Annotated in this window: 55 protein-coding genes and 1 pseudogene (1 of these 56 running past the window's edge); 13 read left to right on the forward strand and 43 right to left on the reverse strand. The window is 40.9% G+C overall.

Going from position 1 to position 57671, the window contains the following annotated elements; genetic code table 11:
• Window positions 1-78: 78 nt before the first annotated feature.
• Window positions 79-609, reverse strand: a pseudogene (locus OCF96_RS06750) (sensor histidine kinase); the annotation flags it as partial.
• Window positions 587-1201, reverse strand: a complete 615-nt coding sequence (locus tag OCF96_RS06755) for a YesL family protein (RefSeq protein WP_084928753.1) — start codon at window positions 1199-1201, stop codon at window positions 587-589. The gene OCF96_RS06755 and the pseudogene OCF96_RS06750, both read right to left, overlap by 23 nt.
• Before the next feature lie 134 nt (window positions 1202-1335).
• Here OCF96_RS06755 and OCF96_RS06760 point away from each other — a divergent pair, with 134 nt between their 5' ends.
• On the forward strand, window positions 1336-1905 hold the full coding sequence (locus OCF96_RS06760; protein WP_261041727.1) for an MptD family putative ECF transporter S component: 570 nt from the start codon (window positions 1336-1338) through the stop codon (window positions 1903-1905).
• A gap of 87 nt (window positions 1906-1992) precedes the next feature.
• Here OCF96_RS06760 and OCF96_RS06765 read toward each other — a convergent pair whose 3' ends face one another.
• The 18 genes from OCF96_RS06765 to OCF96_RS06850 form a co-directional block, all read right to left on the reverse strand.
• Window positions 1993-3237, reverse strand: coding sequence for an MFS transporter (locus OCF96_RS06765; protein WP_261446771.1), 1245 nt, complete (start codon window positions 3235-3237; stop codon window positions 1993-1995).
• A 184-nt stretch (window positions 3238-3421) separates the two neighbouring features.
• On the reverse strand, window positions 3422-4159 hold the full coding sequence (locus OCF96_RS06770) for an Rgg family transcriptional regulator (RefSeq protein ID WP_245941797.1): 738 nt from the start codon (window positions 4157-4159) through the stop codon (window positions 3422-3424).
• Window positions 4160-4421: 262 nt separating this feature from the next.
• Entirely contained in the window at window positions 4422-5114 is a 693-nt protein-coding gene (locus OCF96_RS06775; RefSeq protein WP_000444647.1) for a methionine ABC transporter permease, read from the reverse strand.
• 1 nt (window position 5115) lies between these two features.
• Complete coding sequence (locus OCF96_RS06780; protein WP_054393083.1) at window positions 5116-6177, reverse strand: methionine ABC transporter ATP-binding protein; 1062 nt, start codon at window positions 6175-6177, stop codon at window positions 5116-5118.
• The gene (locus OCF96_RS06785; protein WP_261446772.1) at window positions 6170-7543 is read right to left on the reverse strand and encodes a M20 family metallopeptidase; all 1374 of its coding nucleotides are present in this window, start codon (window positions 7541-7543) and stop codon (window positions 6170-6172) included. Before OCF96_RS06785 ends, OCF96_RS06780 begins: the two co-directional genes overlap by 8 nt.
• A 96-nt stretch (window positions 7544-7639) precedes the next feature.
• Window positions 7640-8494: a MetQ/NlpA family ABC transporter substrate-binding protein gene (locus OCF96_RS06790; protein WP_023948487.1), complete on the reverse strand. Its 855-nt coding sequence runs from the start codon at window positions 8492-8494 to the stop codon at window positions 7640-7642.
• 153 nt (window positions 8495-8647) lie between these two features.
• A complete protein-coding gene (locus tag OCF96_RS06795; RefSeq protein ID WP_004254995.1) occupies window positions 8648-9478 on the reverse strand; it encodes an amino acid ABC transporter substrate-binding protein in 831 nt (276 codons plus the stop codon).
• A 209-nt stretch (window positions 9479-9687) separates the two neighbouring features.
• The gene (locus OCF96_RS06800; protein ID WP_000253922.1) at window positions 9688-10011 is read right to left on the reverse strand and encodes an AzlD domain-containing protein; all 324 of its coding nucleotides are present in this window, start codon (window positions 10009-10011) and stop codon (window positions 9688-9690) included.
• Window positions 10001-10696 carry an AzlC family ABC transporter permease gene (locus tag OCF96_RS06805; RefSeq protein WP_000659742.1) on the reverse strand — a complete coding sequence of 232 codons (696 nt, stop codon included), beginning with the start codon at window positions 10694-10696 and terminating at the stop codon, window positions 10001-10003. Before OCF96_RS06805 ends, OCF96_RS06800 begins: the two co-directional genes overlap by 11 nt.
• A gap of 125 nt (window positions 10697-10821) precedes the next feature.
• Entirely contained in the window at window positions 10822-11334 is a 513-nt protein-coding gene (locus OCF96_RS06810) for an HdeD family acid-resistance protein (RefSeq protein ID WP_120770811.1), read from the reverse strand.
• A gap of 49 nt (window positions 11335-11383) precedes the next feature.
• Complete coding sequence (locus tag OCF96_RS06815; protein ID WP_004250194.1) at window positions 11384-11605, reverse strand: TetR/AcrR family transcriptional regulator; 222 nt, start codon at window positions 11603-11605, stop codon at window positions 11384-11386.
• A gap of 143 nt (window positions 11606-11748) precedes the next feature.
• On the reverse strand, window positions 11749-12975 hold the full coding sequence (locus OCF96_RS06820; protein WP_000862437.1) for an MFS transporter: 1227 nt from the start codon (window positions 12973-12975) through the stop codon (window positions 11749-11751).
• Between the two features lie 71 nt (window positions 12976-13046).
• Entirely contained in the window at window positions 13047-13712 is a 666-nt protein-coding gene (locus OCF96_RS06825; protein WP_023948227.1) for a CPBP family intramembrane glutamic endopeptidase, read from the reverse strand.
• A 240-nt stretch (window positions 13713-13952) separates the two neighbouring features.
• A complete protein-coding gene (locus tag OCF96_RS06830) occupies window positions 13953-14816 on the reverse strand; it encodes an Rgg/GadR/MutR family transcriptional regulator (RefSeq protein ID WP_261446773.1) in 864 nt (287 codons plus the stop codon).
• A 103-nt stretch (window positions 14817-14919) separates the two neighbouring features.
• Window positions 14920-15930, reverse strand: coding sequence for a tRNA (adenosine(37)-N6)-threonylcarbamoyltransferase complex transferase subunit TsaD (gene tsaD, locus OCF96_RS06835; RefSeq protein ID WP_261446774.1), 1011 nt, complete (start codon window positions 15928-15930; stop codon window positions 14920-14922).
• Window positions 15920-16357 carry a ribosomal protein S18-alanine N-acetyltransferase gene (gene rimI, locus OCF96_RS06840; protein ID WP_261446775.1) on the reverse strand — a complete coding sequence of 146 codons (438 nt, stop codon included), beginning with the start codon at window positions 16355-16357 and terminating at the stop codon, window positions 15920-15922. The genes tsaD and rimI overlap by 11 nt, the downstream gene beginning before the upstream one ends.
• Window positions 16354-17037 carry a tRNA (adenosine(37)-N6)-threonylcarbamoyltransferase complex dimerization subunit type 1 TsaB gene (gene tsaB / locus OCF96_RS06845; RefSeq protein ID WP_261446776.1) on the reverse strand — a complete coding sequence of 228 codons (684 nt, stop codon included), beginning with the start codon at window positions 17035-17037 and terminating at the stop codon, window positions 16354-16356. The genes rimI and tsaB overlap by 4 nt, the downstream gene beginning before the upstream one ends.
• 104 nt (window positions 17038-17141) lie before the next feature.
• Window positions 17142-17357: a hypothetical protein gene (locus tag OCF96_RS06850; protein ID WP_000282478.1), complete on the reverse strand. Its 216-nt coding sequence runs from the start codon at window positions 17355-17357 to the stop codon at window positions 17142-17144.
• 278 nt (window positions 17358-17635) lie between these two features.
• Between OCF96_RS06850 and OCF96_RS06855 the strand changes: the two genes are divergently transcribed.
• Window positions 17636-17869, forward strand: coding sequence for a DNA-dependent RNA polymerase subunit epsilon (locus OCF96_RS06855; RefSeq protein WP_000639572.1), 234 nt, complete (start codon window positions 17636-17638; stop codon window positions 17867-17869).
• A 1-nt stretch (window position 17870) separates the two neighbouring features.
• Complete coding sequence (gene rnjA / locus OCF96_RS06860; protein WP_000331983.1) at window positions 17871-19550, forward strand: ribonuclease J1; 1680 nt, start codon at window positions 17871-17873, stop codon at window positions 19548-19550.
• A 189-nt stretch (window positions 19551-19739) separates the two neighbouring features.
• Here rnjA and mnmG read toward each other — a convergent pair whose 3' ends face one another.
• The 9 genes from mnmG to OCF96_RS06905 form a co-directional block, all read right to left on the reverse strand.
• Entirely contained in the window at window positions 19740-21653 is a 1914-nt protein-coding gene (gene mnmG / locus OCF96_RS06865) for a tRNA uridine-5-carboxymethylaminomethyl(34) synthesis enzyme MnmG (protein WP_261446777.1), read from the reverse strand.
• Between the two features lie 9 nt (window positions 21654-21662).
• Window positions 21663-22118: an NUDIX hydrolase gene (locus OCF96_RS06870; RefSeq protein WP_261446778.1), complete on the reverse strand. Its 456-nt coding sequence runs from the start codon at window positions 22116-22118 to the stop codon at window positions 21663-21665.
• Window positions 22119-22258: 140 nt separating this feature from the next.
• Window positions 22259-23380, reverse strand: coding sequence for a tRNA 2-thiouridine(34) synthase MnmA (gene mnmA / locus OCF96_RS06875; protein WP_001282954.1), 1122 nt, complete (start codon window positions 23378-23380; stop codon window positions 22259-22261).
• Window positions 23381-23594: 214 nt separating this feature from the next.
• Complete coding sequence (locus OCF96_RS06880) at window positions 23595-24224, reverse strand: ABC transporter ATP-binding protein (RefSeq protein ID WP_261446779.1); 630 nt, start codon at window positions 24222-24224, stop codon at window positions 23595-23597.
• Window positions 24221-26329: a bacteriocin-associated integral membrane family protein gene (locus tag OCF96_RS06885; RefSeq protein WP_261446780.1), complete on the reverse strand. Its 2109-nt coding sequence runs from the start codon at window positions 26327-26329 to the stop codon at window positions 24221-24223. Before OCF96_RS06885 ends, OCF96_RS06880 begins: the two co-directional genes overlap by 4 nt.
• A gap of 150 nt (window positions 26330-26479) precedes the next feature.
• The gene (locus tag OCF96_RS06890; RefSeq protein WP_315898994.1) at window positions 26480-27067 is read right to left on the reverse strand and encodes a hypothetical protein; all 588 of its coding nucleotides are present in this window, start codon (window positions 27065-27067) and stop codon (window positions 26480-26482) included.
• Between the two features lie 385 nt (window positions 27068-27452).
• Window positions 27453-28100, reverse strand: a complete 648-nt coding sequence (locus tag OCF96_RS06895; RefSeq protein WP_261446782.1) for an ATP-binding cassette domain-containing protein — start codon at window positions 28098-28100, stop codon at window positions 27453-27455.
• A gap of 13 nt (window positions 28101-28113) precedes the next feature.
• A complete protein-coding gene (locus OCF96_RS06900) occupies window positions 28114-28920 on the reverse strand; it encodes a hypothetical protein (RefSeq protein WP_261446783.1) in 807 nt (268 codons plus the stop codon).
• Window positions 28907-29698, reverse strand: a complete 792-nt coding sequence (locus OCF96_RS06905) for a hypothetical protein (protein ID WP_261446784.1) — start codon at window positions 29696-29698, stop codon at window positions 28907-28909. The genes OCF96_RS06900 and OCF96_RS06905 overlap by 14 nt, the downstream gene beginning before the upstream one ends.
• A gap of 253 nt (window positions 29699-29951) precedes the next feature.
• Here OCF96_RS06905 and OCF96_RS06910 point away from each other — a divergent pair, with 253 nt between their 5' ends.
• Window positions 29952-30815 carry a helix-turn-helix domain-containing protein gene (locus OCF96_RS06910; RefSeq protein WP_261446785.1) on the forward strand — a complete coding sequence of 288 codons (864 nt, stop codon included), beginning with the start codon at window positions 29952-29954 and terminating at the stop codon, window positions 30813-30815.
• A 51-nt stretch (window positions 30816-30866) separates the two neighbouring features.
• Here the strand turns inward: OCF96_RS06910 and apf are convergent, their stop codons facing one another.
• On the reverse strand, window positions 30867-31517 hold the full coding sequence (apf, locus tag OCF96_RS06915; RefSeq protein WP_261446786.1) for an aggregation-promoting factor: 651 nt from the start codon (window positions 31515-31517) through the stop codon (window positions 30867-30869).
• A 239-nt stretch (window positions 31518-31756) separates the two neighbouring features.
• Here apf and sdaAB point away from each other — a divergent pair, with 239 nt between their 5' ends.
• From sdaAB to OCF96_RS06930, 3 genes are read left to right on the forward strand one after another with little or no spacing between them, the layout of a single operon-like run.
• The gene (sdaAB, locus tag OCF96_RS06920) at window positions 31757-32428 is read left to right on the forward strand and encodes an L-serine ammonia-lyase, iron-sulfur-dependent subunit beta (RefSeq protein WP_000838912.1); all 672 of its coding nucleotides are present in this window, start codon (window positions 31757-31759) and stop codon (window positions 32426-32428) included.
• A gap of 8 nt (window positions 32429-32436) precedes the next feature.
• Window positions 32437-33309 carry an L-serine ammonia-lyase, iron-sulfur-dependent, subunit alpha gene (sdaAA, locus tag OCF96_RS06925; protein ID WP_000500041.1) on the forward strand — a complete coding sequence of 291 codons (873 nt, stop codon included), beginning with the start codon at window positions 32437-32439 and terminating at the stop codon, window positions 33307-33309.
• A gap of 21 nt (window positions 33310-33330) precedes the next feature.
• The gene (locus tag OCF96_RS06930; RefSeq protein ID WP_125392841.1) at window positions 33331-33963 is read left to right on the forward strand and encodes an HAD hydrolase-like protein; all 633 of its coding nucleotides are present in this window, start codon (window positions 33331-33333) and stop codon (window positions 33961-33963) included.
• A 271-nt stretch (window positions 33964-34234) separates the two neighbouring features.
• Here the strand turns inward: OCF96_RS06930 and OCF96_RS06935 are convergent, their stop codons facing one another.
• Window positions 34235-36085, reverse strand: a complete 1851-nt coding sequence (locus tag OCF96_RS06935) for a polysaccharide biosynthesis protein (RefSeq protein ID WP_261037663.1) — start codon at window positions 36083-36085, stop codon at window positions 34235-34237.
• 67 nt (window positions 36086-36152) lie between these two features.
• Window positions 36153-37196: a glycosyltransferase family 2 protein gene (locus tag OCF96_RS06940; protein ID WP_419991738.1), complete on the reverse strand. Its 1044-nt coding sequence runs from the start codon at window positions 37194-37196 to the stop codon at window positions 36153-36155.
• Between the two features lie 144 nt (window positions 37197-37340).
• Here OCF96_RS06940 and OCF96_RS06945 point away from each other — a divergent pair, with 144 nt between their 5' ends.
• The 5 genes from OCF96_RS06945 to OCF96_RS06965 all read left to right on the forward strand — a co-directional run bounded on the left by OCF96_RS06945 (window position 37341) and on the right by OCF96_RS06965 (window position 41619).
• On the forward strand, window positions 37341-38507 hold the full coding sequence (locus OCF96_RS06945; RefSeq protein WP_261032752.1) for a CynX/NimT family MFS transporter: 1167 nt from the start codon (window positions 37341-37343) through the stop codon (window positions 38505-38507).
• A 138-nt stretch (window positions 38508-38645) separates the two neighbouring features.
• The gene (locus OCF96_RS06950) at window positions 38646-38972 is read left to right on the forward strand and encodes a PadR family transcriptional regulator (protein WP_261032753.1); all 327 of its coding nucleotides are present in this window, start codon (window positions 38646-38648) and stop codon (window positions 38970-38972) included.
• Window positions 38959-39552: a DUF1700 domain-containing protein gene (locus OCF96_RS06955; protein ID WP_024057314.1), complete on the forward strand. Its 594-nt coding sequence runs from the start codon at window positions 38959-38961 to the stop codon at window positions 39550-39552. Before OCF96_RS06950 ends, OCF96_RS06955 begins: the two co-directional genes overlap by 14 nt.
• The gene (locus OCF96_RS06960; protein WP_261446787.1) at window positions 39545-40492 is read left to right on the forward strand and encodes a DUF4097 domain-containing protein; all 948 of its coding nucleotides are present in this window, start codon (window positions 39545-39547) and stop codon (window positions 40490-40492) included. The genes OCF96_RS06955 and OCF96_RS06960 overlap by 8 nt, the downstream gene beginning before the upstream one ends.
• A gap of 62 nt (window positions 40493-40554) precedes the next feature.
• Complete coding sequence (locus OCF96_RS06965) at window positions 40555-41619, forward strand: DUF6574 domain-containing protein (RefSeq protein ID WP_125851573.1); 1065 nt, start codon at window positions 40555-40557, stop codon at window positions 41617-41619.
• A gap of 70 nt (window positions 41620-41689) precedes the next feature.
• Here the strand turns inward: OCF96_RS06965 and OCF96_RS06970 are convergent, their stop codons facing one another.
• The 11 genes from OCF96_RS06970 to OCF96_RS07020 form a co-directional block, all read right to left on the reverse strand.
• Window positions 41690-42550, reverse strand: a complete 861-nt coding sequence (locus OCF96_RS06970) for a DUF4299 family protein (protein ID WP_261053887.1) — start codon at window positions 42548-42550, stop codon at window positions 41690-41692.
• A 121-nt stretch (window positions 42551-42671) separates the two neighbouring features.
• The gene (gene trhO, locus OCF96_RS06975) at window positions 42672-43658 is read right to left on the reverse strand and encodes an oxygen-dependent tRNA uridine(34) hydroxylase TrhO (RefSeq protein ID WP_001030022.1); all 987 of its coding nucleotides are present in this window, start codon (window positions 43656-43658) and stop codon (window positions 42672-42674) included.
• A 131-nt stretch (window positions 43659-43789) separates the two neighbouring features.
• Window positions 43790-44086: a bacteriocin immunity protein gene (locus tag OCF96_RS06980; protein ID WP_049515573.1), complete on the reverse strand. Its 297-nt coding sequence runs from the start codon at window positions 44084-44086 to the stop codon at window positions 43790-43792.
• A 55-nt stretch (window positions 44087-44141) separates the two neighbouring features.
• Window positions 44142-44831 (reverse strand): CPBP family intramembrane glutamic endopeptidase, encoded by a 690-nt coding sequence (locus OCF96_RS06985; RefSeq protein ID WP_261446788.1) that lies wholly within the window; start codon window positions 44829-44831, stop codon window positions 44142-44144.
• A gap of 235 nt (window positions 44832-45066) precedes the next feature.
• Window positions 45067-46551, reverse strand: a complete 1485-nt coding sequence (locus tag OCF96_RS06990) for an ABC transporter substrate-binding protein (RefSeq protein ID WP_000800391.1) — start codon at window positions 46549-46551, stop codon at window positions 45067-45069.
• Window positions 46552-46654: 103 nt separating this feature from the next.
• Complete coding sequence (locus tag OCF96_RS06995) at window positions 46655-47578, reverse strand: carbohydrate ABC transporter permease (protein WP_000818353.1); 924 nt, start codon at window positions 47576-47578, stop codon at window positions 46655-46657.
• Between the two features lie 13 nt (window positions 47579-47591).
• Complete coding sequence (locus OCF96_RS07000; RefSeq protein ID WP_001032152.1) at window positions 47592-48521, reverse strand: ABC transporter permease; 930 nt, start codon at window positions 48519-48521, stop codon at window positions 47592-47594.
• A 208-nt stretch (window positions 48522-48729) separates the two neighbouring features.
• Window positions 48730-50610: a beta-N-acetylhexosaminidase gene (locus OCF96_RS07005; RefSeq protein WP_261446789.1), complete on the reverse strand. Its 1881-nt coding sequence runs from the start codon at window positions 50608-50610 to the stop codon at window positions 48730-48732.
• Window positions 50604-51473, reverse strand: coding sequence for an ROK family protein (locus OCF96_RS07010; protein ID WP_261446790.1), 870 nt, complete (start codon window positions 51471-51473; stop codon window positions 50604-50606). The genes OCF96_RS07005 and OCF96_RS07010 overlap by 7 nt, the downstream gene beginning before the upstream one ends.
• A gap of 82 nt (window positions 51474-51555) precedes the next feature.
• Window positions 51556-54201 (reverse strand): alpha-mannosidase, encoded by a 2646-nt coding sequence (locus OCF96_RS07015; RefSeq protein WP_261446791.1) that lies wholly within the window; start codon window positions 54199-54201, stop codon window positions 51556-51558.
• Window positions 54202-54300: 99 nt separating this feature from the next.
• Window positions 54301-55581, reverse strand: a complete 1281-nt coding sequence (locus OCF96_RS07020; RefSeq protein ID WP_020902646.1) for a glycoside hydrolase family 125 protein — start codon at window positions 55579-55581, stop codon at window positions 54301-54303.
• A gap of 170 nt (window positions 55582-55751) precedes the next feature.
• Between OCF96_RS07020 and OCF96_RS07025 the strand changes: the two genes are divergently transcribed.
• Window positions 55752-57671, forward strand: the 5' portion of a protein-coding gene (locus OCF96_RS07025) for a GH92 family glycosyl hydrolase (protein WP_261446792.1). Its footprint extends 177 nt past the window's final position; only the first 1920 of its 2097 coding nucleotides appear in the window; the start codon lies at window positions 55752-55754; the stop codon falls past the right edge of the window.

Consider the following 57671-nt stretch of genomic DNA (forward strand, 5'->3'; position numbering starts at 1 on the left):
AAAAGGACTCAGTCCTGTGCAATACAGAACTAAATCCTTCGCATAAATTAATTGTCTAACTTTTTGGGGTCAGTACAGATCCGTCGCTGGATCTAAAATAGGAACTCCAAAACTATTGGCCTTCGGTTTAAAGCCTTCCGCAAGTACCGAATGACCACCTCTCTCATTTCTGCTCGAAACATAAACTTCTTTAAAGTCCTGCAAGACGATTGCAACACCCGTTATATAGTCATTTTGGACATAAAGATCATCGATATTTTCATACAGAGAAATAGAAGTTGACGAAGCCGCTTGATGCTCCAACAGCCAATAAAAATACTCAGAAGTTGACAGGCTAAAGTACTTATAAACCCCTTGTATCCGGTCTTGATTGGCTACTAAATCTTGCGCTAGCTGGGCTGACTCGCGATAATAATATTCCACCTCTTCAACTGTTCGAGTGGTTACACGCTGGGCTACTCTCTGGGCTTCCTTTTCCCGTGAATCCCAGTCAGCGTAAGAGAGTAAGATTGCAAAACTCGCAATAATAATCATCATAACTGAACTGTAGGTTCTCAGAAGCGTATGTAGCCAAAACTGCTTCATTCTATTTTGTCGCCAATTTTTCATGGATGCTTTCATAGACAGGTTCCAACATATCACTGATAAAGAAATGCCACATCCCAATTCCTACAAAGAAGAGCAGAGCAGGCATATAGTAACCAATTGCCACAAGTAGCACTGTCCCAAGGAGAACCTTGGCCACAGCCGCTAAGCTCATAAAGATGCCAATCAAGGATAGTTTGAGACTATTTCGATAAGACAAGTCAAAATAAACTTGTAATTTCAAAGATACTGTATAAGCCAAAAACAGCAGGGCAACTACTAGAACATTCAAAAATGTCGCAATCAAATGAATAATAGTCTGATGAGGCAATTGCACCAAGAGATACAGGCCATAGACCAAAACTAGATCTACCCCTAAAAAGCTATAGAAAATCAGGTTGCTTGAGACGAAATTTTGCTTATAAAGAGACCACGCCTCCTTCAAACTGTATTCCCGAAAGCTATAACCATGTTCTGCATATAGGCTCATCAAGGTGGCACTAGCCGGCGCTAGACCAAGGATAATCCCTCCCACCAAGGTTAATAGCCAAAAGAAGGCTGTTGCAATCATCCCTAAAAAGAAACGATTAAAGACAAAGTCTAAAAATCTCCCCATGATATCCCCCTAAAAATAACTATGAAACTATTATATCATATTTCAAGCGTTTTCAAAAACTTCTAGTATCCATTTACAATCCCACCAAACCATGGTAAAATGAGAATTGTGAAAAAATTATCAGGAGACAATTCATGAAAAAATCTATCTTAACTACACTGCTCTTTGCAGTTCTTTACTTCCTCTGCATGGGGATTGGTGTCCTTTTGGGCAATCTCCTTGACCAAACTGGAAATATGTTTTATGCGCCTGCCTTTACTGCTCTTGTCGGCGGTAGCGTCTATATGATTCTAGTCGCAAAAGTTCCGCGCTTTGGAGCCATTACCACTATCGGCCTTGTCATCGCCCTCTTTTTCTTGGGGAGCAAACACGGTGCCGGTGCCTTCCTTCCTGGAATTATCTGTGGTCTTCTAGCAGATGGAGTAGCTCATTTAGGAAAATACAAGGACCAAACAAAAAATTTGCTTTCTTTCATTATTTTCGCCTTTAGTTCAACTGGTCCAATCTTACTCATGTGGATTGCGCCCCAAACCTATATGGCTACTCTTCTAGCAAGAGGAAAATCCCAAGAATATATCGACCGTATCATGGTCGCACCAAATCCTGGAACCATCCTTCTATTTATCGCTAGTGTTGTCATCGGAGCCCTAGTTGGCGCCTTGATTGGACAAGCCTTGAGTAAAAAATTTGCACAGAAAATCTGATAAATAAAAAGAGCCGCACGGCTCTTTTTTATTTATGACTCAAGACTTAGTCAAGAAGATTTTTCTAGTAATCCTGAGCTTTCTAGGTTAAAATTTTTTACCTGAAAAACTTCTTTTTTCTAACGATAAAATGAACCCTATCACACTCCCTGCTAAAAAGACCCACCAACAAATCCTGATATCTTGTAAAGCTAAGAAGGAAAATACAGACATCCCCAAGGGTAATGTTAAGGAAAAAATCATACTCAAGAGATTATTACTTCGAGCTAATACATCCGCGCTCAAATTAGACAGTAACAGAGTATCTAATTTAGGCATTGATTTCGACATCAAATACATGACAAAAGCTAAGCAAGCAACACCTACTAGAGGAGAAAAATCTAAAATATTAGCAGTAGCAAGCAAGACAAACAGAATTGCATTGAGCGATAACAAACTTGAAAACGACAATTTTCCAAAATAATCATGGGGAGTTAGGCTACCAAGAATAGCTCCTCCCAAGCTGACACATTCAATTAAAAATAGGGCTTGAGCATAGCTGAGATGGTAGATAGTATGGTCTAATAAGTAAAAGTGATAAATACCTCCAACAGCTCCCCCCAAAGTATTCATTACCAAAATGACAAGGATCATTTTAAACAATGATTTACTTTCTCTCTGCCTAAAGATATCATCCATGTCCGCATAGATTGCCTTAACTTGTTGAAGTAAACTAATCGACTCATTCTCTACCGTTACAGACAAGTGCGTCAGTTCTCTTCTATTTTTGAACAAAATAAGAGAAGATAGCAAAAAGAAACCAGCATTCACAATTGCAACAAAAGAAAAATTTTGATGGCTGGTTGTGAGTAACCACACTCCTAAGGCTTGACCTCCTAGATTTGATAAATAGGAAACAAACTGAGTAAAGGAATAAGCTTCATAGAGCTTATTTTCCGAAATATTATGCTGGATAATCGGCATACGAAGGCCTGCTGTATAATCTGATAAAATATCCGAACAGATATTAACCATACAGATAAAAACAAACGTTACGAAGTTCTGGTCATGAATCACACTAGCAATCAAAAGAAATAGTAGACTTTGCACACAACCAACCCAGATAATTGTTCCTGCTTTATTTCGAGTATGATCAGCCTTAATCCCAACATAAAAAGTAAATAGGAAAGGTAAAATCGTAATTATATTCGCCATAAATACAGCTATATTTTTAAAGGGTAGACTCGCAGCGTAAACGATAAATACCAGATTATAAATATAAGCTCCACTTGAGCTCAAAAACCTTGATAAGGTCAGTATTCTAAATAAATGATGTCTTAAGAATAGTTTCATAACAGGCCTTTCTCACATTTCAAAGAGTATTCTATTGAATCCAGTCTAACAAAAAAAGCGGGGCTCCCCACTTTTTTGTAATATATTTTTTCTGAAAATAGAAACTCTAGCGCCTAGAAACTACTAATTATCAATCCATCTACAAGGCTATTTATTTTTCATCAGTCGATGTAACGAGAATATATTACAAATCTTTATTTGAAAGCTGATTTGCAAAATAGTTTTCATAGTATCTTGCACCACCTACATACTCTAAATCTTGTAAGATTGTAATGCCTCTCTGGATTTTTTCAAGACCCTTATTTTCTACATTAAAAATAGTATCATAATACCCTTTAGCAATCATATAAATGATTTTAAGATAAGCTTCAGATTCTGGTAAATCGCGGTTTTCAATCTGAAAGGTAAAATAGTCTGCTTTTAATTTATCCTTTTCCTCTATCGCTTTAAAGAGTCCATTAATTAAAATGGTATCAATAGCGACTTTGTTACTAGGTAAAGAGCCTAATAAATCCGTCTTTTGTAACATCTCCCTAGAATATTTAAAATAGAGGGGCAGAGGAAACAAAGTAGAAATCGTTGAAAATAGTTCTAATTCATAATTTCCCCAGATATCAATAGTAAAAAAATAGTCATAGAGAAAAGTCAGTTCTTCATCCGTTGCCCTTATTTCTGAAGCAAAAAACACAAGAAGGCTTTTGATACGAATCATTTGTAAAAGATAGCTCTTTTCACCACTTAATCTATACTTTTGAGTCGTCTCTTCATACAAGGAATGGAGAGAATCAATCCCTCCTCTGTCATATAAATCCCAGAGATTTTCTTGAAAAGCCAAAACCTTTTTCTGAGAAAAACCACGTACCAAGTACATAAATTCATTCAAATCAGAGTGGATGTTATCTAAGGCAGTAATCAATTTCATAGATGATAAGTCTGCTTCTCCACGCTCAAATTTGCTCAGCATGGAATAAGTAAACTCTCCTCCCGTCGCCTCCTGTAGAGATACATTCCGACTCTTTCTCAATTCTTTAAAAACTTCTCCCAGATTTTGCATATTGACTCCCCACAATTCTTAACTCTCTTACTCTTAAAAGTAACGGTTGATAGCAGCTAGTACAGAGAATTTTAAGTCTTGACTATAACGACAACTCCTATGAATGATGTACAGATTGCCTAGCTCTTTTTTATTTATGACTCAATTTCTTAGTCAAGAAATCTCCCAAGAATTGGATTGCAAAGATAATCAAAATGATAATGATGGTTGCCAAAATGGTCACATCGTGATTGTAACGGTTAAATCCATAAGCGATGGCTACGTTACCAATACCGCCAGCTCCAACCGCACCAGCCATAGCTGTTTCCCCAACAAGGGAAATCAAGGTCACAGTCGTCACACGGATCAAATCTGGAAGACCTTCTGATAGGTAAACACCTACGATATCCCAGAATGTCGCTCCGCTAGCTTGAGCCGCCTCAATGACACCACCATCCAATTCAGCCAAGACAACCTGCACCTGACGGGCAAAGAAGGCAAAGACCGCAAAAGATAGGGGTACAATAGCCGCATTTGGACCAATGCTTGTTCCTACGATTAGATGAGAGAAGGGGGACAAGACTGCCAAGAGGATGATAAATGGAACCGCACGGAAAATAGAGGTAATCTTATCCAAAATCCAGAAAACGACCTTATTCTCCAAAACCCCACCTGGCGCTGTCAAGACAAGGAAGAGACCTGCAACAAGCCCCAAGAATCCTCCGATGATAAAGGAAAGAACTGTCATATAAAGGGTTAGGTAGATGGCTGTTCCCCAGCCTGCTTGACCAGCCCAGCCCATTTTATAGACATTTGGTAAATAGGTTTGAATCAATGATTCCATCTTACTGACCTCCCTTCAATACTTTTAGCTGCACACCCGCTTGACGAATGGCTTCTTGAGCACCTGCTAACGCTGCTTTTTCACCTGACAAGACCACAACCAATTCTCCAACAGGAGTACCATCCAAAATTTCGATGTTTCCATAGAGGATATTAGCCGTTACTTGGTAACGCTTGTACAATTCATTCAAAAGTGGCTCGTCTGTTGAAGCACCTGCATACTTGAGCTGCACCAAAAGGCTGTTTTCAGACAGATGTTCCACGATTTCTTGCTTCTCGATTTTGACCATGGCTTCGTCAATACCTGTGGCTGTTGAGATAAAGTCTTGGGTCAAAGGTTGTTTAGGATCTGAGAAGATTTCAAGGACACTGCCCTCTTCAATCAAGTGCCCATCTTGCATAACTGCCACACGGTTGGCAATATCTTTGACAATCTGCATTTCATGCGTAATCAAGACAACAGTCAAGCCTAGTTTCTGGTTCAAATCTTGCAACAAGGCCAAAATTTGCTTGGTTGTCTTCGGATCAAGCGCAGAAGTTGACTCGTCTGAAATCAAGATTTTCGGATCATTGGCCAAGGCACGCGCAATGGCCACACGCTGTTTTTGCCCTCCAGATAGTTGTGAAGGGTAGTTTTCAGCACGGTCTGCCAAGCCAACCAAGTCCAACAACTTAGCTACTTTAGCCTTCTTTTCTTCCTTGCTGAGTCCAGAATGTTTAAGGGCAAAGGCTACATTCTCCTCTGCTGTCTTTTGGCTCATCAGATTGAAATGCTGGAAAATCATCCCGATATCCTGACGTTTACGACGCAACTGCTCTGCTGTCAAGGTCACCTTGTCATCAAAAATCACATCATCGTCAATAGTAATTTTCCCTGCAGATGGCTTTTGCAAAAGGTTAATTACCCGTACAAGGGTTGATTTCCCTGCTCCAGAATATCCAACGATTCCGTAGATATCTCCTTCTTGGATGTGAATGGTCACATCCTTGACCGCTGTGATGGTTCTTTTCTTTTGGTGAAAAGTCACATCGATCTGATCTAACTTGATAATATCTCTACTCATAGCTTCTAATCAGCTCCTCTACTAATTCAATATGGGTGTAGTAATCGGCGATTCGCACATTTTCATCTCCACCATGGTCCCGGCTATTAGCATTTCCTAGACCAAAGGCCACCATTGGTACTTCTAGGGCATCAAAGACCGTATGCATAGGCCCTGTACCTGCTGTAGTCGGCAAGACTGAGACGCCCTGTGGATAGAATTTCTTAGCCAACTCGATTACATTGAGAATGGCTGGCGCGCTCATATCGCTTCGATAGCTCATCTCTCCCAAGGTATAGTATAATTCTACCTTATCAAAGCCATTTTTGTCTAGCTGTTTCCGAATTTTTTCCAGAACATCATGCGGTTCTAAGCCAGGAACCAAACGAACTTCTAGCTTGGCACTAGCTTCTGCAGGCAAAATCGTTTTAACTCCTTGCCCTTGATAACCTGACTGAATCCCTTCGATATTAAGGGCTGGCTCGAAAAAGAAACGTTTTAGAAAGGCTGCGCGGTCCTCTTGTAAAAGAGGCAATTCCAAACCATAAATCTGGCTGATTTCCCCTGGATTTCGTTGGGCATAAGTATCTACCAAGCCTAATTCTCGTTCATTTGGCTCTTGTACTTTTTCGTACAAACCTTCAACCAAGATACGGCCATCTGCTGCACGAAGAGACTGTAAGGCTTGAAGGAGATACCACGGAGCTGATTCCACAACCCCACCATAACTAGAATGGATATCGACATCAGCGCTTTTTACCTTGGCATCAAAGGTCACAATCCCCTTATTTCCACCAGAAATTTCTAGCTGTTCCAAGGCATTTTTGGTCCCTTGTTCCCAGACCAACAAATCTGCCCCACGGAGTTTATCCGCATGTTTTTCCAGATACTTATCCAGGTCTGTCGAAGCTGATTCCTCCGCACCCTCCATGATAAAACTGATATTGACAGGCAAATCATCATGGTGCTGCATATATTTTCTCAAAGCACTCAAACGAGCTGTGATATGACCCTTGTCGTCATCAACCCCACGCCCATACATGAAGCCATTGCGGACCGAAAGAGTAAAGGGATCCTCTGTCCACACCTGATCCCCATCCGCTGGCACAGTGTCATAGTGGTTATAGAAAATCAAGGTTTTGGCATCTGGACGCGAACTCTTGAAATGTGCCATGACAAAGGGCGCCGTATAAGTATCATCAATCTCCACTTCAGCCCCAACGCGCTTGAAAATCTCACCCAGATAGGTTGCGACTTCCTTAAGTCCAACCTGCTGGGCAAAGACCGATTTCTTAGAAATCAAGGTACGCAAAACCTCAAAATAATGCTGGGCTACATGATCCTTTTCAAATTTTTCAATCTGTTCTTGTTCACTAGGAAAAACCATATTCTCTCTACCTTTCTATGAACTACTCTTCCTGACAATCCATGCTCTATACAAAAGCAAGAGGTGGAATTTTCTCTCCCACCTCCCTGTTTCTTATTACCAAACTGGTTGATCCAAACCGTCTGATGTTTCTTCGATAACTTTTTTCACGTCATCTGTGTGGTAAGCTGCGATCACTTTCTTGATAGCATCAGCTTTTGGTGATGTTTCCCAATCTTTTTTCGCAACGATGATGTTGTACCATTGTTTTGAATTTTCATCAGCTTGTTCTTTGAAAAGTGCTTTCTTGTAGTCCAATTTTGCTTCTGTAACGAAGGTATTGTTTACAACGGCAGCGTCAACTGATGACAATGAACGAGCTGTTTGGCTAGCATCCAATTCAGTGATTTTCAAGTTCTTTGGATTTTCTTTGATGTTAGCAACTGTTGCAAGAGCAGTTCCAGAAACATCCAATTTAATCAAGCCAGCTGATTGAAGCAAGTAAAGTGCACGACTTTCGTTTGTAGCGTCGTTTGGTACAGCGATTTCTCCGTTTGCTGGGATGTCTTCTACTTTAGTGTACTTGTTGTCACTTCCATTCAAACCTGAGTAAAGACGGATTGGAGAGATGTAAGTATCTGCAATCGCTACAAGGTCTTTTCCGTTTTCTTTGTTCCAGTTGTTCAAGAAGTTATAGTGTTGGAAAGCGTTCAAATCTACTTCGCCATCAGCAGTTGCCTTGTTTGGTTGTGAGTAGTCTGTGAACTCTGTAAATTCCAAAGTAATACCGTCTTTTTTAACTAATTCTTGAACTTTATCCCAACGAGCTTCTTCAGAACCGCTACGGTTAACAGTTGCGATTTTGATAGTTGTTGCATTGTCTGCTTTCTTTTCTGAGTTTCCGCAAGCTGCAAGAGCCAAACCTGCGACTGTAGCAAGGGCTGCTACACCAAGCCATTTTTTAATTTTCATGATTCTTTCTCCTTAAAAATAATACCGTACTAGTATCTCACAATTTGTTTGATTTCACAAATTGTTATTAGATAATCAGATATATAGTTTAAAACTATATACTTAAAAATTGAGAAATCACCCACCTGATTCAGAATGGATGATTTCAAAAAATTATTTAATATCAGCTTCTGCTGGTAGGTAAGTGTCTCCAAAGAATTGTTTAGACAACTTTTCAAGAGTTCCATCTTTGTAGAGTTCTTGGATACGTTTGTCTACAAATGTTTTCAACTCATCTTGACCTTTGGCAAGAAGTGGGTAAACGTAAGGTTGTTGGTCGCTTGGAAGTTCAATAACTTTCAAGTTGTCCAAACCTTGGTCCTTGATGACTGTTTCAACACCGATTTTATCAAAAATCTTGTAGTCAAACTGGCCATCGCTCAAGCGTCCCATGATTTGTTGGAAGTCCGCTTTAGTATACTTTAGGACAGTTGGATTATCTGAATGTTGTTTGTTGTAGTCTTCTAGCTGTTTAGCAGATGTTGTCCCTTGAACAACTTCTGTTGATTTTCCACCGATATCATCAAGCGATTTGATGCTAGGGTCATCTTTTTTCACTACAAGAACGTTAGGGTTTTTAGCAGTTGGAGCTGCATAAAGGTATTTTTCAGCACGTTCTTTAGTGTAGCTGATGTTGCTAACAGCCATATTGTAACGGTCAGCATCAAGTCCTGCAAAGACACCTGACCATTCTGTCTTCTCAAACTTGACATCATATTTGTCAGAATCTTTAAAGATAGCGCGAACCACTTCAATTTCGTAACCAGTCAATTCGCCATTTTCTTCATAGTTGAATGGTTTTGGTGTAGCATTGGTTGCAACGATAATTTCTTTCTTGCTAGCTGCTTCTCCTTCTTTCTTAGCACCACCTGAGCAAGCTGCTAGCACACCTGCAGCAACAAGTCCTAAGGCAGCAAGAGATGAGTATTTAACGATTTTTTTCATGTCATTTCCTCCAAAATAGAATACCTTATAATCTTAACAGAAAAAGAGCATTTACGCCATTATATGATATCTATCTCTGTGATAGGTTTTCTTTATGGCTGATTTATACTCAATGAAAATCAAAGAGCAAACTAGGAAGCTAGCCGCAAGCTGTACTTGAGTACGGTAAGGCGACGCTGACGTGGTTTGAATTTGATTTTCGAAGAGTATTAAAAGACCAAACGCAAGAGTGCAATTAAGACCACTCCAAAGAGAACTGTTCCGACTAGATTGCGATAACGAAAGGCTACCCAAGCTGTTGGAAAGACTGCTAAGAAATCCAGCCATTTGATTTGAGGAAGGCTCCCAACCTTACCTGTCACTACGCTTGACAGAATCAAGGCAAAGATAATGGAAACGGGCAAGAATTTCAAAAAACGCTCAACGATAGCAGGCAAGCCCTTATACTTGACCAAGATGAAGGGAATGATACGGGGAATCCAGGTCACCAAGCCAGAGAAAATAACTGCTAACAAAAGATACTTACTGACCATCTAACACCACCCCCATGCTACAACCAAGTAGCGTCGCAAACAGAACAGCTAGAGACTGAGACACCACTGTCAAGAGTAAAAAGAAGGATACCGCAACAACTGCTAGGATAATGAGCAGATTGCGGACTGGAATCCGTCTTTGCATAATCTGGAATTGCGAAGCAAAAATTCCGATAAACATCCCAACCAAAGCAAAGTCTAGCCCAAAGATTTCTGGATTTGGTAGCAGACCACCTAGAGCCGTTCCAACCACTGTTCCCACAAACCAAGCCACATAGCTGTTGAGATTGTTTCCGTGCATCCACATCGGATTGACCTTGTCTGTATGGGCCAATTCGCCCATCAAAACGCCGTAGGTCTCATCTGTCAAGAGACTAGACATACCAATATTTTGCCAGAGACTGGTATGACGGAAATAGGTCGATGCGTGTAAGCTCAGCAAAAAGAGACGCAAATTAATCAAAAAGACCGTCATAGCAATAGCTGCCACGGGCGCCTGAACCGCAATCAAGGCCAACATGGCAAACTGGGCGCTCCCAGCATAAACAAAGAGGCTCATCAAGCCCATCTCAACAGGTGTCACATAGGGCGCACCGATAATCCCACAGGCCAGGCCGATACTGACATAACCAAGGGCTGTTGGCATGGCTGCCTGCGCCCCCTCCCAAAATCCTTTTTCTTTCATCTTTCTCCTCATATCGTCTTAATAAATGGGCTGAATCAGTTCCAGCCACAGCATGGACTATTATAACACATTCAGGAAAGAGAAAAAAGTCTGCTGATTGTAATCAGACAGACTCCATTTTATTCTTATTTAATCTTGAAGAATTGAACAATTGCCACAATACCTTGATAAATAAAGACAAAGGCAATGGTGTAACTAATATAGAGACCGGTCATCAATGGGTGTCCCATCAGGATTAAACCTGCTACGATTCCTAAAATCCCCATCCAAACTAGAGGGGTACCTACCGATTTATCCGTCTTACGAACCTTGAAACCAACGATAGTTTTTGTAATACCATTTGTCAAGGCCCATAAAGAAATGATAAATGGTACAAATGTTACCATTTCAATAAAGCTACCTGAGAATAAGGTAAGAGCGAGGATGAGGGTAACAATTCCTCCAAATAAATTCCAGCCATGCTTTTCTTCTGATTTGAAGTATTGTACAATCTCAGAAATCCCTTGAACTGCAAATACAAGTGCAAACAAGAAAGTCATGGAAGCCAAGCTAATAAGAGGATGTGCAAACATATTAAAACCTGCAAAAACTGCAAAAATACCCGCAATTAGTAACAACCATTTCCAAATTTTCGACATTATTTTTCTCCTTTTTTAGAGGAATCTTCCTCTAGTATTCCATAAATCATCATATCCAAAACCTGTGATAATTGATGTTCATATCCTGAAACCAAGTTAGATAGAGGTCTGATTTCCCTGAAAAATTATGATACAAAACTCCTTTGGCAATACCATCCACTTTACAAAGTTCATTGATGACAAAACCTTGATAGCCTTTTGTAGCAAATTCAAACAAAGCAGCGGTAATGATTTTCTCTCTTCGTAGTCTTGTTTTTTCTTCTTTTCTCATGTATTTACCTCTACATTTTTTAATTATAAACCGATTGGTCTAAAATGTCAAGCAACTTTCTCAAAAATTTAACAGTCTGCTGATTGTAGCCATCATAAACAGACTGGAATCCAGTCTCAAACATATAATATACACATTCTTCGCTAAATGTTTTCACGGATATTCAAGAGTATGATAAAGGCAGCTAGAAGAAATAGCAATAAAACAAAGCTAACTGCCAGAGTTCCAAAGCTAGTAGCAATGGTTACCAAAGCTATTGTAAATAAGCTAGGTAAAACAACTGTAATGGCGCCGATAGAGGATTGAACTGCTCCCATTGACTCCTCAGGTATTTGTTTAAAAATGAGTTCCTGTAATCGAGGAGAGAGGATACCTGCGAAAAAGGCATCCAAGGCACTAAAGATAAGAATCCAGTCAAAACGAACTGCCACAAAGCCAACTAAAAGGAGTAATTGGATAATAAGCGAGGCATATAGGGCTAGTTTTATGGAGATTGTATTCTTCAGATAGCCACTCACAAGGCTTCCGACAATAAGGGCTGACAATTCAAGGGTGGATAACAAGGCAAGAGATTGACCTGTTTGTAAATTCAAAAAGGGCTGATTCCTCAAAAACAGAGTAGAAACAGGAACTGTAACATTTATCACTGCTTGACTAATAGAGATAATAAACAAAACCAAGAGCACCTTATTCATATTCCATATCAATTTTGATGATTGGAGCAGATGCTGGCAAAAGGATTTTACAGAGAGTCCTTCTTGATAGCTAATCGTTTTTTCTACTTTCAAGAGGTCTGTTTTTATGAAAAGAATACCTAAAAATGCGATTAAAAAGGTCAGAGCATTCAGTAAGGAAATAGACTGGATAGATAGAATACCTAGTAAGACTCCTCCTAGAATATTACTGATTGTTTTCACTAAACTAACAGTTGACTGTTTAAATCCAATAGCTTCTGCCAGATGGTCTTGCCCAATAATTCTAATGAAAATCGGAGTGAGCATGGCGCCTGAAAAATAACTCAATGTGTCAGATAAGAGGTTAATCAGACAAATAAATGCTACTAATAACAAGGAAAAGGACTGCCCTGAAAGTGATAAAGAAACGATAGAGTAAAGCAAAAATTTTGCAAAACTAATCATTGTATATTTTAGGACACGATGATGTTGAAAATCCGCCAAAACTCCCAGAAAGATTTGCAGAACTTGAGGAAGGGTTTCTGAAATCGTGATCAGTAAAATCGCCAAAGGGGCAAAAGATGCATCTGCCACATAATTCAAAAAGGCCAGATAAAAAATCGTATCCCCAACCGTTGAAATCCACTGGTTGATGGTTAATTGCCTAAAATCTCTATTTTGAAGAAATACTTTCATCACAACTCCTTTTTGAATTCAAATGGGAATCTTTCCCCAAGGATAGACCACGATACTACTAACAACCAAAATTACAGTAACATCAAAAGCTGACCAATGCCATTGTAGACTATATGCAATCCAATAGGCCAATAAATTGACTTTGTTACTCTAAATAAGACTGCAAATATAAGGCCGCCACCCATATAGTAGACAAAGTCTGTCAAGACCCAACCATGACTACTAATGTGCAAGATTCCAAATAATATAGCTGATCCGAGTACATCCAGTCCCCATTTCTTCCCTTTTTCCAGAGCAGTCATCACTAATCCACGATAAATCATCTCTTCAAAAATGGGGCCTGCAATCACAGGATAAAAAAAATACATCAAAAATGCCGTAGCTCCTGTAAAAGTAGGAGCAGCATGTTGATAAGAAATTTCATTTCGAGTAGGTGGAAAAATAAAAAATGTAACAAAATTCCAAATAACAAAAGCAAGAAGAGCTAGAAAAGAATAGAAAAGATAGGACCCTTTAAACTTTCTACTATTGATTTGTTGCCATCTCCCTGACTTAGTCATAGCAAAAAAAGCAAGAAGAACTACAAGAAAATTCAACATCATATCCGACAAATAGTAGGCAAAGTCAGATAGACCAGTAACAAGGTTGCTGCGTAAAACTAGACCACTGAACTTCTGGTCAGCAATAACTAGTAGAAAAGCTATAAACAAGTAGTAGCGTGAGATTATCTTTTTCATTCTATTTTCTCCTATACTATGAAATAAAGATAGTATAACACGAAAATTGGCTTATTTTAAAAAATCGCATATTTGACATTTTTGCTTATAAAAATTTCAGATTTGCGATTTTGGTATATTTGATTATTTCACTGGTATAATAAAGTTATCACTAATTAAGGAGTGGAGCAACTATGAAAAAACAAATTTTAACATTATTGACAATCGTTGCTGAGATTATTATCATTTTCCCGTTTCTAACTAATCGATAAGTTCTTTGTATTGCTTCAAACGCAATTCGAAGAGGGCTAGCAATTGTGGATTTTCTAATACTTGCAGAGATTGGATAAATCTTTCAATCTCTTTTTGATTGCTTCCTTTGGTTTGAAGGAAAATCTTCATTTTCTTTAAAAACTGCCACAATACTTTTTCAAAAACATCGTATGGACGAAGCATGCTCTCTAGCTCAGCTTCAAAAATTGGGATATAAGAGAAAAGTTTACGCTCCATGAGTTCTGATATAATATTCAGAAATCCACTTTTCATATACAATCGATTATGTACCAACTCTTTAAATTCCCTAGATTTCTCAATTAAAGCGGTCGATAAAAATATCAAATCTTGATTGCTCAAGAAGGGCATGGTATTGCAAAAGAGATAGAGTTCAAACCAGGTCCAAGACTCAATAGCATAGAGATAGATAGTCAAAAACTCGCTATCTTCTTTTACTAATGGATAGTTCTTATTTAAGGAATGGAGTGCGTTTTTAATTACAATGGCATTCAAACGACGATAGGTCTCTGCCATCTGTTCTTGCTCGACTTCCTCCAACAGTTGCTCTAAACCAGCTATATCTTGGTGGGCAAAGCGATCCACAACCTTTCTACCAATCTGCATATGTAGGGATTCTTGATAATTGTTTAGCTTATGACCAAACTCATCAAAATTCATATTGATCCCTTGGATGGCTAGGATCAACTTATCCGCAGATAGCATAGACTGCCCTAGTTCAAACTTGGACAACTGAGAGGCTGTTAGACCAGCACAAGCCACATCTGACTGCTTGAGCTTTCTCGCCAAACGTAATTCCTTGTAAAATTCTCCCAACTCCATTCTCTCAATCATCTCACCACCTCCTATTTTTTATATAGTATATCATTATTCACAATTATTTGTCAAAATATTCTGACATTTAAGAGAGCAAAAAAGCCAGCCCTAAGCTGACTCTTTATTCCATGGTATCAAAAGCGAGACTTGGTTTGGCATTGAGGTCCAAGCTTGCAAAGTTTTCTTTGTTCCATTCGCTGACGCTGGCATAGGCAATCATACCTGCATTGTCTCCGCAGAGGCGCAGAGGTGGAATGATGACCTTGACATCTGCGATTTCGGTTGCTAGGCGTTCTCTGAGACCTTTATTGGCTGCCACACCACCTGCCACGACTAGAGTTTTAACAGGGTATTTCTCCAAAGCCTTCTTAGTTTTTGCCATGAGAATATCCAGGACAGCTGCTTGGAAGGATGCACACAAGTCCTCTGTAGACAGACTTTCTCCCTTTTGCTCGGCATTGTGGTGAAGGTTGATAAAGGCAGATTTCAAACCTGAGAAGGAGAACTCCAGATTATCTTCCTTAATCATGGCACGTGGGAAATCATACACATCCTGCCCCTGATGAGCCAACTCATCAATCTCGCGACCTGCTGGATAGGTCAAGCCCATGACACGACCGACCTTATCATAGGCCTCACCAACAGCATCATCTCGCGTTTCCCCAACAATCTTGTAATCACCAGCCTCAGAAACATAGACCAACTCTGTGTGCCCACCACTGACCAAGAGAGCTAGCAAGGGAAACTCCAAAGGCTCCACGCTCTGAGCTGCCATGAGGTGGCCAGCCATGTGGTTAACGGGAATCAGCGGAAGTCCATGTGCCCAAGCAAAGGCCTTGGCAGCTGACAAACCAACTAGTAAAGCTCCAACCAAGCCCGGTCCATAGGTAACCGCAACAGCTGTCACATCGTTTTCAGTAATCCCTGCTTCTGTCAAAGCTTCCTCAATACAGGCTGTAATGACCTCGACATGGTGGCGACTGGCTACTTCAGGCACTACGCCCCCAAAACGTTTGTGACTCTCAATTTGACTAGCAATGACATTGGACAAGAGCTCATCGTCGTTTTTCAGTACGGCAACACTGGTCTCATCACAGGATGTTTCAAATGCTAAAATATATCTATCCTTCATCTATTTCTCTCTTCATGATGATGGCGTCCTCGACTGGATCATGATAGTAGGCCTTTCTCTCAGCGATGACTGCCATCTTTTCTTTCTTGTAAAATGCTTGTGCTCGGTGATTTGACTTTCTGACTTCGAGGAAAATCTCCTTATCTACCGGCAATTGAGCAAACAAAGCTGATGCAATTCCACGACCCTGATAGGTTTGTTTGACAGCGATTTGCAGAACTTCTGCCTCAAAAATATTTTCCTGAACAGCTAAAAATCCAATCACTTCGGCCCCATCATAAGCCAAAGCATACCAAGTCTGGTCTTGGGACAGGTCTGCTTGGATTTGTTCCAGCGTCCAAGGACTGACTGGGTAAACAGCTGCCATGACAGCGTAGATGGCTTGAGCCAAGTCAGGCTTCTGTTGGATTCGTTTGATTTCTATCATAAGCGTTTAATGTAAGACTCGCCAGACTCGGTGTGGTTCTTGAGCCAGTTTTCCTCAGCCTCGACTCGTTTGAGATAATTCGGCACAAAATCATGCAAGGAGTCTGCTTCCTTATCCCAAGCCAAAAGAGCAAGATTGGCTGCATTAGGCAAGGTTTCTTTGAAATTAGTCCTTGGCAAGTCTTCTTGAATCTGCTCCACAAAGGGGACAACTTCTCCGACAAAGGTAACCTGACTAGCCCCCTTGATTAACTCAATCACTCGCTCAAAGGGTAAATGCGCTTCTGGCATGACAGGTTTAGCATTTTCATAAAATCCTGCGTAAACATTGTTGCGACGCGCATCCATCAAAGAGACAAACAAGCCTTCTTGTTGGTAGGGCACCAGAGCCAAGAGGCTAGACATACCAACCAACTCGATGTTCAGAGTGTGAGCTAAGGTTTTGGCAGTTGCTACCGCAATTCGCAAACCTGTGTAGCTACCTGGCCCTTCCGCCACCACGATTCGGTCCAAGTCCTTGGGTGTCCAATCTAAACTTTCCATCAAAAAATCGATGGCAGGCATAAGGGTAATACTGTGATTTTTCTTAATATTAATCGTCGTCTCGGCAAGAACCTGCTTGTCCTCTAAAATGGCGAGAGAAAGAGCCTTGCTGGACGTATCAAAAGCTAATACTTTCATAACACATTCCTATCTTTTTGTCTGCTTACTATTATACTACAAAAGCTGGCACATGGGAATTTTCTTTATCCCCAAACAAAAATGCCCCAGCATGAGCAGGGCATCTAAGCATTTAATCCAAAGTAAAATACAAACCAAACGACATAGGTTACGAGGAGGAGAAAAAGCGAGTAGAGAGTCACAAAGGTAATTTTCCACAAGAACTTGGTTTGTCGTCGTTCCAGTTTGGCAAATAGAAGATTCCCCGCATAAACGCAAGCAACAAAAACAATAAAAGCTACCAAGCGAGCTCCGATAGCAAAAGCAAATAAGTTATACATAGGGCAACCTCCTTGACTTAAAAACTATATGGAATTATGACAAGCAATAAATTTCACTTCCGTTATCAAGATAACATATTTCCTCTATTTTTGCAAACGCTTACCAATAAGTGAGCCTATGACTTTCTCGTTTCCGTCTTTTACTAATTTTTCATTTTGTGGTATAATTGAAGTAATTGTAACGAATCAAGGTCAATCTAGACAAAAAATGGAATGAAATCAAGCAATTCTCTGCTAAAAGTTTGGAATAAGCTGACCTGTAAATAGAAAGGAACTATATGATTTACAAAGTTTTTTATCAAGAAACAAAAGAACGTAGCCCACGCCGTGAAACTACACGCGCACTTTACCTAGACATCGATGCCAGCTCAGAACTTGAGGGCCGTATCGCTGCTCGCCAACTTGTCGAAGAAAATCGCCCAGAGTACAATATCGAGTATATCGAACTCTTGTCTGACAAATTGCTAGATTACGAAAAAGAAACTGGCGCCTTCGAAATCACGGAGTTCTAATATGGCCTATACTCTTAAACCTGAAGAAGTCGGCGTTTTTGCCATCGGTGGTCTGGGAGAAATCGGGAAAAACACTTACGGAATTGAATACCAAGATGAGATTATTATCGTCGATGCTGGGATTAAATTCCCAGAAGATGACTTGCTGGGTATCGACTACGTCATTCCTGACTACTCTTACATCGTAGACAATATCGACCGCGTCAAGGCTGTTTTGATCACGCACGGACACGAGGACCACATCGGTGGGATTCCTTTCCTGCTCAAGCAAGCAAATGTCCCTATCTATGCTGGACCGCTTGCCTTGGCTTTGATCCGTGGGAAACTCGAAGAACACGGCCTCTTGCGCAACGCCAAACTTTACGAAATCAACCACAATACTGAGTTGACTTTTAAAAATCTCAAGGCAACTTTCTTTAGAACGACTCACTCTATTCCAGAGCCTTTGGGGATTGTCATTCATACACCTCAAGGAAAAATCGTTTGTACGGGTGACTTCAAGTTCGACTTCACACCAGTTGGAGAACCTGCGGACTTGCACCGTATGGCTGCTCTTGGTGAAGAAGGCGTGCTCTGTCTCCTGTCTGACTCGACAAATGCAGAAGTGCCAACCTTTACCAACTCTGAAAAAGTCGTTGGCCAGTCCATCATGAAGATTATCCAAGGCATCGAAGGACGTATCATCTTTGCATCCTTTGCCTCAAATATCTTCCGTCTCCAACAAGCAACAGAAGCTGCTGTTAAGACTGGACGTAAGATTGCGGTCTTTGGTCGTTCTATGGAAAAGGCCATTGTCAACGGAATCGATCTTGGCTACATCAAAGCTCCTAAGGGAACCTTTATCGAGCCAAATGAAATCAAAGACTACCCTGCAGGCGAGGTTCTCATCCTCTGTACAGGTAGTCAGGGGGAACCGATGGCTGCCCTCTCTCGTATCGCCAACGGAACCCACCGTCAGGTACAACTCCAACCTGGTGATACAGTTATCTTCTCTTCAAGTCCAATCCCTGGAAACACTACTAGCGTCAACAAGCTGATCAATATTATTTCAGAAGCTGGTGTCGAAGTTATCCACGGTAAGGTTAACAATATCCATACATCTGGACACGGTGGTCAGCAAGAGCAAAAACTCATGCTCCGCTTGATTAAGCCAAAATACTTCATGCCTGTCCACGGTGAATACCGCATGCAAAAAGTCCACGCTGGACTAGCAGTGGATACTGGTGTTGAGAAGGACAATATCTTTATCATGAGCAATGGTGATGTGCTTGCCCTTACTGCTGACTCAGCTCGTATTGCAGGTCATTTCAACGCCCAAGATATCTATGTCGATGGAAATCGTATCGGTGAAATCGGTGCTGCTGTCCTCAAAGATCGTCGTGATCTATCTGAAGACGGTGTTGTTCTGGCAGTCGCAACTGTTGACTTCAAGTCTCAGATGATTCTGTCTGGTCCAGACATCCTCAGCCGAGGCTTTGTCTACATGAGAGAGTCTGGCGACTTGATTCGCCAAAGCCAGCGCATCCTCTTCAATGCTATTCGTATCGCACTGAAAAACAAGGACGCTAGCGTGCAATCAGTCAATGGTGCCATTGTCAACGCAATTCGCCCCTTCCTCTATGAAAATACAGAACGTGAACCGATTATCATCCCAATGATCCTCACACCAGATGAAGAATAATACTCTTCGAAAATCAAATTCAAACCACGTCAGCTTCGCCTTGCCGTATATATGTTACTGACTTCGTCAGTTCTATCTACAACCTCAAAGCAGTGCTTTGAGCAACCTACGGCTAGCTTCCTAGTTTGCTCTTTGATTTTCATTGAGTACAAGTCAACAAAACAGCCCCGTCTTCGGAGCTGTTTTTCTCTATGCTTTCTTTTCTTGATTTTTAGAAATACTACGATTTTTACCTTCCAGATACACCATCAAAATAGAAATATCTGCTGGGTTTACTCCAGAAATACGGCTGGCTTGGCCGATGGTTTCTGGATTGATGAGTTTGAACTTCTGACGGGCTTCTGTCGCGATAGAATCAATATCATCCCAATCAATATTGGCTGGAATGCGTTTTTCTTCCATACGTTTCATCTTGGCAACCTGATCCATCGCTTTGGAAATATAGCCTTCGTACTTGATTTCTGTTTCAATCAATTCGATAATCTTGTCATCCAAGTCCTCTGCAGCTGGTCCGATGAAGGCCACCACATCTTGGTAAGAAACTTCTGGACGGCGAAGAAATTCCTTGGCTGTCACCGCATCTGTCAACGGCTTGAAGCCCATCTCCTCAACCTTAGCATTGGTTTCTTTGACTGGCTTGAGTTTGATACTGTTTAGGCGCTTCATCTCATTGTCAAATTGATTTTTCTTGATTTCAAAGCGAGCCCAGCGTTCATCATCCACAAGTCCAATCTCGCGTCCCATCTCAGTCAAACGCATATCAGCGTTGTCATGACGGAGAATGAGACGGTATTCAGCACGACTGGTCAAAAGACGATAAGGTTCGATAGTCCCCTTGGTTACCAAGTCATCAATCATCACCCCGATATAACCGTCACTGCGCTTCAAAATCAACTCAGGTTTGTCTTGGATTTTCAGAGCCGCATTGATACCCGCGATAATCCCTTGGCCAGCAGCTTCTTCGTAACCTGATGTTCCATTTGTCTGACCAGCAGTGAAAAGGCCTGAGATTTTCTTGGTTTCCAAAGTCGCACGCAACTGGTGAGGCAAGACCATGTCGTACTCGATAGCATAACCAGTTCGCATCATCTCAGCATTTTCCAGACCTTTAATGGAATGAACTAGCTCACGTTGGACATCCTCAGGCAGACTGGTTGAAAGACCTTGGACATAGACTTCTTCTGTATTGCGCCCTTCTGGTTCTAAAAATAGTTGGTGGCGTTCCTTGTCCGCAAAGCGCACAATCTTGTCCTCAATTGACGGACAGTAACGAGGGCCCACTCCCTTGACTACACCTGTGAACATAGGCGCACGGTGGAGGTTGTTTTGGATAATCTCATGACTGGTACCATTTGTATAGGTCAACCAACATGGCACCTGGTCCTTGACATAGTCCTCATCACGTGAAGTATATGAGAAGTGATTAGGCGCTTCGTCCCCTGGCTGAATCTCTGTCACGTCGTAATTGATAGAAGAAGCCTTGACACGTGGAGGTGTACCCGTCTTGAAACGACCAATTTCAAGTCCCAATTCCTTGAGATTGTCAGCTAGGTTAATCGAAGCTAGACTGTGGTTAGGACCTGACGAGTACTTGAGGTCTCCGATGATGATTTCCCCACGGAGTGCGGTTCCTGTGGTCACGATAACAGCCTTAGCAGCATACTCTTGATGGGTAGCTGTACGTACACCGACAACCTTGCCATCTTCCACCAAAATCTCATCAATCATGGTTTGACGAAGGGTCAAATTCTCTTGATTTTCAACTGTCTTGCGCATTTCCTTAGAGTAAAGCTCTTTGTCAGCTTGCGCACGAAGGGCACGGACAGCTGGCCCCTTCCCTGTGTTGAGCATCTTCATCTGGATGTAAGTCTTGTCAATGGTTTTGGCCATCTCGCCACCTAGGGCATCAACTTCACGCACGACAATCCCCTTGGCAGAACCACCGATCGAAGGGTTACAAGGCATGAAAGCCAGCATTTCAATATTGATGGTCGCAAGCAAGACCTTGCAGCCCATACGGCTGGCAGCCAAAGAAGCCTCAACCCCAGCGTGTCCCGCGCCAATTACAATAATATCGTATTCTTCAGTAAAATGATAAGTCATATTTCTCTCCTATTCCTCAAGATGAATGTGTCTTAGTTGGCCGTCCCATTCTGGTAGGGCTGTTTTTAAAAAGTCTGGAACTAGCTGGATATTCTGGAGCTGATCCAAGTCAATCCATTCACAGGGCTGCGATTTTTCATCTTCCTGCATGGTCAACGGGGCGTCCTCAAGTAAGTCCACCAAATAATGAAACTCGATATTGTGATAGAAAACACCGTCTTGTTCAAAACGATTTTCAACCACGAAAGCTAGTTGCCCAGCTTGAGCTCGGACACCTAATTCTTCCCTCACTTCACGGACTACCGCGTCTTCCGTGCTTTCATTGACTTGAATCGCACCGCCGATAGTGTAATACTTGCCCTTGTCTTTGGTGACTAGAAGTTTGCGATTTTGTAGAATCAAAGCTGTCGCCCGAACTCCAAAAACCGTATTTCCTACTTTTGTCCGAAAGTCTTGCTGAGTCATTCTTGTCCTTTCCCTTAAACGACACAAAAACAGTCAAAACTCCAAAGAAGTGCAGGACAAAAAAGCCTGCAACATCCATGAGCTTTGACCATCATTTCTATTGCTTTTATTATTGTAGCAAATTGAGAAAATTTGTCAATCTAAATGTACTGACAAACTTGTCCATCGCGGTAAGCATTGTCAATCAAACCACCACCTAGACACTCTTCGCCATCGTAAAAGACAACTGCCTGTCCTGGCGTGATGGCGCGTTGTGGTTCCGCAAAGATAACCTCTGCCTTGTCTCCTTTGACATGGACGGTCACCTTCGAATCAGGCTGACGATAGCGGAATTTAGCCGTACATTCTAGCGTAAACTCCTCTGGCATCTCACGAGTAAAGTGGACTTGGCTAGCCTCTAGGCTGGTTGACATGAGCGAGTCATGGTAGAAACCTTGGCCGACATAGAGGATATTCTTGCTTAGGTCTTTTCCGACAACGAACCAAGGAGCATTATCTCCACCGTGTTGTCCACCGATACCAAGCCCGCCACGCTGACCAATCGTATAATACATAAGACCTGCATGCTCGCCCATATCGCGACCATCCACAGTCATCATGCGGCCTGGCTGAGCTGGCAGGTAGTTGCTGAGAAAGTTTTTAAAGTTCTTTTCTCCGATAAAGCAAATCCCTGTCGAGTCTTTCTTCTTAGCAGTAGCAAGACCTGCTTCTTCTGCGAGTCTACGAACTTCAGGCTTTTCCAAATGTCCCAAGGGGAACATGGTTTTTTGGAGTTGTTCTTGCGAAAGTTGACTGAGGAAATAGGTCTGGTCCTTGCCATTATCCACGCCGCGAAGCATGTGAACTGTCCCGTCCTCATCACGCGCCACTCGGGCATAGTGCCCAGTCGCAACATAATCTGCGCCCAAGGTCATGGCATAGTCCAAAAAGGCCTTGAACTTGATTTCCTTGTTGCACATAACATCTGGATTTGGCGTGCGCCCTGCACGGTATTCCGCTAGGAAATACTCAAAAACACGGTCCCAATACTCTTTTTCAAAGTTGACAGAGTAGTAGGGAATACCAATCTGATCTGCCACCGCAGCCACATCCTTGTAATCTTCGGTCGCCGTACAGACGCCGTTTTCATCTGTGTCGTCCCAGTTCTTCATGAAGATACCGATCACATCGTAGCCCTGCTCCTTGAGAAGAAGAGCCGTCACCGACGAATCAACACCGCCACTCATCCCCACGACAACACGTGTTTTAGAGTTATCACTCATGGTAAGTCTCCCATCTATTCGTTTATTCACGATTGAAGGTCGTGTGTGCTTCACGATTGAAGGTCGCTTGAGCAGTATTCATTATAACATGCTTGGTTAGAGAAGACAAGAAAGAGGCTGATAATCTACGAAGCTCTGATATTCTCTTTCACTAACTACCTTTTATAATTTAAGTCAAGTTAGAAGATTTTTGACAACATAGCTACATCCCTTTTCACAATTCAATGACACGATGACATTGTTGGGCTACATAAGCATCGTGGGTCACAATAATAACTGTTTTCCCCTCGCGATTCATCTCTAAGAGAAACTTCAAGACCAAGTCTCTATTTTCAGGATCCAGAGAACCTGTTGGTTCATCGGCTAAAATCAGCTGGCTGGGTTTTAAGATGGCTCTAGCAACTGCAATTCGTTGTTGCTCCCCACCAGATAACTCGGAAACCTTTTGATGCAACGTAGATGACAAACCTACTCTCTCTAAAATCTCTTCCACCTTTTTGAGCTTGTCTTTCTTGGACAATTTCACATATTTTAGTGCCAGCATAAGATTGTACTCGACCGTTTCATCATCAATCAGGGCAAAATTTTGAAACAGATAAGAGATATGCTCACGGATTATTGTTTGCGACTTAGCAGAATTAACCGCTAGGTTTGTCTGGCCAAAAATCTCATACCGTCCGCTATAATCACCATCTATCAAACCTAATAAATTTAACAAGGTTGACTTTCCACTACCACTCTTACCAACAATGGCAACTAAATCCCCCTGATCAATCCTGAGAGACAAGTTATCCAAAATCACTTTTCCCCCAATGGTTTTGGTAATATTTTCCAACTCAATCATAAGATGCCCCCTTTCAATAATTCTACTAGACTTCTTTTCTCCATCCTAGAAGCCAAGCCTAGCACAAATAGTATATCCAAACATGTAAAGCCTGCAAACAGCAGGAGTGGCAAGAGCGCATGGGCAAAGAAAATCAAGACTAGAAGAGGCAGACTATAGCCCAGCAAGAGCAGAACGAGGAGAGGACGGTAGCGATCGACCAGTTTCCACCCCATAAACTTCTTGGTGATGATATCCCTGCGCTTCAACAAGAAAGTAGTAACGAGTAAAAAGTAGGAGACAATCATACTGAGAAGAGCAAATAAGGCAAAAAGAACGTTAAAATTACGAACAGAATCCCGATAGGTATCAACCATACCCTCTTGAATTGCTTGAATCGATGAAAATTTTAAATAGCTACCATCAGATAAGTTATCGACTAACTCTGTAATCACTTTTTGATTTTGTTCTGTATTTTCAACTTTCATCGGATTGTTTAAACCTGTCGTTGACAAGTGAGTCTTTTCTTCCCACATCATGTCTTGATCATTTACCAGACTAATGATTGGATTGTGGAGATTTTCCTTTCGCTCATTATTATAAGGGAAGAAAGACCAATCTCCTTCATAGTAGGCAATTTCTACATCCATATCTTCTATTGTTTTCTTTTGCTGATCTTCATACCTCATAGAAAGATAGGCGATGGATTTTCCCAAGAACTGATTCTTGCCTTCTTGTCCTTTATCACTGGCTGGCATCAAAATAACTTTTTTAGTGCCGGTATCTGGTAACTTGAATCCCTTGCTCTTTAGAAAATTGCTATTAGCATAGTAAACATCTACCTTATCAGGTAGTTGGTAGTTCTGCACTTGTTCAGCTTTGATGACTGGTTTGATAGGAAGACTCGCACTTCGAACATAATTTACTTGTATTTTTGCTAGCAAGTCTTGATAAAATTGGTAGAAATAATCTGTAGATTTCCCTGACCCTGCTAGCTCTTCTTGCCACAGGTTATCATTGAGTTTGAAGGTTTCTAAGGTCAGGTAATTGCCTTGGCTTACCCACTGTTGCTGATAAGCAAGTTCTTTGTTTTCTTGTTCTAGACTTCTGCCTACCCCAATCAGTAAGGCCGTCAGTAAAATAGTTGTCCCTATTTTCATCACATAATTGAAGATTAGACCAAGTTTGACAGATGAAAAACCTTTCAACATGGAACTGACTGTCATTTTCTGAATCATCAGGTAGGTCAGCCAACTGATGAACAAATACAACTGTAAAAGTAGAAATTGGGATAAGAGTAAACTTGGGAACAAAAGTTTTGGTCTATAGTCCAGCACTAAAAATAGTCCCAAGTCAATGACAAGACTTCCACCCAAGAGAAGATAAAAATTAGTCTTTACAAAACCAGCTAAAATCGCCCTGCTTTGAAAACCAAGTAACTTTTGAACCCCCACTCGTTTCATCTCCATCATCGGCTGATAAACTGTCATTAAAATCACAAGCAAGATTGCCAAGATAAAGATAATGATAGATAGTAACAAAGCTTGATTTAGCACTCCAACCTGACTTCGGTAAGTGGGTTCTAATAAAATCGTCTTATCTATCTGGAAAAAATCACTCCACTTTTGTAGAATGGTATCGCGATCTATCTCTTTGCTGGAGGTAATCATGTAGCGCCCATTTACAGTATGGGATTTATCCTCAATATAAGATTGGAAGGTCTGGAGTCGAATGAGTTTCACCTTTAAAAAGGTGGGAATGGTTCCTAGATTATTGGGAAGGTTCTGGTTACTGTAGACTCCCTTCTCATTCTTTGAAAAATCAAGAGAAGTCAGACCGAACTCCTGATAGGGGAAGGTTTCCTTATCAAAAACACCAGCCTTGACGGCCTCATCGCCATTATCTACTTTGATAATAGAGACCTTGTCTTGACTTGCAACCTCTTCAAAAAATTGGAGAATCGTTTCTGTCGGTTTAGTGACATCTTTCAAGTACAAGTCAAATGAATAAGTTGTCTTGCCCATCTCCTGAATCCGCACTATTTCACGTGTAACATTTACATTCAGGACAAAAAACGTAGTACACAGCAAGAGCAGGAGCATACAAAGATGACTGATTTTTTTCATAGAGATACCTCCCGTGAAGAGACGAAACTGGAAAAAAACTAACTTTCCAATAAAGCCACACAGTGATTCTCTCAGCTTAATTGTGTTCAAGGCTGAAAACACTGTGTGGTTTTTGAATGTTTAGAGGTTAGTTTTTTGAGCAATCGTCTATCAAAATGTCCGTTTATCTGTCAATAATCCGAGAAAATCTTGTCGTTTCAAGTCGGAGAAATGTTTGGTAGAAAGACTTCCTTTTTGAAGTCCATCATCTCTAACCTGCAAATAATAGCTATGTTGGCTTGTTTTAATTGTCAAAAAATCGCCAAATATAAAAACTCTTTTCCAGTTGCGAATCACAAATTCTTTTATCTCTGATTTTGGAATGCGGATAAGTCCTTGTCGCAAATCACGATGGTGCTCACTTGTGAAAGTCATCCCATTCCCAAGATTTCTTATCAGTAGTTCATCTGGAGTCACCATCACCAGCGCTATTTTAGTTAAGAAAATTTCAACTGTTGGTGGTAAAATCGCCAAATTAAACCAAGGATGTAGGTAGCGATACGCTAAGAAATACTGAGGCTCCTCACTCAATCCTAGTTGTTTATATAAGGTCTTGACTTCACTATCTAACCTCGCTTCAAAAGACACATCTGAATGCTCTTCTTCCTTCTTCTGATTAAAATAACGCATCCAAACTAGGAAACCTATAAAGACTAGGACAAATATTCCTGATAAGATATATTTTAAATTGTAGTTCATCATTTAACCTCCTGATTAACTTTTCTGCCTAAAACAGAGACCTATTTATTTTGAAAATAGTTCCATAACAACCTTAAATAAGACGGGTGTCATTAAAATTAGGATAATTCCTATCACAAATATCATAACTACTCGAAAAAGCTCCTTATTTTTAAACATTTTTCCACCCCTTTTCTAGTTACATCATAGTACTCATTAACCCTATATTAAAATTACACCAAACTTATTTTAGCTTTCTTTTTTACTTTTTATATTACTATGATACAATATTTTTAATAGGATTTTATTGTTTGTTAACTTTTTTCACGAAAAGGAGAAAATCATGCGTTATGATTTCGGAAAAGTATATTGAAAGACCTATAATAAAGTTAGCCAGCTACCATTACTAAAAGTTAGATGTCTTAACTAATTTACCGTTTTTCAATTCAAGAACAATATCAGATAATACTTCAATATCCTCTTTATTGTGAGATGTGACCAACATAGTAATATTATTCTTTCGAGCATAACTCTTAATTATTTTTCTAAGTTCTTCTACACCTTCATAGTCCATACTATTAAATGGTTCATCTAGGAGTAAAATCTTAGGATTTTCCATCAATGCTTGGGCAATCCCTAATCTTTGTAGCATGCCTAATGAATAATTTTTTACTTTTACATCTTTATCCTGATATAAATCTACCTTATTCAATACTTCCTCAATCTCTTTCTTAGTAATTTTATTTTTGATTGCAGCTAATTGCTCTAAATTCTCTAATGCAGTTAGACTAGGCAAAAATCCCGGATGTTCAATAAGTAACCCTACATCAAGTGGCATAGAACCATTTTCCCCAACAATTACACTCCCAACTGTAATCTTACCAGTAGTAGGTTTCATTAATCCTGAAAGCATTTTAAATAATACACTTTTACCGCATCCATTGGTTCCTACAATTCCATATATTTTACCTGATTCAAAAACATAACTAACATCATCTATAACATACTTTTTCCCAAATATTTTTGAAAGATGATCTACTTTTATATAATTCATACGTTTCAACTCCTTACTCATTTTGATACTGCTTACTTCCTTTAGGTAATGCAATATCTTTATTTTCAAATATTTTAAAATTTAATAGAAGCAACATTGCATCAACAAATACCAATATCCCACATCTACCAATGAAATTTATGCCGTAACCATACACTGAACCAGAAATGGAAAACAATGAAAATGCTCTCAGATGTTCTCCTAAAAAGCCCAATGTTGAACCCGCCATTATAATCAAAATGCCCGTATAGATAACAAATACTAACGATTGTGATATTCTAAACTGTGTTAAAAGTGCATGGAGCAGGGAAAAGAAATATAGCAATAATCCTTGTAAAATTATTATCTTTACTATCTCATAAATTACTATATTCGTTTCAAAATTTCCAAATAAATACGTTTCTGAAAATTTTTTTGTGGCTGTTGAAATGCCAATGCCAAAGTTAGAATCTCCTATTCCTACTATAGTGGAAAATATACAAATACTAACCACATAATAAATCACACTTTTCAAAATTTTAAAATGCTTATTTCTATAAAAATCATTTCTACTTGAATACCTACTTAGTACAAAAAATATATTTTGCTCAACTGGGCTTTGTAGCATCATTATGAAAGCTAATAAAAACGGAAATGTGAAATATCCAGTATAGGAATCATTAAACATGATAAGAATCAGCTCACCAAAATGAAAATTCCCAAATTTATATTTCAATACTATCAGCTGACTAAAATTTGCTAATATAGCAAAAGCAACTAATAAATATATAAAACCTATATAAAAATCTTCTTTATTTTTTAATTCTTTAAATTTCTTCATCGGTTTCTATATCCCTTTTAAATTTTTTATACGACATCCAATATGATATTACTACTATAAGGATTAAGTATACAAAAACAAATATTACGCTTATTCCTTTTACTCTTGAAACATCAAAAATTGCCATTGGTTCAATTTTGGTAAGACCTAGAAACATAGCAAACAATGATCCTATTGTCGTTAAAATAAATGGGGATAACCATGCAACAAATTTGCTCTTAATAAAATATGACATCGCCAATCCAACACTACTATATGCAACGCCAACAAAGGAACAATGTAAAATGATTATTCCTACATAAAATAACGGGGATGTCCTCACTGCTGATTCATAAATAGAAACTTTTGTTATTGCATAATAAGCATCCATATTTATACTTCTATTAAAAAATAAAATTGTCATTATCAAGAATAATAACATTCCAAAAATAAATGTTGTAAATGATATGAATCCATTAATTATAAAAATAGAATTAAAATACTGTTTATATCCCATCCTTGATATAATATATTTCATTGTTCCACTTTTTCTATTTTCGATATGCTGTGACGCAAAAGGAATTGTTGCAATAAGAGGTGCCAAAACTATTAACAACGACCTGTCACCATTATAACCTTGTAAAAATGCCACAATATAATCATGATTAAAAAAATACTCCGTCCCCTCTTCAATAAATGCACTTACAGAAAATATCATAGAAGTTAAAATAATTAATATTGCTAAAAAGAATTGCTTATTTTTCATCCCTTTTAAAAAAATATTGACCTTGTAATCCATACTTCTCTCCTATAAAACAAATGGGATGAGCGAACATTCTCACCCCCAAATATACAAATCTATATTCTAGCTCTTAATACTCATCAGGACTCCATAACCGCTGGTTTGAACTTTAACATATGTTGCGAACCCTGTCCATCTACCCAATCTAAGATTAGATCCTTCTGCATCTTTACTTTTTATATTACTATGATACAATATTTTTAATAGGATTTTATTGTTTGTTAACTTTTTTCACGAAAAGGAGAAAATCATGCGTTATGATTTTGGAAAGGTCTATAAAGAAATAAGAGAGTCAAAAGGATTGACCCAAGAAGATATCTGTGGAAATGTTCTCTCAAGAACTAGCCTATCAAAGATTGAAAGTGGCAAGGTAACTCCCAAATATGAAAATATGGAATTTCTTCTCCGGCAAATGAATATGAGTTTTGAAGAATTTGACTACATCTGCCATCTCTATCAACCTAGCCAACGGACAGAAATCATTCAAACTTATCTCAATATGAATTCCATCATTGGTGGCAGTGGTCTAGTTCATTTTTTTGAGATATGCCAAAACTATCTCAAAACCCACCACGATTTGCCTATAGAAGAAATCCGAGATATGCTGGAAATTGTCATTCATATCCGCCAACATGGTACAGAGCAACTGTCAGACCAAGTGAAACAGACTGTCAAAAAACTTTGGGAAAAAATTGAAAAACAAGATACATGGTATGAAAGTGACCTAAAAATCCTCAATACCATCCTTTTCAGCTTTCCAATTGAACACCTCCATCTCATCACTGGAAAAATCTTGCAACGCTTAGAAGTCTATAAAAACTACCAACATTTATATGACTTGCGAATGGCAATCCTACTCAACCTTTCCACCATTTACTTATACCATCAAGACAAAAACATGTGTCAACAAATCTGCTATACTTTACTAGAGGATGCCAAGAACAAGAAAAGCTACGATATGCTTGCTATCTGCTATGTCCGTATTGGGATTTGTAGGGATGATGCTAAACTTATCCAAAAAGGGTTCTCCCTTCTAGAGCTGACCGATGAAACTTCCATTCTAGCCTTTCTCAAAAAAGAAGTGGAGATCTATTATCAACCGAAAGAAATATAAAAAAGTCGAGGGATTTCCTCGACTTTTTCAAATTATTCTGTTCGTTATTTCTTAATACCAGCCGTTGTTAAGCCAGAAGTTTTTAGCGGCTGACCATGAACCGTAACGTCCTGCAACGTAGGCATCTGCTACACGTTCTTGGTTTTCAGCTGAGTAGTCACCGTTCAAGTATGAATCTGTCAATTGGTAACGTCCGATGTATTGTCCGTTTGTAGCTGTGTAGCTACCACCTGATTCTTTTTGAGCGATCCATTCTTTAGCTTCTGCTTCAGATCCGCTTACAGTTGCAGCTGGTGCTGAAGCTTCTGTTGTAGCAACATTTTCTTCTGCTGCAGGTGCGCTTGCCACTGGGGCTGCTTCTTCTACTACTTCTGTAGTTTCTGCTACTGGAGCTGAAACAGTTTCATCTTGAGCTGCTGGTGCTGCATAAGTAGTTTGCGCTGGTGTTGCAACAGGTGCTACAGGGCCATCGATAACCAACTCTTGACCAACATAAATCAAATGAACGTTGTCGATGTGGTTGTTTTCTGCCAATTTCTCAACAGTTGTGTTGTGAGTTTCAGCGATTTCTGAAAGTGTATCACCTTCTTTAACAGTGTAAGTTGATGATTCTTGAGCAGATACAAATGATGGAGCAAATACTGCAAACAAGGCAGCTACTCCTGCAAGAGTTGTTTTAATCTTTTTAGTTGTTGATTTCATATTTGAAAATTCTCCTTCTTTCTATAGTTCTATCATACCCTTTAAATATTACCGTTTCTTGACACTTTTATGTAGAAATATTACAAAATTATTTTTTATTTCTCTAAATAAGCCATTTTTTGTTACAAAAGATGCTTTTTTATGCTATTTGTAGTGTAAAAAGGTTTTCATCCACAATTAAAGCCAAGACCTTCATTCTTTGATATAATAGAGATAAGAATTTTTATAAGGGGAAACTGATGAAATCACTTCGTTTTCAATCTGTCTTTGATATCATCGGACCAGTTATGATTGGCCCATCTAGTAGCCATACAGCTGGTGCTGTTCGTATTGGGAAGATTGTCTCTTCCATTTTTGATGATACTCCGACAGAAGTCGAATTCCAACTATTTAACTCATTTGCCAAGACCTATCGTGGTCACGGAACAGACCTAGCCCTTGTTGCAGGTATTTTGGGCATGGATACAGATGATCCTGAAATCCCAAACAGCCTGGAAATTGCCCACAAGCGTGGCATCAAGATTGTCTGGACCATTCAGAAAGACAGCAATGCCCCTCACCCAAACACCACTAAAATTACCGTCAAAAATGCTCATAAGACCATTAGCGTGACTGGTATTTCTATCGGGGGAGGAAATATTCAGGTAACCGAACTCAATGGCTTTGCCGTCTCTCTCAATATGAATACACCGACTATCATCATTGTTCATCAAGATATTCCAGGTATGATTGCCCTCGTAACAGAGGCCCTTTCCCGCTATGGTATCAATATCGCCCAGATGAATGTTACTCGTGAAAAAGCTGGTGAAAAAGCTATTATGATTATCGAAGTTGACAGTCGCAACTGTGATGAGGCCATCGAAGAAATTCGAAAAATCCCTCATCTCCACAATGTCAATTTCTTTAAATAGGAGGAAGCATGTTTTATTCTATCAAAGAATTGGTCGAGCAAGCAGATCTGGACTTTCAAGGAAATGTCGCAGAACTCATGATTACAACAGAGTTTGAATTGACCGGTCGCGAACGTGAAGAAGTCTTCCTTCTCATGGAACGCAATCTGGAAGTCATGAAAGCCTCTGTCCAACTTGGTCTCAATGAAAATAAATCTCGTAGTGGCCTGACAGGTGGAGATGCTGCCAAATTGGATCACTACATCAAAAACGGTAAAACTCTGTCAGATTACACAATTCTCTCTGCTGCCCGAAATGCCATTGCAGTCAATGAACACAATGCTAAAATGGGCTTGGTTTGTGCCACTCCGACCGCAGGAAGTGCTGGCTGTCTGCCTTCCGTTCTCACTGCTGCTATTGAAAAATTAGACCTCAGCCACGAGCAACAGCTAGATTTCCTCTTTGCTGCGGGTGCCTTTGGATTAGTCATCGCAAACAACGCCTCTATCTCAGGTGCTGAAGGTGGCTGTCAGGCCGAGGTAGGTTCAGCCTCTGCTATGAGTGCTGCAGCCTTGACTCTGGCTGCAGGTGGGACACCTTATCAGGCCAGTCAGGCCATTGCCTTTGTCATTAAAAATATGCTAGGCCTCATCTGTGACCCTGTTGCCGGCTTGGTTGAAGTTCCCTGTGTTAAACGTAATGCCATGGGAGCTAGCTTTGCCTTCATCGCAGCAGACATGGCCTTGGCAGGTATCGAATCTAAAATTCCTGTGGATGAAGTTATCGATGCCATGTACCAAGTAGGAGCAAGCATGCCAACTGCCTTCCGTGAAACAGCTGAAGGTGGACTCGCTGCCACCCCAACTGGTCGTCGCCTCCAAAAAGAAATTTTCGGAGAATAAGTTTATCAAATAGGAGAAACCATGACCTCTATCACAGCGATTTTTTTCGATCTGGATGGAACCCTCGTTGACAGTTCTATCGGGATTCACAATGCCTTTACCCATACTTTTAAGGAACTGGGGGTGCCTAGTCCTGATGCCGAAACTATTCGTGGTTTTATGGGACCACCTCTCGAAAGTAGTTTTGCGACCTGCCTTCCCAAAGAACAAATTTCTGAAGCCGTGCAGATATACCGTTCGTACTATAAGGAGAAAGGCATCCATGAAGCTCAGCTCTTCCCTCATATTGTAGGCTTGCTTGAGAAGTTATCGAGCAATTACCCTCTTTATATCACCACTACAAAGAATACTCCAACCGCTCAAGACATGACTAAAAACTTGGGAATCTATCATTTCTTTGATGGCATTTATGGTTCCAGTCCTGAAGCACCCCATAAGGCAGATGTCATTCGCCAAGCCTTACAAACACATCAACTAGCACCAGAACAAGCCATCATCATCGGTGATACCAAGTTTGATATGCTTGGAGCCCAAGAAACAGGCATTCAGAAATTGGCCGTCACTTGGGGATTTGGAGAACAAGCAGACTTGCTAAACTATCATCCTGATTTTATCGCTCACAAACCCATAGAAGTTTTGGAGTATTTTCAATAACATAGACTGGGCAACAACTCCATTTCAGAAGAAAATAAAGTAATACTCAATGAAAATAAAAGAGCAAACTAGGAAAGTAGCCGCAGACTGCTCAAAACACCGTTTTGAGGTTGTAGATAGAACTGACGAAGTCAGTAACATCTATACGGCAAGGCGACGTTGACGTGGTTTGAAGAGATTTTCGAAGAGTATAAGTCTCTATATAACAAAACGCATATTACCAAGGTTCTTCAGACCTGATAATATGCGTTTTTCTGATTTTAAAGATTTTTTATTCAACGTGGGTTGTTTGATTGGCAAAGGCGATAATGGCTTGCTTCAACTCATCTCCACTAAGAGTGCGGAACTCTTCAATCTTTTGATCGATGGCTTCTAGAGGCATGACATTAACCTTACCAACGAAAATCTTATCCATAACTTGGTTATCAACAAGTTCGGTTGACACCAAGAGTTCTTCGTAGAGTTTTTCACCTGGGCGGATTCCAACTTCAACAATTGGAATTTCGCTTTCGGTGTGGCCACTTAGAAGGACCATTTTCTTGGCCAAGTCATAAATCTTGACTGGTTTGCCCATATCAAGGATAAAGACTTCTCCATCCTTGGCATAGGCACCAGCATGGATAACCAAACGGCTAGCTTCTGGAATGGTCATGAAGTAACGGGTCATGCGGAAGTCTGTCACCGTTACAGGACCACCTTCAGCAATCTGACGTTCAAAGACTGGAATAACACTACCACGGCTACCAAGAACATTCCCAAAACGAACTGCACAGTAGGTTGATTGGCTACGTTGATTAAAGCCAGTGACAATCAACTCCGCCACGCGCTTGGTTGCTCCCATAACATTTGGTGGATTAACTGCCTTATCTGTCGAAATCATAACCATCTTAGACACTTTGGCTTCATCAACAGCCTTAGCAACATTATAAGTTCCACGAATATTGTTTTTGAAGGCTTCTTTTGGATTGCGCTCCATCATAGGAACGTGCTTGTGGGCAGCCGCATGATAAACAATAGCTGGCTTGTACTGTTCAAAGACTTGCAAGAGACGCTCATAGTCTTGAATATCTGCGATAACTGGTACATAATCAATCCCTTGGAACTTGCGAATCAATTCATGATAAACAAGGTAGATTGAGTTTTCCCCATGACCGAGCAAGACGATGCGTTCAGGATTGAAGCGACTAACTTGGCGACAGATTTCAGAACCGATTGAACCTCCAGCACCTGTAACCAAGATTGTCTTACCTGTCAGTTCTGCGCCCAGACGCGATTCGTCAAGACGAATTTCCTGACGTCCCAAAAGGTCCGTAATATCAATTTTTTGGAAGCCAGTACCTGCTTGGTGAAGTCCCTGAACAACGGTTTCAACCTTAGGCATCTTGTAACATTTGACACCCAGCTTATTACACATCTGCAAGATACGTTCATATTCTGACGGGTCAAGCGACGGAATCGCAACGATAACACGCTCGATTTGATGGCGTTTGGCTAATTCAGGCAGATCATCATATGAACCCAAAACAGGGATTCCACCAAGTTTTTGGCCCTTTTTCTTAGAATCCTTGTCCAAAATACCGACAAGTTCTAATTCACTAGTTGGATGTTGGTAACTATCCATAAAGAGAGCTCCACCATCACCGGCACCAATCAAGAAGGTTCGACGGTGTTCTCCATCGCCACTTCCCTTTTTGCGTTTAGAGTAGATTAACTGCCAAGTAATCCGTGGCAATAAAATCAAGAAGGTACTCAACAAGATAAAGAGGAAGATAAAACGGATGGAGAAGAGGGGCAAGAAAGCATAGCAGATACTATATGACAAGATACTGCTAGCAGTCACACCAAAAAAGATTTTCATGAAATCCGTAATCTTGCTGTAACGACTGATACTAGCGTTCAATCCCCAAAATCCAATCATCAATTGATAGAACAGGAAGGCCAAACTCGTATAGATGATGTAGTCAACAGGTGCTGGATTAATCAAGCCGTAGAATAAGATATAAGATACAATGATGGAAACCACCATACTCAAAATATCAAATATTCCCCAGAAAACCTGTTTTTGTTGTTTATTTAAAATTTCCACCAGATCAATCACATAATCTGTGAGTTTTTTGTTCATAGAAATTTACTCCTCCTTAAAAGGGTCTTGCTATATTGTAATTGTAACATATTTTGATTTATTTAGCTTATTTTTCCAAATAAAGAACTGTTTCCTTGTACTCCTTCTTCCATCTAACTCCTCTAATTAAACCTACAATCGTCCCAAGACCATAAGCAAAGTGAATGAAAAATAAAAGAAAGGGCATCACAATTAGAAATCCATTTCTATGTTTCAATAAAGTCAGCAAAGTGAGTAATGACAAAAGTAGAAAATAGGCACCTAATAGTAAACTTATGAATACGGATGTGATCGGTAACAATGCTAGACTAAACACAAGACTCAAAACAAATAAACAAGGAACATAGTGAAATAATGATAAACACTTAGGCTGAACATGAGTTGTCAAACCAATCCACAAACCATTTGAATACTTTTGATGCAGCATTTTCTTGAGCGTTGGTCGAATATACTGATAAGATAAAATACTTGGGCTATAGCGTATTTTATAACCCTGCTCTCGAATTCTATAATGAATATCATTATCTTCAGTTCGGCCAAGTTGCTCATTTACTAAACCAACCTTCTGGAAAACCTCTCGTTTATACATCCCATGAAAAATAGAAGAAACATATCTATCCTCGGAACTATTTCGATAATTGGCAATGCTACTGCCAAACATATTTTCCTCAACAAGATGCAAGGTCTCTGCCCATTTTCCCTTTCCTTCAACAATCGTCGGTCTAGGTCCCCCACAGACAGATTCACCGTGTTGAATAACAGCCACATTATTCATTACAAAACTCTCAGTAACTTTTGAATGAGCATCAATTTTTAAAATAAGATCCCCTACAGAATGTTTAACTCCCAGGTTAAAACCACTAGCTTGATTTTTCTTAGGATTGTTATACAATCTAATTGAGTTAAACTCTGTGTCTTCTTTTATAAATTGCTGAATGATGGCTGTTGTCCCATCTGTAGACATAGCATTTATAAATAGAATTTCAATATTTTCTTTAGGATAGGTTTGATTTTTTAAGTCTTCAATTAGACCAGGCAGATATTTTTCTTCATTGTATGCACTGATTACAATGGATACGAGAAGACTGTCAACATTTTGAGTCACTACTATTCTCCTGAATTTTTCCTTCCACTATTTTATCATAATTTTCAAGACTTTCCCATTTTTATCTTGAAAGCCCAAAACCTTACTTGACATTATAGGGAAAAAACCTTAAAATAAGCTGTTATTAAAATCAGCTAGAAGAGGTATTTTATGAAAAAGCAATCACTCTTTTTTGTTCCAGGTATTATCCTGATTGGTGTTTCCTTGCGGACTCCTTTTACTGTTTTACCCATTATTTTGGGAGATATTTCGCAAGGGCTGGGAGTAGAAGTTAGTTCGCTTGGTGTCTTGACCAGCCTTCCCCTCCTCATGTTTACCCTCTTCTCGCTCTTTTCTACCCGACTGGCTCAAAAAATCGGCTTGGAACATCTCTTTACCTATAGCCTTTTCTTCTTGACCATCGGTTCTCTCATTCGACTAATCAATCTGCCCCTGCTCTATCTAGGAACCTTGATGGTTGGGGCAAGTATCGCAGTCATCAATGTGCTGCTTCCTAGTCTTATCCAAGCCAATCAACCAAAGAAGATTGGTTTTCTGACCACCTTATATGTAACGTCTATGGGGATTGCGACGGCTCTGGCCTCCTATCTGGCTGTGCCTATTACACAAGCCAGTTCTTGGAAAGGACTTATCATCCTCCTCACCCTGCTCTGTCTAGCAACTTTTTTAGTATGGCTCCCAAATCACCGCTACAATCACAAACTGGCTCCGCAAACCAAACAAAAAAGCAAAGCAAAGGTCATGCGTAATAAACAGGTCTGGGCAGTTATTGTCTTTGCAGGTTTTCAATCCTTGCTCTTTTACACAGCTATGACCTGGCTACCTACCATGGCCATCCATGCAGGCCTATCCAGTCACGAAGCGGGCTTGCTAACCTCTATCTTCTCCCTGATTAGCATTCCTTTTTCAATGACTATCCCAAGCCTAACAACCAGCTTATCAACTCGTAACCGTCAGCTCATGCTCACTCTGGTCTCACTGGCTGGTGTGGTCGGTATTTCCATGCTCTTTTTCCCAATCGGTAATTTCTTTTACTGGCTTGCCATCCATCTCCTCATCGGAACTGCAACCAGCGCCCTCTTCCCTTATCTCATGGTCAATTTTTCACTCAAGACAAGCGCTCCTGAAAAGACAGCCCAATTGTCCGGTCTATCTCAAACAGGAGGCTATATCCTAGCAGCCTTTGGGCCAACCCTATTTGGTTACAGTTTTGACCTTTTCCACTCTTGGGTGCCAGCTGTTGCTGCCCTCTTACTCGTCGATATCCTGATGACTGTGGCCCTCTTTACAGTGGACAGAGCTGATAAAATCCTCTAAACTTCTAGTTTTGGCTAGAAGTTTTTTATATATAAAAATTTTACACATATTTCTTGACAGGGCTTTCTTTTAGATGTACAATGTATGTGTAGAAAAATTATATATAAAAATCTTACACATTAGAAAAGGAGGTTTCCCATGTACTTTCCAACATCCTCTGCCTTGATTGAATTTCTCATCTTGGCCGTACTGGAGCAGGATGATTCTTATGGTTATGAGATTAGCCAGACCATTAAGCTTATCGCTAACATCAAAGAATCTACGCTCTATCCCATTCTCAAAAAATTGGAAGGCAATAGCTTTCTGACAACCTATTCTAGAGAGTTCCAAGGTCGCATGCGCAAATACTACTCCTTGACAAATGGTGGTATGGAACAGCTCGTGACCCTAAAAGATGAATGGGCACTCTATACAGACACCATTAATGGCATCATAGAAGGGAGTATCCGCCATGACAAGAACTGAATACCTGACTCAGCTAGAACTCTATCTCAAAAAACTGCCTCAGGCTGACCAAATTGAAGCCATGGACTATTTCAGGGAACTCTTTGACGATGCTGGAGTCGAAGGAGAAGAAGAACTCATCGCTAGCTTAGGAACTCCTAAGGAAGCAGCCCACGAAGTCCTCTCCAATCTTCTCGATAAAAAAATTAATGAGGCACCCGCTCAAAAGAATAACCGACAAATTTTGCATATCGCCTTGTTAGCTCTCCTTGCAGCCCCCATCGGTATTCCTCTGGGAATCGCCATCCTCGTGTCCCTGTTCGCAATCCTTGTGGCAGCCTTGACTGTCATTCTAGCTTTCTTTGCGGTTTCCATACTTGGTATCATCGGCGGATTCCTATTTTTAGTTGAAAGTTTCACTGTCTTAGCCCAAGCTAAATCAGCCTTTATCTTGATTTTTGGTGCTGGTTTACTGGCTATCGGTGCTTCTTCGCTAGTCTTACTAGGTATTTCCTATGTAGCCCGCTTCTTCGGCCTACTCATTGTTCGCCTGGTGCAATTTGTTCTCAAAAAAGGAAAGAGAGGTGACCAGCATGCGTAAATGGACAAAAGGATTTCTCATTTTTGGTGTGGTGACTACCATTATCGGATTTATCCTGCTCTTTGTAGGCATTCAATCTGACGGAATCAAGAGCCTACTTTCCATGTCCAAAGAGCCTGTCTATGATAGCCGTACGGAAGAACTGACCTTTGGCAAGGAAGTCGAAAACCTAGAGATCACTCTCCACCAACACGCGCTGACCATCACAGACTCTTTCGATGATCAAATCCACATTTCTTATCATCCATCTATTTCTGCTAACCATGATCTTGTTACGAATCAAAACGACAAAACTCTAAGCCTAACGGATAAAAAACTGTCTGAAACTCCGTTTCTCTCTTCTGGAATTGGCGAAATTCTCCATATCGCAAGTGGCTACTCTCGTCGTTTTGAAGAAGTTATTCTCCAAGTTCCAAAAGGAAGAAGTCTAAAAGGGATCAACGTGTCAGCCAATCGTGGACAAACCACCATCATAAATGCTAGCCTTGAAAATGCAACTCTCAATACAAATGGTTATCTCCTCCGAATTGAAGGAAGTCGTATCAAAAACAGCAAATTCAAAACACCAAATATCATCAATATCTTTAGCACAGAACTGACAGATAGTCAGCTAGAGTCAACAGAAAATCACTTCCATGCTGAAAATATCCAAGTACACGGTAAGGTGGAATTGATGGCGAAAACAGACCTACAACTGCTACTTTCCGAAGAAGAAAAACAAAGAATCAACTTAGATCTTTCAACAAAACATGGTTCTATTCTTCATTTTTTAAGAGAAGGAAGGCGTTCGTTTAACAACGAAGAAAACAAAGCTGAACGATTAAGCAATCCTTATAAAACAGAAAAAGCAGATGCAAAAGATCAACTCATCGCAAGGGCAGAACAGGATATCTATCTACTCAAATCAGAGGAACACGAGTCTTCTTCTAGAAATCGTTGACAAAAGCGCTTACATCTGCTACTATGGAAGCATATTTATCTAACTAAAAAGGAGGTTCTACCATGAAACAAGAATGGTTTGAAAGTAATGATTTTGTAAAAGCAACAAGCAAGAACAAACCTGAAGAGCAAGCTCAAGAGGTTGCAGACAAGACTGAAGAAACGATAGCCGATCTCGATACACCAATTGAAAAAAATACTCAAGTAGAGGAGGAAGTCTCTCAAGCTGAAGTCAAACTGGAAAGCCAGCAAAAAGAGAAAATTGAAACTCCTGAAGACAGTGAAGCGAGAACAGAAATAGAAGAAAAGAAAGCATTAGATTCTACTGAAGAAGAGCAAGATCTTTCTAAAGAAACAGAAAAAGTCACTATAGCTGAAGAGAGTCAAGAAGCACTTCCTCAGCAAAAACCAACCACGAAAGAGCCCCTTCTTATCAGTCAATCCTTAGAAAGTCCCTACATCCCCGACCAAGCTCCAAAATCTACGGATAGATGGAAAGAGCAAGCGCTTGATTTTTGGTCTTGGCTAGTGGAAGCAATCAAATCTCCTACAAGCAGTCTTGAAACAAGTAGCACACACAGTTACACAGCCTTTCTTTTGCTCATTCTGTTTTCTGCATCTTCCTTTTTCTTTAGTATCTACCATATCAAACATGCTTACTATGGACATATAGCAACTATGCATAATCACTTCCCTGAACAATTTGCTTCATTAAATCTCTTTTCGATTATCTCTATCCTAGTAGCAACAACACTCTTCTTCTTTTCATTCCTCTTGGGTAGTTTCGTCGTGAGACGATTTATCCACCAGGAAAAGGACTGGACGCTAGAAAAGGTTCTCCAACAATATAGTCAACTCTTGGCAATTCCAATCTTCCTCACTGCTATTGCTAGTTTCTTTGCCTTCTTTGACAGCCTGCGATTTACAGCCCTCTTGTGTGTGATTAGCATTGGAATCATTCTGCTTGCTAGCCTCCATATCATTACGAGACCTAGTCAATCAAGTGAAACCGACTCCTTCTATCAGTTATTCTTGTCTGTCCTTGTGAACGGAGTCATTATCCTCCTCTTCTTTGTAGCTGAAGTCGCACTGATTGGGGATTATCTTCGTATCTTGGCCTTTCTTTAAACTTCAATCCTGTCTTTCACGGCAGGATTTTTTATATGCTAAAAAGCAAGTCGATTGACCTGCTTCTACTTTACTTTTCTTGTGCTAATGTTTTAAAATCTTGTCCTAGGATGGGTTGTATTTCTAATTGATTGGCATCTAGTTGGTGGTAAGATGCTGATGGTAGTGACTCTAGGAATTTTGCATAGTCCAAGCGAGCGATAGCTTCATAGTCTTCTGGTTTAGAGCCATCTCCTGTAATTTGAACCAAGTCAATCTCCCACTGAACTTCCTTATCCACCAATTGCTCAATATAGGCAGCAGGTACAAATGGTTCTCTCGGTAAAACAGTCTTAACCCCTTGAGCCAGATGGTAAACACCGTGCACTTGGCCTTCTCCATCCTGATAGAAGGAAACTCTTGCAAAGTAGGCATCTGTCTCTTGAACCGCACGTACACGTGCTTCAAACTGAGCCAAGCCATCTTCCCCTAAAAAGCTTTTCAAATCCTCATGACTAAAGAAAACAGGATTAAAAATTCCTTGGCAAATCGTAAAGCGGGCTGCACTATCAGCCAGATGGGCTTGAATACTTGCTTGGAAATAAGCTTCAAAGTCAAAACCATCTAATCCTTCAATCTCAGTTCCTGTGTAAGCAAGCAGAGCATCTAAAAATGATTTGATAATCTGCCAGTCTGTCTGCGTTAGTAGGTCAGGAAGATCAACACGATAAGCCTTTTGACCATCAGCATAACTGACTTTAAAGAGAAATTGTGATTGCCCCACTATCGCACACTCAATATACTCAAGACGGCTAAGAGGCTGACGAAGATAAACCGCATCATAACTATGCGACTCCAAACCATCCACCAAGGCCAAGATAGACTTGGCAGTCAAAATTTCCTGTTCTCCTAAAATGCTCTGTTTATTTGGAATAAAAAATGTTTTCGTCATAACTGGACTCCTTTGAAATCGTTTACATATAGTATACCCTATTTTCCTGAAAGATACAGAAACAAACTTTAGATTTTTGAGTAAAAAGAATAGAAAAACAGCCCCTAAGGACTGTTTAATCTTATACAGTAGCTGCTTGATCCAAGCTTTCACCGATAGCGGCTAGGCGCTCGATCACTTCTGCTTGTGTCAATTCATTTTCTGAAACATAGCGGTTACGTGGGTGAACACGACACTCGTGTGAGCATCCACGAAGGTACTTGTCTTCATTTTCTTCTGATGTCAAGATACGACGGTTACAGAATGGATTTCCACAGTTGACATAACGTTCACATGGTGTTCCATCAAACCAGTCTTTTCCTACGATGGTTGGGTTGACATGGTTGACATCTACGGCAATACGCTCGTCAAAGACATACATTTTCCCATCCCAAAGTTCACCTTGGACTTCTGGGTCTTTACCATAAGTTGCAATTCCTCCGTGCAATTGACCAACATCTTTGTAGCCTTCACGGACCATCCAGCCTGAGAATTTCTCACAGCGAACCCCACCTGTACAGTAAACCACGACACGCTTGTCCATGAATTTTTCCTTGTTATCACGAACCCATTGTGGCAACTCACGGAAGTTGCGGATATCTGGGCGGATAGCCCCACGGAAGTGTCCTAGGTCGTACTCATAATCGTTACGTGTGTCAAGGACAACGGTATCTTCGTCAAGAAGAGCTTCTTTGAACTCTTTTGGAGACAAGTAAGCACCTGTTGTTTCAAGTGGGTTGATGTCGTTGTCAAAGTCGTTGTCTTCCAAACCAAGGTGGACAATCTCTTTCTTGTAGCGAACAAACATCTTCTTGAAGGCTTGTTCACTTTCTTCGTCAATCTTGAACCAGAGGTCTTCCATACCTGGGAGGCTGTGAACGTAGTCCATGTATTTTTGAGTTGTTTCATAATCACCTGAAACTGTTCCGTTAATTCCTTCGTCAGCGACTAGGATACGGCCTTTAAGGCCGATTGATTTACAGAAAGCCAAGTGGTCTGCAGCAAATTGCTCTGCATTTTCAATTGGAGTGTAAAGGTAGTAAAGTAAGACACGAATATCTTTTGCCATAAGATTTGTTCTCTTTTCTATTCTTAAATTTTCAGAATTTTTCATCTAACTATACTAGTATACCTGCTTGAGAAAACGAATGCAATTTATTTGACTGGAAATTGTAGAAAGATGCTTATCCCTGCACTTCATCAGTAACCATAGCGAATAGCAGATAATTCTCTCAATTTTTTGATCTGCTCGGATTGACTTTCTGATAACATCAGCTTATTGTCAATCAATACACGTGAGATGTCAACATTCATTTGACTCAATATAAATGGGGTAGAGGTCCCATCGTCCTCTAATCGCCTTTTATAACTTACTAACAGATTTTTCAAAGGAGTCAGTTGAGGCGTATCCTTTATATCTTCCAATAGATAATCTATGATAATCATGGCTTCACAACGTCTTTCGCTTCCTCCAGCAAACCATTTTAATGGTGTCATACTCATTTACCTCCTTAAGTTGAAAAGCTGTCATTCCTAACTCTCGCGCCAGTATTTACCCAAACACCCTCTGTAAAAAAGTCAGCAAAAATGGTAATGTTGCGAAAATATTATTCATCACATGCACCGCATAGGATGGATAAATGCTCTTGGTATAGCGGGTCAAACTAGCAAAGATGATGCCAGATGTTGCAAAGATGAAGATATCTAACAAACTAGGCAGGCTTGAAAAATGAGGAAGAGCAAATAAAATTGACGGAAGAAGCAAATCAAGGCCAAATCTCGAATGCTTAAAAAAGGCGTGTTGCAGTAATCCTCTATAGATTAGCTCTTCCATAAGTGGAGTCAGAAAGAACAAAGTTATATAGATACCTAGCTCAGCAAAGTTGGTCCCACTATAACCGATCAATACAGCCCAACCTTCAGCAGTTGATTGAACATGTTTAGCTGTCTGAACGTTAAAAGAGATCTGGAGCACTACCACTAATACTGTCAAAATCGAATACCAAAGCCATTTTTTTCTCGGAATGCGAAAAAGATAGCCGTGCCCTGTCTTAACCAGAATCCAAATCATGACTCCACTAAATAGCAAACTCAAAAGATTTTGAATCCAGACGAAATTGCCAATCTGGGAAGAAAATTGCCAATAATTTTGGACGATAAGCGTTAGCTGAGAAAGGCCAAATACGAAAAATAAGTAAGACAAGACTGCACTTATTTTGAATAGAAGTTGATACTTTTTCATGTGAACCCTCCTTTGTAAACTTGGAACATCTCTAATATAAGCCATAATTTCCTAAATCCTTACTCTAAATCCTAAATGGTGCTTAAGATTTCCTGAATGGTTAAAATAAGGGAAATGAGAAACAGAAATATCTATGTCTTTATTTCAAAAAATCACTGCCTTCCCCAGACAAACCTGAGGAAAACAGTGATTTAATTTTTAGGAATTAGGAATGAATACACGAAATCAATTGATCTTATGATTTTTTGTTTTTCAAGAATTCATCGTATTGTTTTTGCATTTCGTTCAATACTTTATCGTAGGCACCTTCAGATTTCAATTTTTCCATCAATTCTGGAATAGCTTTATCTGGGTCTACAGTACCAGTGTTGATAGCTGTATCGAATTGTTGCATTGTGTTAGAGATCGCAGAGATTTCAGATTTCACATTGTCAGTGTTAAAGATGAATCCAAGAGCTGGAGATTCTTTAGCTTCTGCCAATTGTTTCTTAGAATCTTCGATTTGTTGGTCTGTAACGTTTTCGTTGATGTAAAGGATCCAGTTGTTACCAGTGTTCCATCCACCCATGTGAGTGTTTCCTTTGTAGCCATCAAGGACTTTAACACGGTTTTCTTTACCTGGAATTTTTTCCCAGTTCTTGCCTTCTGGACCATAAACAAGACCATTCAAGAGTTCTGGGTTAGTGTTCAAGAGGTTCAACACTTCCATTGATTTTTCTTTGTTCTTAGAGTTGTTTGAGATAACAAAGTTAGCAACTTGTGTTGTTTGGTTTTTCTTGATGAAGTTAGTGATTGGTTTGATTTGGATGTCTTTGTTTGCAACACGTGAAAGCAAGCTGTTACCGTAGTCAGCTGGTCCTACTGTTTCTTCACGAACGAACCAAGTATCTTGTTGAAGGTCAAATGAAGTATCGCTTGTTGCTACGTCTTTTGGAATGTATCCAGCTTCATAGAATTTGTGAAGAGTCTTCAAGTGTTCTTTAAAGCGAGGCACTTCGTAACGGTTTACGATCTTAGTAGTGTCCCCTTCAAGGTCGATAACGAATGGAAGTCCATTTGGAACTGGGTAGTCAAAGTTATCAGATGGGATAAAGTTCTTAGTAACCGCAAATGGCACTACATCTGGAGCTTTTTCTTTGATTTGTTTCAAGACTGGTTCAAGTGTTTCATATGAAGTGACACCTGAAATATCGATACCGTATTTAGCAAGAAGAGTTCCGTTGAAGGCGAAGTTTTGAGATGATGCAACGTTGGCTGCAACTGGAACTGCGTAAATTTTACCGTTAATGCTGTTACCTTTGATGTAAGCTGGGTCAAGTGCTTTATAAAGCTCTGCTCCTTCTTTCTTATACAAGTCAGTCAAGTCAGCATAGGCACCTTTTTGAGCATTTACAACATAGTTAGATGCAAAGGCGATATCGTAGTTTTCACCAGATGATGTGATAACTGACATTTTCTTATCATAGTCACCCCATCCAAGATATTGGATATCCAATTTAGCACCAACTTTTTCACCGATGATTTTGTTAGCATTTTCTAGCAATTCATCTAAGTTATCTGGTTTGTCACCGATTTGGTACATTTTGATAACAGTTTTTTCACCTGAAGCTGAGTCAGCAGCTTTTTTGCTGTTACCTGAAAGGTTTCCACAAGCAGCGAGACCAGCAGCCAAAGCGACTACGCTAGCAGATGCAAAAGCATATTTTTTCCAGTTTTTCATGACAAAAACTCCTTTTTTTATTTTTAAACTTATAAACAATGTAATGATCTTAACTTCACGCAAGGGAAGTTTGGAAATGAGAAATGATTTTTCTCAACAAGCACTATTCTTTCACGCCACCGATAGTCAAACCTTTTACAAAGTAGCGTTGGAAGAATGGATACAAAATCGCGATTGGGAGGGTTGCCACCACAACCATGGCCATACGTCCTGTTTCTTTCGGTAGAGCAACTCCCAGTTGACCAGATAGGCCGACTGCTTTGGCGATGTAGTCCATATTTTGCTGGATTTGCATGAGCAAATATTGCAATGGATACAAGTTGTCACTCTTGATATAAAGAAGGGCGTTGAACCAGTCATTCCAGAAACCAAGAGCTGTTAAGAGCGTAATGGTTGCGATACCTGGTAGTGACAATGGTAAACAGATTTGGAAGAAGATCCGGGCCTCACTAGCACCATCGATACGAGCGGATTCTAGAATGGCTTCTGGAATGGTCTTCTTGAAGAAGGAACGCATCAAGATGATGTTAAATGGTGAGAGAAGCATTGGAACAATCAAGGCCCAAACTGTATCACCAAGTTGAAGTAAACGAGTTACCACGATATAGCCCGGTACCAAACCAGCATTGAACAACATACTAAGAAGGGCAAAGATTGTAAAGAATCTGCGATACTTAAAGGTTGTCCGTGAGATAGCGTAGGCATAGGTTGTTGTGATAAAAACGTTTGTGATAGTCCCCACCACTGTTACAAAGACTGAGATGAAGAGGGCTTGGAGGATTTTATCCTTAAACTGTGCCAAAAATTCAAAACCGTCTAATCCAAATTGAGATGGGAAGAAGCTATATCCATTTTGGAGGATACTCTTTTCATCTGTCACCGAAATAACGATAACGAATACAAAGGGTAGGATACAAGAGAGGGCAACCAAACCAGAAATGGTACTAAAGAAGATATCTGCTTTCTTACTGAAGGAGTGAATGCCGACATTATCAATTTTTTCTTTTTTAATTTTCTTTTCTGCCATATTCTCCTCCTTTCTAGAACAAGGCTGAGTTTGGATCAACTCGTCTTGCAAGTAAGTTTGATAGGATAACCAGAATCAAGCCGACAACTGATTGGTAGAGACCTGCTGCTGAAGCCATCCCGATATCCGCTGTCTGAGTCAAACCGTTATAAACATATACATCCAAGACGTTGGTTACGTTATAAAGCTGACCAGCATTGTGGGGGATTTGGTAGAAGAGACCAAAGTCTGCACGGAAGATGTTTCCGACTGCAAGGATGGTCAATACAGTTACCAATGGTGTCAACTGCGGAATGGTTACATTGCGAATTCGTTGCCATTTGCTGGCCCCATCCACTGTCGCTGCTTCGTAGTAGGTTGGATCAATTCCCATGATTGTCGCATAGTACATGACACTGCTATATCCAAAGCCTTTCCAAATACCAAGGAAAAGTAGGAGATAAGGCCAAATACCCAAGTCAGCGTAGAAATTGATTTCCTTCATTCCGATAGATTCTAGGAAATGGTTGAACACACCTTTATCGATGTTTAGGAAAGCATCTGTAAAGAAACTGATGATAACCCAAGACAAGAAGTAAGGGAACAACATGGAAGTTTGGAAGATCTTAACCATTCTCTTAGAACGAAGTTCACTGAGGATGATGGCAATCCCTACTGATACAATCAAGCCAATAAAGATAAAGCCGAGATTGTAGAGGACAGTATTTCGTGTGATAATAAAGGCGTCTTTTGAACTAAACAAGAATCTGAAATTATCGAGTCCGACCCATTTACTATTCACGATACTATCTATAAATCCATTACTGGTCATGTGGTAGTCTTTAAAGGCAACCACGTTCCCAAATACTGGAATGTAGAAGAATAGAATCAACCAGAGCGCCCCTGGCAAAACCATCAAGAGAAAGATCCAGTTGTCTCTCAAGGTTTTTGAAAACTTATTCATAATTTCCTCCCTTTTTTATTTTGATATCCATCTAAAAATTCCTTTTTAGACTTTTGATAACGATTACATTATTAGTATACTCCTATTTGCAGGTTAGGTTAAACTACTAATTATAGAAAAAACTCCACAAATTATTTTATGTGGAGTACTTTTTAAGAAAGGGATGTTTCACGAGAAACACCCTGTATAAGACACAATGTTCTTGTTTTTAGGTCGTGTAAATCGTTGAAGCTGTCGCAATGGTATGCCACTGATTAGCTGTTGTGGCTGCGAAGTCTTTGTCTGCGTAAAAGTCAGTAAATGGCAGAATTTCCACTTCTAACTCGTCGATGCGGTCAATCTGACTAGCCAGGTAAGCCTCGATACGGCTTTCTGCCCGCTTGATACGCTGCAAAAGTCCGCCCATACGGATATCAACTGTATCCAAGCCAAAGACCTTGTTTTCCTTCAACCATTGGTGGCTAAAGAGCTTGTGGAAGTTTTCAAACTCACTTCTGAGTTTTGGCAATTCTTCTCTGGCAATTTGTTTCAAGCTGTCTTTGTCATCCGCTTGATAGGCTTGGCGAATGCGTCGTCCTACATCGACTTTGCTACTTAAAATAGCATTCAACTGGGCCTGAGTTTCAAAGAGATAGGCATAGTTGCCAGCTTTTTCTTTAATGTTAGCAAGCGTCTCAGCAGCCTGAGCGAAGTGCGGTTTGTCCTGCTCAGGTGTCATGTGTCGGTCAAGGATCGGACAGAGAACATCCTGATAAAAGACATAGCGGTTGGGATTGATGCCACTGAGATTGCCTGGTAGGTCTGGCAAGAGGTTAGCAAGGTCAATCTGCATAAAATCCTCAACGGATAGACCTGTATTGGTCTGGAAGTGAGCAGATAAACGGTCTAGATCATTGCGATAGCTGAGTTCTGCCCAGATTTGCAAGCTTGGGAGAATAGAAAACTGGGCTGTTTCCCCACCATTGTCTCCCCAACCCGTCACGATGACTTCTTTTATATCATTGGCACGACAGGCCTTGTTCGCTTCAAGAGCGATGAGACGGCTGAAATGGTTATTGGGTGTGAAACCAATCCACTTCCACGCTCCCCCTGCAAAGGCAAGATCATGGCTAATTTTATGATGATTGCGGAAATTGCGGTTGTATTTTTCCTCGCTATCCTGATAATAGTCCCAGTAAACCAAGGTCACACGATCTTTGAGACGGTCTAGGTAGACACGCGTTTCCTCTGGAATTTCCACATCACGGTCGTACTGGCCATCTGCTGACATAAGTTTAAAGAACATATCGCTCCACATCTGGCAGTGGAAACCATATTTGTCTGCAATATCCAGCACGCGCTCCAAGTGTTGGCACATGAGGAGACTACGATCCACAACACCGTTCAGAATCAAGTAGCGTCCCAAACCAACCAAGTGGGCTTCGTCCATCCCGATATTGACCTTGCGAGTTTGTAGTTTAGACAGAGTAGCAAACATGCCATCAATCAGGTCATAAACCTTTTCTTCGCCAATAAGAAGAATATCCTCCACATCACGGAGCTCCTGGACTTCTTTGACACCCCATTTGACGAAGGCTGACAAGTGAGCCAAGGTCTGGATACATGGCACAAAGATCATGTCAAACTGCTGGGCATAGGTTTCAATTTCCTGCAATTCCTCAGCTGAGTAGGCTCCACGGAAATAGCCAAAGTAAGGCTGCCCTTCAATCTGGTAGGTGTCTTCCATGTAGAGCTCAAAGGTTGAGTAGCCCATGAGAGCCAAGACCTCAATCATCTGCTTGGCAGCAGCCACATTCAGCACTGCATTTCGAGAACAGTCAGCCATGTAGGCTAAATCTTCATAAGCCGCCTGTTCCTCAATCTCTACCTTGTCACCTTCTGCTAGGGATGTTGCCAACAGGGACAAGGCACGATAAAGTTGGTGGGGTTTGCGATAGGTTAGTTGATAGTGGCCACCCTCACCCTTGATAGAGATAGAGGCTTGATCAGACTGAGTGACAGCTACTTCGACATCTGGTAGAGAAATGTGCTTTTGAAGCAACTCTATAGCTTGATGTTGTTTACTGCTAATTCCTGTAAATCTTACCATTGATTTTCCTCCTGTAACCAGTTGACAAGGGCACCGTAGAGATTGGCATCTGCATGATAGGTGCAGGCTTGGATAACTGGTGCGACTGTGTATTCTTCGTAGGTTTCGACAAAGTCATCGACAGCTTTTTTGACCCCTTGGATAAAGTCGGGATTTTGACTGATAGAGCCACCCAGACTGATGACATCTGGATCAATGAGATACTGGATATTGAGTAAACCTTGAGCCAGATTGCGGTTCATGCGCTCAATAGCTTCTTTGCAAAGGATATTTCCTGCTGCAGCCTCTTGGTAAATCTTGCGACCGTCCCAGTCAGTCTGATCAGATTTTTCAATCACGTAGCGCACCATATTCCCAGTTGACGCTAGTTGCGACCAGTTGTTGAGTTTTTTAGCAGGGGCAAGGGTTGTCATATAGCCAAATTCCCCACCCAGACCATGGCGACCTCGGTGAAGTCTGCCATTGATAATCATGGCTCCACCAATTCCTGTCCCAATCACGACACAGGCAGCATTTTCAAGTTCTGGATGTGCTAGTAATTCACTGAGTCCAACGCAGTTGGCATCATTTTCTAGATGGACAGGAATCTGATAAGAGCTAAGCGCCTCATACCAAGAAAATCCGTGGATGTAGGGCACGGCACTGAAGCCATCAATCACACCGGTCTCTTGATTGACCGCGCCTGGAACGCTCATAGCAATCCCGCTATAATCCTGTTCTGACAAGCGCTGGTCTAGCCAAGTTACTAAATCTTCCAAACTTTCTGGCGTTGGAATGCTTGTCTTATTCAGTATTTTCCCATCAGGAGTCAGACTAGCAAACTTAATCCCAGTCCCTCCGATATCAATCGTTGCAATGGTCATTGTTTTTACCATAAAAAGGGGCGAATCAGCAGTTAGTTCTTACCTTTTCGCCCCTCCTTTCTTTTATGTTTACTTTTTGAAATTAAATTTCTTCTTTTTTGATGAATTCTGTACGAATCTCTTGTGGTGAAATGAGGCCTCTATGAACTGGATATGGTCGTTCAAGTAGGTCAAGGAAGAGATGTTGACTTTCCGGTACACGTACATTTTCACTACACATATTGTAGTAGCGAAGCACATAGCCTTCTTCATTTTCAGCTACCTTAAAGGCTGTTGGACAGATTTGCGGTATGCTGAGAACAGAATGGCTCAAGAGGCTACCAGTCGCAGCCACGCTTCCTTCCTGTCTAGCAAGCTGAAGGCTGGTAAATGGTGTCTGCAAGGCCTTAGCACGACGGAAAGCTGAGAAGCGTTCTTGGGCTTGGTGGCATTCAAGCGCAAACTCAACTTCAAACTCACGCAAACACTGAGCTTCTGGTGTTGGGAAGTAGCCCCAGTCACCCAGCTCACCTGATGCACGCAAAATAGTCACTGCAATGGTGTCGTCCCCAAGGATTTCGTATTCATTCAATCCCTTGTTGGATACAGTCACCCCTTTTTCATCGTCATACAGACTGACAAAGGCCTGTTGGTGTTGAGGATTTTCAGGATTTTCCCATGAAGCAGCTGGTTTGTTTGGTCGTGTCACCACCTCATAGATGCTTTCAGAATCATTGCTTGGACGCGTGTTATGAGTCTTGACCAAGAGACGGATACGGTGATCTTTGGCAGTGTTGGTAAAGCGAGTCTTGCAACGGATTTGTGGATTGTCAACAAAGACAGTCATCTCAGTTTCCAGAGGAATGCTTGTCAACTCTTCTGAACGTCCAGCTTCACGCTTCATAAACTCGATGATACCTTTTTGCTCTTCTTCTAGTTTTTCATCTGCGCTGACAGGCACGGTCAACTCATGTTTGAGCAAAATCTTAGCATAGCGAGCTGTGTTTTCCAAGACCTCGTAACCCTGAAGCTCTGCATAGATTGGCTCTGTTCCTTTTGGTTGGAAATAGATATACTCGTTTCCGATGTCACCACGGTCTTCGAAGCGGATAAAATCTTCATAGGCTTCGTGAGTTGTCTTGTCATAGACTGTGATATTGTCATCCACACTTACCGTTACAAACGGTGTATCAATCACCCCGTTTTGGTAAATGCCTTCGCGGTGTTCTTGTTCTCCTTCCAGCAATTGGAAGGTTGTCCAAGAAAGTGGCGCTAGGTGAACTGGAATGGTCACGCGCACTTGACGAGCAATACGAGCTTGGCGGAACTTATCTTTTGGTAAATCATACTCAAAATTAGCTCCGAGATCTTCGATTTTAGCCTCTACAGGACGACCATCCAAGTCCTCCACACGGTAGCTTGGCAAGGTAAGAGCAGCCATCTTCTTGTAACCCTCTGTTGGGTGCAATTCCTTGAAATCACAAGTCGCTACATCAATCACTGTGCTGACAGTATCAACCTTATCATGCAAGCCTGTGTTAATGACAGTAAAGAGATAGTCACTTTGAGCCTTAGCTGTAGCTATTTTGCCCTTCCACTCGTTGAGAAGGTTAGTCTTGACAAAGTTTCCGACTTGATTGACCTTGGCAAAACGAGTTTCCATCTCGCGGTGAACTTCATCCACGCTACAACCACAGATGCTATCATGTGGCGCATTTTGCAAAAGAGTTTTCCAAGCATAGGTCAACTGGTCCTTGTGGTTGTGGCCACCAGTGATAATAGTCAGTGGTTCTACAATTTGCTCTAGGAGGTTGCTATTTTCTTGGAAGGCTTGTTTGAGGTAAATGCGAGATGAAGAAGTGTTGGCAAGTGTGTACCAGCCGTCTGTTTCCTGACTGGTCAACTCGCCTGTAACCGTTGACAATTGCTCTGGTAGGGCACTTTCCACGGCTTGAACATATTCATCAAAAGAACTATGCACAAAGGTTACATCTGGGAAGAGTTCATTTGCCACACGAATGGCTTCGCTCAGATTTTTCTGGACAGGCTGGTGGTCACAACCGTTCATCATCAACCATTGGTTGGTAGAAGCGTAGTCACGCACGTCTGCCAGTTTTTGTTTCCAGAAGGCCAAGGCCTCGTCTTTATCCACTGGAATTTCATTCCCGTTACTGTACCAGTTGGCAAAGAGAATCCCCAGGACACGACTACCATCCGCACCCTGCCAGTACATTTCTGAAAACTGGGAAGTAAACTGCTCATCTTCAAGAACTTGGTTGTCAAACCCAATCGGCTTCACACCACGGCCAAAAGCGGCCACGTGAATGCCTGATTTTTGAAGGATTTGAGGCGCTTGTCCCATATTTCCAAAGGTATCTGGGAAGTAACCAATCTGAGTGGATTTGCCCCACTTTGCAGCTTCCTGCTGACCAATCAAGGTATTGCGGACATTGGCTTCACTTGAAATCAAGTAATCATCCTGCAAGATATAAAAGGGACCAATTTTCAATTTTCCTTCGTCGATGTACTGTTGAACTTTGTCGCGATTTTCAGGACGAATCTCCAAGTAGTCATCAAGGACAATAGTTTGCCCGTCTAAATGGAAACTCTTGAACTCAGGGTCATTTTCAAAAAGATCAAAGAGATTGTCAAATAATTCCACCAACTGCATACGGTGGCTTTCAAAAGGTAAGTACCACTCACGATCCCAGTGACTATGTGAGATAATATGTACGACAACATTTTCCATGAAGTAAAACCTCATTCTAAATTTAAATTTTTATTGTTAACGTTTTTGGATGTAAATTTATGATTCTTTCCAAGAATCAGTTGCGCTAAAGCATGTTCCTTAGCGGATATCCAAGTAATCCAAGACCAATTCACAGAACATCATGTTAGCCCAAGAGAACCATTCACGAGAGTAGAGAGTTGGGTCGTCCACGTGGAAGCTTTCGTGCATGACACCTGTACCACCATCGCAAGCAACCAGCTGATCCAACAAGAATTTCTTCTCTGCCTTATCTCTTGTTGTCAAACCTTGGATAGAAAGGGCGATTGGCCAGATATAGCGATAGAAGGTATGAGAACTTCCGAGACCGCTAGCGTATTCTCCTTGGTAGAAGTATGGATTTTCAGGGCTCAGAATGGTACGACGAGTTGCTTGATAGACTTCGTCGTTGATATCGCAGTAGCCCAGATAAGGCGCAGCCAACAAACTTGGTACGTTTGGATCATCCATGATGCTGGCATTTCCTAGGCCATCCACTTCAAAGGCATAAATCTTTTCGCCCTTGCTGTTGCTTGTGTAGGCGTAGTTTTCGATACCTTCTTGGATTTCCGCTTTGAGACGCTTAGCATCAGCAATAACACTCTCGCTATCAGCTAAGTCTAGTTCTGCAAAGATTTCTTGAACATACCCCAAAACAACAACTGCAAACATATTTGACGGAATCAAGTAACTATACTGACAACAGTCATCACTCGGACGAAAGGCTGACCAAGTCATACCTGTCACTGCAAAGTCAGGGCCAAATCCATCATTTACCAAGGTGTCTTCCTTACGGTCCGTATCTCGGACAAAACGATAAGGAGAGTTCTTGTGGTCTTGTTCCACTGTCCACAGATGGAGAATTTCCTTAGTCGCTGCGACAAAAGTCTCATCAAACTGGCTAGTCTCGCCAGTCTCTTTCCAGAGGAGATAAGCCAACTGCAAAGGATAGCAAAGCGAGTCCACCTCGTACTTGCGTTCCCAAATCCAGCCATTAAGGTCTGTATGGTCGGTCTCGTGGTGCCCCTTCCAGTTTTCCTCAATATTAAAGGAATTGGCATAAGGATCCTTGAGTACCAAGGTCATCTGACGCTTGACCAAACCTGCAATGGTCTGACGCAGGAGGGCATCTCTTTTAGCCACATGAAGGTAGGGTCTGAGTTGAGCTGTTGAATCCCGAAGCCACATAGCAGGAATATCACCAGTGAGTACAAAGGTTGAACCATCTTCTAGGATTGCAACCGTATTGTCCAAGGTGTCTGTATAGCAACGCTCGAAAACATCCACCCACTCTGGATGGTCCTTAGCCCGCTCTGCCACTTCATCTAGCCATTCTCGAACAATTTCTTTTGAATAAATCATCGTGCAGTATCCTCTTTCAAACAAGTTTCATTTTCAGTATATAGCTTTTGAGACAGAAAATACATACACAAATGATAGTCATTTTTCTACAAAATAGTTATCTTTGAAGCTCCTTTTCTAAAGGCCCCATTTTTCTGATATAATGTAGAAAAACAGCGAAAGGAAAGACTATGAAACCACTACTCGAAACCATCGATACCCGCTTTGGAACTGCCAGCAAGCATGCCTTCTCTCGGGGAAATACCCTGCCATACACAGGCGTGCCTTTTGGGATGAATTACTTTGTACCCCAGACCAGTGACCAGGAGGGCTCTTGGTTTTTCGATCCGCATCTGCCTATCTTTCAGGGGATTCGACTAACCCACCAACCAAGTCCTTGGATTGGGGACTACTCTTGGATCCTTCTGACACCTGTCACAGGTCAACTGGGTGGAGACAGCCTCTTTCACCGCCAGTCTTCCTATGATATCGAAAAAGCTTCTTTCCAACCTCATTATCTGAAAATTTTCTCCCTGCGCTATCAGATTGAAAGCCAGCTCACACCGACTTGCTATGGTGCTTCTATTCGTTTGGAACAAAAGCAAGGCAAAGCCCTCTCTCTATATCTTCACGCAGCAGATGAACTGACCGTGGAGCAAGTAGATAAGCGAATTCTTGCCCTGCGACAAGAAGGTAAAACTGAAACCAACAAAAATCCACTGATACTGTTCACTACCCTGCAAATGAATACGGATATCCTTGCTATCAACCAAGAAGGTGGAGACTGGCGAATTGACTTAGCAGATAGTCATGCTGAAATTCAGCTAGCGACTTCTTTCATCTCGCACTCTCAGGCTCTGCTTAATCTACCTCAAGAAGATTTTGATAACTGTAAAGCAAATGCCCAAGCGGACTGGGAAAATCTCCTCCATCGTTTTGATGTTATAAAGACAGGAGAGGCTGACCGGACCTTCTTTGATCACTGTCTCTACAGACTCTTCCTCTTTCCTCAGACTTTTTATGAGGTTGATGAATCAGGACAAGCCATCCACATAGATTTGGCTACTGGAACTGTCAAGCCTGGTGTCCTCTTCAGCAACAATGGTTTCTGGGATACCTTCCGCACCACCTTCCCCCTCTTTGCCCTTATCATACCGGAGCACTATCACCGCTTTTTAGAAGGTTTTCTCAATAGCTACCGCGATACTGGTTTCCTTCCAAAATGGCTAGCCCCAGATGAACGTGGTATGATGCCCGGTACCCTACTAGACGGTATTATCGCAGATAGCGCCTGCAAGGACATGACCCCTGACCTAGAAGAAGAACTCCTCCAAGCCATGCTTGAAACAGCCAGCAAGGCCGACCCTCTCGGCATCAATGGTCGTCACGGACTAGCCCAATACCAAGAACTAGGCTACCTCTCTACCGACCACCACGAAAGCGTCAGCCACACCCTAGACTATGCCTATAGTGACTTTTGTATCGCCAGCTGTGCCGAAAAACAAGGGAAAATAGAAATCGCTGAAACCTACAAGACTGCATCACAAAATTACCGCCATCTATTTGACGCTGAGACAGGTTACATGCGAGCGCGTGATAGTCAAGGCAACTTCCGCCCTGACTTCTCTCCTTATAGTTGGGGACGCGACTATGCCGAATGTTCAGCCATCCAAGCAACCTTAGGCGTCCTCCACGACATCCCAGGCTTAATCCAACTTATGGGTGGAAAAGAAGCCTTTAGCAACTATCTTTTGAAAACCTGTCAAGATGCTCCCCTCTTTGAGACAACAGGCTATGGTTACGAGATTCATGAAATGAGCGAAATGGCTACAGCTCCGTTTGGACAAGTCGCTATTTCCAACCAGCCGAGCTTCCACATTCCTTATCTCTTCCGCTACAGCGACTATCCTGACTACACTGCCCTTCTCATCAAGACTCTCCGTCAGAAAGCCTTTCACGCAAACTGGCAAGCCTATCCTGGTGATGAGGATAACGGTAGTCTCTCGGCTTGGTATATCTGGTCAGCTCTCGGATTTTATCCGACCTGTCCAGGAAAACCAAGCTATGACCTCGGAATCCCTCTCTTTGGCCATCTCCGAGTCTATCTGGCT

This window comes from Streptococcus mitis, from assembly GCF_946190065.1.
Lineage (GTDB): Bacteria > Bacillota > Bacilli > Lactobacillales > Streptococcaceae > Streptococcus > Streptococcus mitis_DE.

Coding starts and splice junctions, on each gene's coding strand:
- OCF96_RS06755 (WP_084928753.1), bottom strand. CDS start 1,201: ATGGGGAGATTTTTAGACTTTGTCTTTAATCGTTTCTTTTTAGGGATG.
- OCF96_RS06760 (WP_261041727.1), top strand. CDS start 1,336: ATGAAAAAATCTATCTTAACTACACTGCTCTTTGCAGTTCTTTACTTC.
- OCF96_RS06765 (WP_261446771.1), bottom strand. CDS start 3,237: ATGAAACTATTCTTAAGACATCATTTATTTAGAATACTGACCTTATCA.
- OCF96_RS06770 (WP_245941797.1), bottom strand. CDS start 4,159: ATGAAATTGATTACTGCCTTAGATAACATCCACTCTGATTTGAATGAA.
- OCF96_RS06775 (WP_000444647.1), bottom strand. CDS start 5,114: ATGGAATCATTGATTCAAACCTATTTACCAAATGTCTATAAAATGGGC.
- OCF96_RS06780 (WP_054393083.1), bottom strand. CDS start 6,177: ATGAGTAGAGATATTATCAAGTTAGATCAGATCGATGTGACTTTTCAC.
- OCF96_RS06785 (WP_261446772.1), bottom strand. CDS start 7,543: ATGGTTTTTCCTAGTGAACAAGAACAGATTGAAAAATTTGAAAAGGAT.
- OCF96_RS06790 (WP_023948487.1), bottom strand. CDS start 8,494: ATGAAAATTAAAAAATGGCTTGGTGTAGCAGCCCTTGCTACAGTCGCA.
- OCF96_RS06795 (WP_004254995.1), bottom strand. CDS start 9,478: ATGAAAAAAATCGTTAAATACTCATCTCTTGCTGCCTTAGGACTTGTT.
- OCF96_RS06800 (WP_000253922.1), bottom strand. CDS start 10,011: ATGGTCAGTAAGTATCTTTTGTTAGCAGTTATTTTCTCTGGCTTGGTG.
- OCF96_RS06805 (WP_000659742.1), bottom strand. CDS start 10,696: ATGAAAGAAAAAGGATTTTGGGAGGGGGCGCAGGCAGCCATGCCAACA.
- OCF96_RS06810 (WP_120770811.1), bottom strand. CDS start 11,334: ATGTCGAAAATTTGGAAATGGTTGTTACTAATTGCGGGTATTTTTGCA.
- OCF96_RS06815 (WP_004250194.1), bottom strand. CDS start 11,605: ATGAGAAAAGAAGAAAAAACAAGACTACGAAGAGAGAAAATCATTACC.
- OCF96_RS06820 (WP_000862437.1), bottom strand. CDS start 12,975: ATGAAAGTATTTCTTCAAAATAGAGATTTTAGGCAATTAACCATCAAC.
- OCF96_RS06825 (WP_023948227.1), bottom strand. CDS start 13,712: ATGAAAAAGATAATCTCACGCTACTACTTGTTTATAGCTTTTCTACTA.
- OCF96_RS06830 (WP_261446773.1), bottom strand. CDS start 14,816: ATGATTGAGAGAATGGAGTTGGGAGAATTTTACAAGGAATTACGTTTG.
- tsaD (WP_261446774.1), bottom strand. CDS start 15,930: ATGAAGGATAGATATATTTTAGCATTTGAAACATCCTGTGATGAGACC.
- rimI (WP_261446775.1), bottom strand. CDS start 16,357: ATGATAGAAATCAAACGAATCCAACAGAAGCCTGACTTGGCTCAAGCC.
- tsaB (WP_261446776.1), bottom strand. CDS start 17,037: ATGAAAGTATTAGCTTTTGATACGTCCAGCAAGGCTCTTTCTCTCGCC.
- OCF96_RS06850 (WP_000282478.1), bottom strand. CDS start 17,357: ATGTATAACTTATTTGCTTTTGCTATCGGAGCTCGCTTGGTAGCTTTT.
- OCF96_RS06855 (WP_000639572.1), top strand. CDS start 17,636: ATGATTTACAAAGTTTTTTATCAAGAAACAAAAGAACGTAGCCCACGC.
- rnjA (WP_000331983.1), top strand. CDS start 17,871: ATGGCCTATACTCTTAAACCTGAAGAAGTCGGCGTTTTTGCCATCGGT.
- mnmG (WP_261446777.1), bottom strand. CDS start 21,653: ATGACTTATCATTTTACTGAAGAATACGATATTATTGTAATTGGCGCG.
- OCF96_RS06870 (WP_261446778.1), bottom strand. CDS start 22,118: ATGACTCAGCAAGACTTTCGGACAAAAGTAGGAAATACGGTTTTTGGA.
- mnmA (WP_001282954.1), bottom strand. CDS start 23,380: ATGAGTGATAACTCTAAAACACGTGTTGTCGTGGGGATGAGTGGCGGT.
- OCF96_RS06880 (WP_261446779.1), bottom strand. CDS start 24,224: ATGATTGAGTTGGAAAATATTACCAAAACCATTGGGGGAAAAGTGATT.
- OCF96_RS06885 (WP_261446780.1), bottom strand. CDS start 26,329: ATGAAAAAAATCAGTCATCTTTGTATGCTCCTGCTCTTGCTGTGTACT.
- OCF96_RS06890 (WP_315898994.1), bottom strand. CDS start 27,067: ATGAACTACAATTTAAAATATATCTTATCAGGAATATTTGTCCTAGTC.
- OCF96_RS06895 (WP_261446782.1), bottom strand. CDS start 28,100: ATGAATTATATAAAAGTAGATCATCTTTCAAAAATATTTGGGAAAAAG.
- OCF96_RS06900 (WP_261446783.1), bottom strand. CDS start 28,920: ATGAAGAAATTTAAAGAATTAAAAAATAAAGAAGATTTTTATATAGGT.
- OCF96_RS06905 (WP_261446784.1), bottom strand. CDS start 29,698: ATGGATTACAAGGTCAATATTTTTTTAAAAGGGATGAAAAATAAGCAA.
- OCF96_RS06910 (WP_261446785.1), top strand. CDS start 29,952: ATGCGTTATGATTTTGGAAAGGTCTATAAAGAAATAAGAGAGTCAAAA.
- apf (WP_261446786.1), bottom strand. CDS start 31,517: ATGAAATCAACAACTAAAAAGATTAAAACAACTCTTGCAGGAGTAGCT.
- sdaAB (WP_000838912.1), top strand. CDS start 31,757: ATGAAATCACTTCGTTTTCAATCTGTCTTTGATATCATCGGACCAGTT.
- sdaAA (WP_000500041.1), top strand. CDS start 32,437: ATGTTTTATTCTATCAAAGAATTGGTCGAGCAAGCAGATCTGGACTTT.
- OCF96_RS06930 (WP_125392841.1), top strand. CDS start 33,331: ATGACCTCTATCACAGCGATTTTTTTCGATCTGGATGGAACCCTCGTT.
- OCF96_RS06935 (WP_261037663.1), bottom strand. CDS start 36,085: ATGAACAAAAAACTCACAGATTATGTGATTGATCTGGTGGAAATTTTA.
- OCF96_RS06945 (WP_261032752.1), top strand. CDS start 37,341: ATGAAAAAGCAATCACTCTTTTTTGTTCCAGGTATTATCCTGATTGGT.
- OCF96_RS06950 (WP_261032753.1), top strand. CDS start 38,646: ATGTACTTTCCAACATCCTCTGCCTTGATTGAATTTCTCATCTTGGCC.
- OCF96_RS06955 (WP_024057314.1), top strand. CDS start 38,959: ATGACAAGAACTGAATACCTGACTCAGCTAGAACTCTATCTCAAAAAA.
- OCF96_RS06960 (WP_261446787.1), top strand. CDS start 39,545: ATGCGTAAATGGACAAAAGGATTTCTCATTTTTGGTGTGGTGACTACC.
- OCF96_RS06965 (WP_125851573.1), top strand. CDS start 40,555: ATGAAACAAGAATGGTTTGAAAGTAATGATTTTGTAAAAGCAACAAGC.
- OCF96_RS06970 (WP_261053887.1), bottom strand. CDS start 42,550: ATGACGAAAACATTTTTTATTCCAAATAAACAGAGCATTTTAGGAGAA.
- trhO (WP_001030022.1), bottom strand. CDS start 43,658: ATGGCAAAAGATATTCGTGTCTTACTTTACTACCTTTACACTCCAATT.
- OCF96_RS06980 (WP_049515573.1), bottom strand. CDS start 44,086: ATGACACCATTAAAATGGTTTGCTGGAGGAAGCGAAAGACGTTGTGAA.
- OCF96_RS06985 (WP_261446788.1), bottom strand. CDS start 44,831: ATGAAAAAGTATCAACTTCTATTCAAAATAAGTGCAGTCTTGTCTTAC.
- OCF96_RS06990 (WP_000800391.1), bottom strand. CDS start 46,551: ATGAAAAACTGGAAAAAATATGCTTTTGCATCTGCTAGCGTAGTCGCT.
- OCF96_RS06995 (WP_000818353.1), bottom strand. CDS start 47,578: ATGGCAGAAAAGAAAATTAAAAAAGAAAAAATTGATAATGTCGGCATT.
- OCF96_RS07000 (WP_001032152.1), bottom strand. CDS start 48,521: ATGAATAAGTTTTCAAAAACCTTGAGAGACAACTGGATCTTTCTCTTG.
- OCF96_RS07005 (WP_261446789.1), bottom strand. CDS start 50,610: ATGGTAAGATTTACAGGAATTAGCAGTAAACAACATCAAGCTATAGAG.
- OCF96_RS07010 (WP_261446790.1), bottom strand. CDS start 51,473: ATGACCATTGCAACGATTGATATCGGAGGGACTGGGATTAAGTTTGCT.
- OCF96_RS07015 (WP_261446791.1), bottom strand. CDS start 54,201: ATGGAAAATGTTGTCGTACATATTATCTCACATAGTCACTGGGATCGT.
- OCF96_RS07020 (WP_020902646.1), bottom strand. CDS start 55,581: ATGATTTATTCAAAAGAAATTGTTCGAGAATGGCTAGATGAAGTGGCA.